The 57671-nt window shown below is 69.7% G+C and carries 21 protein-coding genes (1 of these 21 cut by a window edge); 19 read left to right on the top strand and 2 right to left on the bottom strand.

The annotated features are described in order from the left end of the window. From AC07EQ_RS02215 to AC07EQ_RS02125, 19 genes are all read left to right on the top strand, one after another. A protein-coding gene (locus AC07EQ_RS02215; protein ID WP_478386113.1) for a beta-ketoacyl-[acyl-carrier-protein] synthase family protein crosses the window boundary here: on the top strand, window positions 1–663 show its 3' portion. 480 nt of this gene lie to the left of the window's left edge; the window shows 663 of its 1143 coding nt (coding positions 481–1143); its start codon lies beyond the left edge, outside the window; the stop codon is at window positions 661–663. After that, window positions 663–1607: a beta-ketoacyl synthase N-terminal-like domain-containing protein gene (locus tag AC07EQ_RS02210; protein WP_478386112.1), complete on the top strand. Its 945-nt coding sequence runs from the start codon at window positions 663–665 to the stop codon at window positions 1605–1607. The genes AC07EQ_RS02215 and AC07EQ_RS02210 overlap by 1 nt, the downstream gene beginning before the upstream one ends. A gap of 86 nt (window positions 1608–1693) precedes the next feature. Continuing rightward, window positions 1694–2452 (top strand): alpha/beta fold hydrolase, encoded by a 759-nt coding sequence (locus tag AC07EQ_RS02205; RefSeq protein ID WP_478386111.1) that lies wholly within the window; start codon window positions 1694–1696, stop codon window positions 2450–2452. A 262-nt stretch (window positions 2453–2714) separates the two neighbouring features. Next, window positions 2715–3719, top strand: a complete 1005-nt coding sequence (locus AC07EQ_RS02200) for an acyl-CoA thioesterase family protein (protein ID WP_478386110.1) — start codon at window positions 2715–2717, stop codon at window positions 3717–3719. Between the two features lie 30 nt (window positions 3720–3749). Further along, window positions 3750–4076 carry a hypothetical protein gene (locus AC07EQ_RS02195; protein WP_478386109.1) on the top strand — a complete coding sequence of 109 codons (327 nt, stop codon included), beginning with the start codon at window positions 3750–3752 and terminating at the stop codon, window positions 4074–4076. A 1-nt stretch (window position 4077) separates the two neighbouring features. Further along, window positions 4078–4485 carry a hypothetical protein gene (locus AC07EQ_RS02190; RefSeq protein ID WP_478386108.1) on the top strand — a complete coding sequence of 136 codons (408 nt, stop codon included), beginning with the start codon at window positions 4078–4080 and terminating at the stop codon, window positions 4483–4485. A 2-nt stretch (window positions 4486–4487) separates the two neighbouring features. After that, complete coding sequence (locus AC07EQ_RS02185; protein WP_478386107.1) at window positions 4488–4880, top strand: hypothetical protein; 393 nt, start codon at window positions 4488–4490, stop codon at window positions 4878–4880. 45 nt (window positions 4881–4925) lie between these two features. Beyond that, window positions 4926–6047: a beta-ketoacyl synthase N-terminal-like domain-containing protein gene (locus AC07EQ_RS02180; RefSeq protein ID WP_478386106.1), complete on the top strand. Its 1122-nt coding sequence runs from the start codon at window positions 4926–4928 to the stop codon at window positions 6045–6047. Between the two features lie 139 nt (window positions 6048–6186). Beyond that, the gene (locus AC07EQ_RS02175) at window positions 6187–6447 is read left to right on the top strand and encodes an acyl carrier protein (protein WP_478386105.1); all 261 of its coding nucleotides are present in this window, start codon (window positions 6187–6189) and stop codon (window positions 6445–6447) included. Continuing rightward, entirely contained in the window at window positions 6447–7328 is an 882-nt protein-coding gene (locus AC07EQ_RS02170) for an ApeI family dehydratase (protein ID WP_478386104.1), read from the top strand. Before AC07EQ_RS02175 ends, AC07EQ_RS02170 begins: the two co-directional genes overlap by 1 nt. Next, window positions 7325–8065 (top strand): 3-oxoacyl-[acyl-carrier-protein] reductase, encoded by a 741-nt coding sequence (fabG, locus tag AC07EQ_RS02165; protein ID WP_478386103.1) that lies wholly within the window; start codon window positions 7325–7327, stop codon window positions 8063–8065. Before AC07EQ_RS02170 ends, fabG begins: the two co-directional genes overlap by 4 nt. 121 nt (window positions 8066–8186) lie before the next feature. After that, window positions 8187–8888, top strand: a complete 702-nt coding sequence (locus AC07EQ_RS02160) for a DsbA family protein (RefSeq protein ID WP_478386102.1) — start codon at window positions 8187–8189, stop codon at window positions 8886–8888. 30 nt (window positions 8889–8918) lie between these two features. Then, complete coding sequence (locus AC07EQ_RS02155) at window positions 8919–10478, top strand: acyl-CoA synthetase (RefSeq protein WP_478386101.1); 1560 nt, start codon at window positions 8919–8921, stop codon at window positions 10476–10478. Between the two features lie 27 nt (window positions 10479–10505). Further along, on the top strand, window positions 10506–14015 hold the full coding sequence (locus tag AC07EQ_RS02150) for a MupA/Atu3671 family FMN-dependent luciferase-like monooxygenase (protein ID WP_478386100.1): 3510 nt from the start codon (window positions 10506–10508) through the stop codon (window positions 14013–14015). Next, window positions 14012–15604, top strand: coding sequence for a thioester reductase domain-containing protein (locus tag AC07EQ_RS02145; RefSeq protein WP_478386099.1), 1593 nt, complete (start codon window positions 14012–14014; stop codon window positions 15602–15604). Before AC07EQ_RS02150 ends, AC07EQ_RS02145 begins: the two co-directional genes overlap by 4 nt. 394 nt (window positions 15605–15998) lie before the next feature. Further along, window positions 15999–33911: a non-ribosomal peptide synthetase gene (locus AC07EQ_RS02140; protein ID WP_478386098.1), complete on the top strand. Its 17913-nt coding sequence runs from the start codon at window positions 15999–16001 to the stop codon at window positions 33909–33911. Further along, window positions 33904–34125 carry an MbtH family protein gene (locus AC07EQ_RS02135; RefSeq protein WP_478386097.1) on the top strand — a complete coding sequence of 74 codons (222 nt, stop codon included), beginning with the start codon at window positions 33904–33906 and terminating at the stop codon, window positions 34123–34125. The genes AC07EQ_RS02140 and AC07EQ_RS02135 overlap by 8 nt, the downstream gene beginning before the upstream one ends. Before the next feature lie 108 nt (window positions 34126–34233). Next, window positions 34234–46989: an amino acid adenylation domain-containing protein gene (locus tag AC07EQ_RS02130; protein ID WP_478386096.1), complete on the top strand. Its 12756-nt coding sequence runs from the start codon at window positions 34234–34236 to the stop codon at window positions 46987–46989. Next, window positions 46986–55925: an amino acid adenylation domain-containing protein gene (locus AC07EQ_RS02125; RefSeq protein WP_478386095.1), complete on the top strand. Its 8940-nt coding sequence runs from the start codon at window positions 46986–46988 to the stop codon at window positions 55923–55925. The genes AC07EQ_RS02130 and AC07EQ_RS02125 overlap by 4 nt, the downstream gene beginning before the upstream one ends. 75 nt (window positions 55926–56000) lie before the next feature. Here AC07EQ_RS02125 and AC07EQ_RS02120 read toward each other — a convergent pair whose 3' ends face one another. Both AC07EQ_RS02120 and AC07EQ_RS02115 read right to left on the bottom strand, forming a co-directional pair. Further along, a complete protein-coding gene (locus tag AC07EQ_RS02120) occupies window positions 56001–56894 on the bottom strand; it encodes an ArsR/SmtB family transcription factor (RefSeq protein WP_478386094.1) in 894 nt (297 codons plus the stop codon). A 253-nt stretch (window positions 56895–57147) separates the two neighbouring features. Beyond that, window positions 57148–57507: a hypothetical protein gene (locus AC07EQ_RS02115; protein WP_478386093.1), complete on the bottom strand. Its 360-nt coding sequence runs from the start codon at window positions 57505–57507 to the stop codon at window positions 57148–57150. Between the last annotated feature and the right edge of the window lie 164 nt (window positions 57508–57671).

Raw genomic sequence — 57671 nt, 5'->3', positions numbered from 1 at the left:
ACCGTCGTCGTCGCCGGCGTGGACACCGTCACGGAAAGCATGTTCGGGCTGCTCGACCGGGTCCAGCTCGATCCACCGGACCGAGTGCGGCCGTTCGACCAGGCCCGCAGGGGCACGCTCATGGGCGACGGGGCGGCGGCCGTGGTGCTGCGCCGGGACGACCCCGCGGCACTGGCCGGGGCCAGCGGCCGGCTGCGCGCCGCGAGCATGAACTGCGACGCGGGCCACGCGACCGCACCGGACGCGCACAGCATCGCCGGAGCCATTCGCGCGGCGCACGAGCTGGCCGGCATCAAGGCGCGTGACATCGACCTGATCCTGTTGCACGGCACGGGAACCCCGCTCAACGACGAGGCGGAGGCGACCGCGCTCAGCGAGGTCTTCGGCGTCGACGTCGAGCTGCCGCTGCTGACGGCGCTGAAGTCGATGACCGGCCACACCTCGGGCGGGTCGGGGCTGCTGAGCCTGATCGTCGCCGTGCTGGCGCTGGCATCCGGCCGGATCCCGCCCGCCACCGGCCTGACCGACCCGACGGCCGATGCCGAGCGCTTCCGGTTCGTCCGCGACCGTCGCCGGTACCCGGACCTCAGGCTGGCCCAGGTCAACGCCTTCGGTTTCGGCGGTGTCAACGCGGTCGCCGTCGTGGAAGGGATGGACGGCTGATGCGGATCGTCATGACGGGTGTCGGCCTGGCACTGCCCGGCGCTGAAGACCTCGCGGCGCTGCTGCGCACCGACGGGCAGCGCGGCGAGCCGGTCGACCCCGGGTCCCGGATCGGGCGCCGCGGGCTGCGCTACAAGGATCGCGCCTCGCAGCTCGCCTTGTGCGCGGCGGCGGAGGTGCTGACCGACGCCGGCTTGCGCCCGGCGGACGGCGAGTTGACCGTCGCCGGTGAATCGGTCGCCGTCGTGGCGAGCTCGAACCTGGGCAACCTGGACACCGTCTGCGAGATCGCGTCGGCCATCGCCGAGGAGTCCACTGATCGGATCAGCCCGATGGCCCTGCCCAACGCTTCGAGCAACGTCGTCGCGTCGTCGGTCGCCATGAAGTTCGGCCTGCGCGGCCCGAACCTGATGCTCTGCAACGGTCCGACCGGCGGCCTGGACGCCGTGCACTGGGGTGCGGCGCTGGTCGCCGCCGGCCGGTGCGAGCGTGCTCTCGTCGTCGGGGTGGAGACGCGCAACCACGTGGTCGAGGCCCTCACCGGCGAGGTCGACCTGCTGGACGGCGCGGTCGCGCTGATGGTGGAAAGCAGCGAGGCGGCACGGGCGCGCGGTGCGCGGGCGGTCGCCGAACTCGGGCAGTACAGCCGGGAAGGCAGCGTCATCGCGTGCGTCGACCGGGTGCTCGCCGGCGAAGGCCCGCCCGGCATCTGGTTCACCCCGGACGCCGCCGAACGGCCCGAGGTCACCCCGGGAACACCGCGCCACGACGTCACGGGTGCCTTCGGGCTCGCTTCCGGCGCGCTCGGCGTGCTGCAGTGCGCCGCCGCGATCGGCTGGCTCGGCACCGGTGGCGCCGGTTCCGCGCTGGTCACCGCGGGCGACGACGCGGCCGACGGGGTCGCCGGAATGGTGTTGCGGTCAGCGGGGAAAGGGGAGCGATGAGTGCTGACACGTCGGCTTCGCCGAGCCAGGTAGCCCTTCTCGGCGGCCGAGAACCGGTAGCGGTGCGATGCGCCAGGAAGGCGGAGGTGCCCGACGACCCGATTCGCGTCCTCCTGGTGCACGGGCTGTGCAGCAACGCCGCGATCTGGGACGCGTTCGTCGCGCTGGCCGACCCCAGGTGCGAGCTCTGGGTCGCCGAACTGCCCTGGCGCGGCACGGGAATCGCCGGGTGGACATCGCAGCCGGTCGAGGAGTGGATCGGCCAGGCGGTCGCCCGACTCCCGGGCGGTCCGGACGTGGTCATCGCGCATTCCTTCGGGACCAACGCCGTGCTCAGCTGGCTCGACGGGCAGGACACCGGGCCCAGCGGCCGGATCGCGGTCGGGGGCCGGGAACTGCGCGGCGTCGTCCTCGTCTCGCCGCTCTACCGCGCCGAACCGGAGGACTTCGACTGGGATTCGATCGGCTACTACCTGCACAACTTCGACCAGATCCTGGCCGCGGGCATGCGCGTGCGGCCGGGCAGCAGACGCCTCTCGCCCGAGCAGCGGCTGGCCATCGCGGTGAAGGTGCGCGACCTCATCGGGCCCTACGGCTGGATCCGGTTCCTCGACACCTACCTGCGGATGCCGGAGGTGCGTACCGAACGGCTGCTGATGCCGTTCCTCGTCGTCGGCGGCGAGTCGGATTCCATCGCGTTCCCCGCCGACTCGGAAGCCCTCGGCAAGGCGCTGCCGGACGCTTCGGTGCACATCCTCCCGGGCAGCGAGCACTTCCCGATGGTCGCGTCGGCGGAGTCGTTCGCCGACCTGGCAAACACGTTCCTCCGCACCCTGTCGGCCTGATCGTCTGTCGGCGAATGCCGTCCGCGCTTTTGGAAGCGGCGCAGCCGCTTGCATCCACCCTCGCCAAGACGACCACCGGCGGGTTCTGAGAGGTTTCCTGGCGAGGACGGCCCCTCCGCCGCGTATTGGACATACATAAGGAGGGGCACCCACAGTCCAGGGAAGCTCTCAGGTTCCGCTAAGCGACCACCCACCCCAGACCAGCCACCAACAGGGCTCTGATCACCGCCAGGAGCCCGTCACCCAGCATGGAGCGCAACCGATGACCGCCGACACCGAGCCGGTACTGACGAAGTCCTTGTTCGCCAACACCACCCACGTGGCGCTGCGGCCCCGCTACGAGGGCTCCAACATCTGCACGTGGATCGGCTTCAAGCACGTCAACTACCTCGTCGAGGAGGCCGTGCTGGAGCACTTCCGCAGCGCGGGCCTGGGCGCCCGAGGCCTGTTCGAGGCTTACGGCCTGGGGCTGGACATCGTCGACCTGGACACCCGCATCCTGCACGCGCTGCACCTGGACGACCTCGCCGATGCGGAGGTCGTCTCGGTCACGAAGCCGGGCGATCCGGTGCTGGGCTTCCGCGTCACGCTGAGCCTGGAGCGCGCCGGGCAACCGACCAAGGCGGTGGTCGCCAAGGTCAAGGTTTCGTTGCGCCCCACCGACTACCTGCCCGCCGCAGGCGAACCACCCGCGGAACTGGCCGGTTTCGTCGTGCCCAAGCTCGGCGCGCACCTGCCCGCCGCGCGCCCCACCGCGACCGTCGAGCCCGCCGGCAACACCACGCTCCAGCAGGGGCGCGGGACCACCGGCGGCGACCCGGTGCTGGAGCGGCTCACCGCCGGGGAGAACGCCTTCGGCTGGAAGTGGCGCATCCCCTACCCGTACTGCCACTTCACCGAGCGGCTGCAGATGTCGGGCTACCTGCGGCAGATGGAGGAGGTCGTCGATCTGTTCCTCGCCGACCGCGGCATCTCCATCCGCGAGCTGCTGGCCGACCGGCGGTGGATCCCGGTCGTCCCGCACTCGAACATCCAGATCCTCGACGAGGCCCTGATGGAGGAGGACCTCTACACCATCTACACCGTCGAGGGCATCTTCAAGGACTTCACCTACACCTCGCGGATGGACTGCTACGTCGTCCGCGACGGCCGGCTCGTGCAGACCGCCACCGGGCGGATCACCCACGGCTACGCCCTGATCGAGAGCCGCAGCGACTGGCGGCTGGTCAACTTCGACGAGCGCGTGGTGCGCGCACTGGGCGGTTGACGGGCCCAGGCGGCGCGGGAACGGAGACCCATGCACGAGTACTTGCTGATCGAGAGCGGCGGCCCCCAAGCGGGCGTCGGGTGCGACCGGTTCGTCGGCGACGCGGTCCGGCTGCTCGAAGGCGGCGACGCGGTGTCGCTCCTGCTCATCGAGAACGCCGCGCCGGCCGCGGTGCGGGATGCGTTCCCGGGCATCGACGGATTCCTGCGCAACGGCGGCGAACTCTGGGTGGATTCGTTCTCCCTGCGGCAGCGGGCCGTGCGAGCCGACGATCTGGTCCCCGGCGCCCGGGTCGTGGAGATGGCCGACGTCGCCGGGAAACTGCTGGAGACGGGACTGCGGGCGGTGTGGCACTGAAATGGTGTTCGAGGTTCCTCGCACGGACGTGCTGCTGAAGGTGCTCGGCACGCCGCACCAGACCGAGCTGGTGACCAGCGTGTTCCGGTTGGCGGATGCGCTGCTCGACCGCGGCGCCGCCGTGCAGGTCTGGACGTGCGGCGACGCCACCGGCCTGACCCGGGTCAGCCTCGGCGACAGCAAACCGGTCAACTTCGCCGATCGGCACGCCGACCACCCGTCGACGGCGCGGCTCGTGCGCGAGCTGCTGAGCGCGCACCCGGATCGGCTCGACTGGTACGTCTGCCGCTTCTGCTGCGCGGACCGCGGCGCGGCCGAGCAGATCCCGGAGGTGCGCAAGCGCCCGCCGGCCAGGTTCTGGGAGCACGTGCAGGCGACCGACAAGGTCCTGGCCATGGGGGTGTGCTGAGCGTGGCGGGCAGAAGCACCCTGATGATCATCGAGCGCGCCCACCGGGGATCGGTCGAGACGCAGTTCGCCGACGTCCTCTACTTCGTCCGCGAACTGCACCGCCAGAGCGGCGGTGTCGACATCGTGCTGCGCGGGCCGGCCGCGGGATACGCGGTGGACACCGACTTCGAACCCGCCATCCGCATCGCCGGCCGGGTGCTCGACTCGCTGCCCGACCCCCGCCACTCGCTGCGGCAGCTGCTCGGCGACGGCGTCGGGGTCTGGGTCGAGGAGCCGGACCTGGCGGTCCTCGGTCCCAGCGCGCGGGACCGCCTGGTTCCCGGCGTGCACGTCGTTCCCGCGCACGAGCCGGCTTCGCGCTGGCCCGACTACGAACGGGTCTGGTTCTTCTGAGCCCAACCCGCCCCGATCCGCCCGTCACAGCCGGAGGAAACACGAATGGGCCCCACCACCGCCGTCGGCAACCCGGTCATCTCCGCGTGGTCCACCATTTCCCCCTTCGGGTTGGGCAGCGCCGAGTTCGCCGCGGGGCTGCGCTCGGGACGCAAGCCCACGGGCCGCCTCGACCGCGGCGAGTGGCGAGTGCCGTTCGAGGAGGCGCGCCTGGTGCCCGGCTTCGACATCAGGTCGGTGCTGGGCAGGCGCGGCACCCGCTCGATGGACCGGGCGAGCGGGCTGGCCGTCGCCGCGGTCGGCCGGCTGCTGGACGGCGCCGGCGGCGAGCGGCTGCCGGGCGTTGGCGAGGACACCGGGCTGGCGCTGGGGACCAGCACCGGGAGCGCCCAGAGCATGATGGACTTCACCCGGGACTCGCTGGTCGGCGAGCGGCCCTACCTGGTCGACCCGGCGCGCTTCCCGAACACGGTGATGAACTGCGCCGCCGGTCAGTCCGCCATCTGGCACAAACTCAAAGGCCCCAACACCACCATCGCCGGCGGGCGGGCCACCGGGCTGCTGGCCCTCCAGTACGCGCTGCGGCTGCAGCGAGCCGGCCGGGCGGAGACCTTGCTGTGCGGGGCGGTCGAGGAGTTCTCGACCGCGCGCGCCTGGCTCGAATGGCACGCCACCGATCGCCGGGACAACGTGCTGGGCGAGGGCGCCGCGGTGTGGTTGCTGGAGCGCGCCGGTACGGCCCGGGACAACGGCAGGCCGGGCATCGCCGAAGTCATCGGCCTGGAGTTCGGATTCGCCAAGGACGGGCGGGAGATCCGCCCGGTCCTCGGGGCGGGCCTGCGCCGCCTGCTGGATCGGTCCGGGGTAGCGCCGGAGGAGATCTGGGCGATCGCCGACTCGCAGGCACCCGGCGCCGACGGCGAGGAGGAACGCGCGGCCATCGCGGACGTGCTCGGCACCGCCACGCCCCGGCGCGTGCCGTGCGCGGAGTCCATTGGGGACACGTCCGCGGCGTCCGCGGCGTTCCAGATCGCTGCTGTTCTCGCACTTGCGGAGGACGGCGCGGCAGGTGGTGCCCGGAGGGTCCTGATCACCTCGGCGGAATCGAACGGCGTCGTCGGAGCGGCCCTGCTGGAGCTGGTCGACCCCGCCCGATCCGGGCCGTAGTGGACCTGCGCGAGTCGGGGATCCCGCAGACCGGACGGCGGCTGTAACTCCCGCAGGGGGGCCGCTCCCCGCACCGCTACGCAGGACGAGTTCGGAAGCAGGCTCTGCAGCGCAGTACCGCCACGAAAGGGATGCACAGATGCCCGACACCGACGCGACGCCCATCGACCTGGAGGACCTGCGACGCATCGTCGCAGAGGTGCTCGACGTCGAGGTGTCCGACGTGACCGACGACGCCCAGTTCGTGGAGGACCTCGGCGGCGATTCGCTGCTGGCGTTGGAGGTCATCGTCGTGCTGGAGAAGAAGTACGGGGTGAAGTTCACCGAGTCCGAGGTGCAGGGCCTGACGTCCCTGCCGAAGACCCACGACCTGCTCGCGGCCAAGTTGGGGGCCGCCTGATGGGCGCGGCGTGCAGCCCGATCGCGGGCGCGATCGAGGTCGCGGGCCAGGAGCTCGCGATGGTCATCGAGCCCGGCGAACCCGTTTTCGCCGGCCACTACCCGGGATTCCCGATCTTCCCCGGGGTGAGCATCGTCGAGTTCGTCCACCGCGGCGCGCTGGCCGCCATCCCGGAACCCCAGCAGCGGTGGGAACTCTCGGGCATCGACAAGGTCCGCTTCACCAGCCCCGTCTTCCCGGGCGATTCGCTGACCGCGGACCTCCGGTGGCGGCGGCGCAATGCCGGCTGGACCTGTGCCGCCTCGGTCGCCACCGAGCGCGGGCCCGCCGCGCAGGTCCGGATCAGCTTCGCGGAGGCGGGCGCGGCGTCCGCGGAGGGCGGCGGAATCGCCGGGATCAAGCGGATCCTGCCGCACCGCCACCCGATGCTGCTCGTCGACCGGGTCGTCGACCTCGTCCCCGGCGAGCGGCTTACCGCGCTGAAGGCGGTCACCTGCAACGAGCCGTGGTACCGGGAACTCGCGGACGACGCCGACGACGGGGACTACGACTACCCGGGCGTGCTGCTGCTCGAATCCTGGTGCCAGGCGGCGGGATTGCTCATCGCGGGGGCGAAACCGAACCCCGACGTGCGCACCGGCGCGGTGATGCTCTTCGGCGGGATCGCCGGCGTGCGCCGCACCGGGCGGGTCCGCCCCGGCGACGTCGTGGAGCACCGGGTCCGCTTGGCGCGGACGTTCACCGACACGGCGATCTTCGAAGGGGAGAGCGCGGTCGGCGGCGAGGTCGTGATGGAGATCGACCAGGTGGTGATGGCGCTGCGGCCGGCATCCGAACTGACCGGCGCGGCGGCGGCCGGAGCGGAGGGGACGGGCGGATGACGGAGACGGACAGGCGGGTCGCCCTGGTCACGGGCGGATCGCGGGGGATCGGCAGGGCGACCGTGCTGCGGTTGGCGCGGGACGGGTTCGACGTGGCGTTCTGCTACGCGTCGAACCCCGAAGCGGCTGCGCTGCTGGAGAAGGAAGCGGGCGACCTGGGGGCGCGGGTGGTCGCCAAGCAGGCGGACGTGTCGCGGGCCGAAGCGGTGCGCGCGCTGGTCGCCGATGCCCAGGAAGAACTCGGGCCCATCGACGTCGTGGTGACCTCGGCGGGCATCGTCCGGGACAACCCGCTGCTGCTGATGAAGGACGAGGAGTGGCACCAGGTCCTGGACACCAACCTCGACGGCACCTACCACGTCTGCCGCTCCGTCGTCTTCGAGATGATGAAGCGCAAGCGGGGCTGCATCGTCAACATCTCGTCGGTGGCCGGGGTCCACGGCAACGCCACGCAGACCAACTACTCGGCGTCCAAGGCCGGGATCATCGGCTTCACCAAGGCGCTCGCCAAGGAGGTCGGGAAGTACGGCATCCGCGCGAACGTGGTGGCGCCGGGCTTCATCGAGACCGACATGACAGCCGGGCTGTCCGGGAGCACCCGCGCGGCCGCGGCGGCGAACATCGCGCTGAGGCGGTTCGGCCGACCGGAAGAGGTGGCCGACATGGTCGGCTACCTGGTGTCCGCCGAGTACGTGACCGGCAGCGTGCTGCAGATCGATGGCGGCATCGTCATCTGAGAGCCCGTCACGAGGAGGGGCACCCGCAGTCCAGGGGACCTCTCAGATTCCGCTGAGCGACCACCCACCCAGACCATTCACCAAACAGGCTCTGAGACGGCCGAGGAGCGGAGAACCCGTCATGCCCAGGAAGAACAGCGTCCCCAGGTGCTACTTCTCGTTGCGCAGCCCGTATTCCTGGCTCGCCTACCGGGAGCTGGTGGACCGGTATCCCGAGGTGGCGGCGGCGGTCGAGTGGCGACCGTTCTGGGAACCGGACGTCCGCAGCGAGCGGATGCTGGCCGATGCGGGCGGCAGCTTCCCGTACGTGGCGATGTCCCGCGCCAAGAGCCTCTACATCCTCCAGGACGTGCGCCGGCTCACCCGCGAGCGCGGTCTCGAACCGACCTGGCCGGTCGACCGCGACCCGGTGTGGGAAGTGCCGCACCTGGCGTACTTCGTCGCGCTGGACGAGGGACTGGGGCGGGAGTTCGTCGACCGCGCCTATCGCGCCCGCTGGCAGGAAGGGCGTGACATCTGCGACCGCGCCACCATGGCGGAGCTCGCCGCCGAGCTCGGGCTGCCGCCGGACCGCGTCTCGAACGCGGTAGACGACGAGGAACTGCGTCGACGGGGGACCGCGGCGCTGCTCGACATCGACGAGGACGGCGTGTTCGGGGTCCCGTTCTTCGTGGACCGCTTCAACAAGTTCTGGGGAGTGGACCGGCTGCCGGCCTTCGTCCGGTCGGTGGCCGGCACGGCCGCCGCGCCGGTGCCCGTTGCGGCCGCGGAGCTGGACCCGGGCCTCGGCGGTGACCAGGGGCACGCCGGTGGCTGTGGCTGAACGACGATTCCGCGCGACCTGGAGGGCGAGATGAGGGAAGGCAACATCAGTTCGGCCGCGGCCGTGCACCGGTGGGCTCGGGTCGCCGGCAGCACCACGGCGATCGTCTACGAGGGCACCGAGATCAGCTACGCGCAGCTGTCCGCCCGGGTGCGGCGGTTGGCGGCGGTGCTCGCCGATGGCGGGCTCCGGCGCGGTGATCGGGTCGCCTACCTCGGCCGGAACAGCGCGCTGCTGCTGGAGACCGCGCTTGCCGCGGCGCACCTCGGCGTGATCTTCCTGCCGCTGAGCTTCCGGCTGTCCAGCGACGAAGTGGCTTTCCTGCTCGGCGATTCCGGTGCGCACACGCTCGTCGTCGAGGACGAGCAGCGGGCGTTGGTCGACGGCATCGCCGACTCGGTCCCGGTGCGCCGCTTCCTGCTCGACTCCGCGGCGGAACCCGCTCACCCGCGCTGGGAGAGCTTGCCGGCGGCGGCTTCGCCGGACCGGGACGACGAACCGGTGCACGTCCGGGAGGCGGACGTCGCCCTGCTCATGTACACGTCCGGCACCACCGGGCGACCCAAGGGCGCGCTGCTGACCCACGGGAACCTGTGGTGGAACCAGGTCAACACGGCGACCGCGATCGAAACCCGGTTCCGCGACCCGGCCCTGGTCATCGCGCCCATGTTCCACATCGCCGGGCTCAGCGGCTTCACCATCGGCACCCTCGCGCACGGCGGCACCCTGGTGGTCCGGCGCGCGTTCAACGCCGAGCAGTGCCTGGCAGACCTGGTGGCGCACCGGGTGGCCAACCTGATCGCGGTGCCGACGATGTTCGACGCCATCGCCCGGACCCCCGGCTTCGAGCGGGCCGACCTGTCGGCGTTGCGCGCCGCGATCGTCGGTGGCGCGCCGGTCCCGGACCAGCTCGTCCGCGACTACTCGGCGCGGGGCGTGAAGCTGCAGCAGGCGTGGGGCCTGACCGAGACCGCGCCGCTGGCTACCTACCTGCCGCCGCGGTTGGTGGACGGCCATCCCGGATCGGCGGGTTTCCCCATGCCGCACACCGAGATCAGGCTGATCGACGCGGCGACAGGGGACGCGGTGACCGAACCGGGCGAGGCCGGCGAGATCTGCGTCCGCGGACCGAACGTGATCTCCGGGTACTGGAACGACCCGGACGCGACTCGCAAGGCGGTGGACGACGCCGGCTGGTTCCACTCCGGCGACATCGGACACGTGGACGAGCAGGGCCACCTCTACGTCGTCGACCGGCTCAAGGACGTGATCATCAGCGGTGGGGAGAACATCTATCCCGCCGAGATCGAGCGGCTGATGGCCGAATTCCCGGGCGTCCGCGAGGTGGCCGTGGTGGGCGTGCCGCACCCGAAGTGGGACGAGACTCCCGTCGTGGTCGTGTGCCAGGACGGCGCGGCCACCCTGGAGGAGATCCGCGCGTTCCTCGGGGAGCGGTTGGCGCGGTTCAAGCTCCCCACCGCAGTGCACCACTGCGACGTCCTGCCGCGCAACGGCACCGGGAAGGTCGACAAGGCGGGGTTGCGGGCGCGGCTGGCCGGCGAGCCCGAACTGGTCGCCGCAGACCGATGATGCGAGCCAGGCCGGGAGGGGTGCGACATGGCCGGCGTTCGTGATGGCACCGCGACCGCAGTTTCAATTGAAACCGCGTCCACGATCCACGGCGTCGTCGAGGAACAGGTGCGCCGGAGCCCGGCCGCGGTGGCGATCGCGCACCGCTGGTCCGAGCTGAGCTACGCGGCGCTCGACGCCAGGGCGAACCAGCTCGCGCACCACCTGCGCGCGCTGGGCACGGGGCCGGGTTTCCTGGTCGGCGTGGGCCTGCGCCGCGGGCCGGACCTGGTCGTGGCGCTGTTGGCCGTGCTCAAGGCCGGTGGCTCGTTCGTGGCCCTCGACCCCGCCGAACCGGCGAAGCGGCTGGCGCTCATCGCATCCGACGCCGACCTGCACTGCCTGATCACCAGCGGCGCCGGCCCATCGGGGCTTCCCGCCCGCCACCTCGTGCGCATCGACGCGCACGCCGCGGAGATCGCCCGGCGGCCCACCGCGCCACCGGAGTCCGTTGTGGACGGTGAGTACCCCGCCTACGTCACGTACACATCGGGTCCGCACGGTCGGCCGCTGGGAATCGTGGTCCGGCACCGCGACGCGCTCGGCCGCTTCGCCGGGATGCGCGACCGGATCGGTTGCGCGGAATCGGACGTCGTCCTCGCGTTGACCAGCATCTCCTTCGACGCCGGGGTGCTGGCACTGCTGTGGCCGCTGGCCTGCGGCGCGAAGGTCGTCGTCGCCGGGGACCGGTTGGTCGAGAACCGGGCTCCCGCCGCCGAGCACCCGCTCGGCTTCAGCCTGTTCTTCTTCGCCGCCGCCACGGCCGACGAGCAGCGGCGCGACGGCTACCGCCTGGTGCTGGAGGCCGCGAAGTTCGGCGACGCCCACGGGTTCGAGGCCGTGTGGACTCCCGAACGGCACTTCCACTCCTTCGGCGGCCTGTACCCGAACCCGGCGGTCATGGCCGCGGCGCTGGCGACGGTGACCGAGCGGATCGGACTGCGGTGCGGCAGCGTGGTCGCGCCGCTGCACGACACGGTCCGCATCGCCGAGGAGTGGTCCTTGGTGGACAACCTCTCCGATGGCCGGGTCGGCCTCGCGTTCGCATCCGGCTGGAACACCAACGACTTCGTGTTCTTCCCGGACCACTTCCCGCGCCGCAAGCAGCGGATGGCCGAGCAGCTGGACGAGTTCCGGCGGCTGTGGCGCGGGGAGCCAGTTCGGCGGCGGGGCGGCGACGGCGCGGAGGTCGAGGTGCGGGTCTTCCCGTCGCCGGTGCAGGACGAGCCCCCGATCTGGCTCACCTCGGCGGGTTCGGTGGAGACCTTCGAGCGCGCGGGGGCGGCCGGGGTGAACGTGCTCACCCACCTGCTCGGGCAGGACCTCGACGAGCTGGCGGTGAAGATCGCGGCGTACCGGAACGCCAGGGCCGAGCACGGGTTCGCCGGACCGGGCCGGGTGTCGGTCATGGTGCACACCTTCCTGCTCGACGACGCGGCGCGGGCGAAGGCGCTGGCGAGGGGCCCGTTCCGGGAGTACCTGCGCAGCTCCGCGGAGCTCAGCCGGGTGCTGTTCGGCGCCGGGACCGCCGTCACCGACGAGGACCTCGAATCGGTGCTGGACCTGGCGCTCGACAGGTACCTGCAGCGGTCCGGCCTGTTCGGTTCGCCGGCGGAGGGCGTCGAAGTGGTGCGCAGGCTGGCGGCCGCGGGTGCGGACGAGGTCGCGTGCCTGATCGACTTCGGGGTCGCCGTCGACGACGTGATCGCGGGCCTGCCCACGCTGAACCGGCTGAAAGAACTGCACGAGGAGGAGGTGGCCGACGCCGAGCACTCGTTCGCGCAGCTCAGCCGGCGGCACAACGTCACCTTGCTGCAGTGCACACCGTCCTTCCTGGCCGCACAGCCGGCCGGTTCGGAGGCGTTGAGGGGCGCCCGCGCGGTGCTCGTCGGCGGGGAGGCGATCCCCGCGGATCTGGCGCGACGCCTGTCGGCTGCCTTGCCGGGGGTGCGGTTGTTCGCCGCATATGGCGCACCGGAGACGACTTCCTGGGCCGCGGTCCACGAGATCGGCCCGGACGCGGCGGTGTCCATCGGCCGAGCACTGCCGGGCACCGAGGTGCTGGTGGTGGACGAGGACCTGCGGGAGGTGCCGGTCGGAGCGGTCGGTGAGCTCCTGATCGGCGGGGCCGGGATCGCCGCGGGTTACCTCGCGCAGCCCGGGCTCACCGCGCAGCGGTTCGTCGCGAGCGGATCCGGAACCGCCTACCGGACCGGGGACCGCGTGCGCCGGGAAACGGACGGGACCCTGACGCTCCAGGCGCGTGCGGACCGCCGGGTGACCGTCCTCGGGCACCGGGTCGAACTCGCCGAGGTGGAGAACGTGCTTTCCCGGCACGCCCAGGTCGAATCCGTCGAGGTGACCGCGAGTACCGGTCGGTTTGGTGGCGCGCAGCTGGTCGCGCGGGTCGCCCCGGTGGCCGAGCCGACCGACCACGTCGCCGAAGAGGCCCACGTGCGCCGCTGGTGCCAGGAGTGGGAACGGATCTATGCCGCTGCCGAGCCGGGAATGGGTGCCGCCGAACCGATTCCACCCCAGGACATGCGCGCGCGGCTGGGCCACACCGCGCGCCGCATCGCGGACCTGGCGCCGCAGTCGGTCGTGGACGTCGGTGCCGGCCCCGGACTGCTGCTGCGCGCACTGCTCCCGCACATTGCGGAATACCGCGGGATCGAGCCCTCCTCGTCGGCCGTCGGAGCGGCTCGGCAGGCGCTCGGCCCCGAGCCACCGCACAACGGCGTCATCGACCATGCCGACGCCACCGCGCTCGCCGGCACACCGACCGCAACCGCCGACGTGGTGGTGCTGAACTCCGTCGTCCAGTACTTCCCGAACACCGGATACCTGGAGCGCGTTCTCGCCGAGGCCGCCCGGGTCGGTCGGCGCGCGGTCTTCGTCGGCGACGTGCGGGGCTTGGCGGAGCTGGACGCGCACTACGCGGCAGCGGAGCTCAAGCGCTGCCAACCGTTGACGTCGGCGGCGGAACTCGCGGCGGCGATCCGGCGAAACGTCGCGGGCGAGCCGGAGTTGTGCCTTTCGCCCGAGTACTTCAGGAGGTTCGGCCACGCGCGGATCGAGCTCAAGCGCGGGCACGAGGTCAACGAGCCGACCTGCTTCCGCTACGACGTCACCCTGCTGCTCGACGAGCAACCCGGCGGACCGGTCGCCGCTGCGTTGGCCTGGTCGGAACTCCCGGCCGGACTGGACGGCCTCGCCCAGCGGATCGGCACCGGGCCGCTGACCGTCAACGGCATCCCCAATCGCCGGCTGGTGCGCCCGCGGGCACTGCTCCGACTGCTCGCCGGGAGTGCGGACGACACCACGGCCTGGGAACTGGAGCGGCTGCTGTGGGAGGTCGACGGGGCGTCGGCCGTCGACCCGGAGAGCGTCGTGGAGTTCGGTGAGCGGCACGGCGCGAGAGTCCGGCTGCTGGTCCCGGAACATGGCGGCCTGCACGAGTTCGACGCCGCTTTCGAGCCGGTGGAGCGGCGCCCATGAAAACCGGGGCGACCGATCCGCTGGCCGTGGCGCGGGCGCCCGGGTTCCGCGCGGCACTACGCGCCTACGCCCGGGAGAGCCTTCCCGGAGCCATGGTCCCGGGGCGGATCGAGGTCGGCGGCCCGTTTCTCGACGGGCTGACCGGAACCGCGTACGCCCCGCCGACCGGTCCGGTCGAAGCCCGGTTGGTCGGCATCTGGCAGGACGTGCTCGGCGTGCACCGGGTCGGCGTCGCGGACGACTTCTTCGATCTGGGCGGCACTTCCCTGACCGCCGCGGTCTTGCTGGACCGGGTGCGGGACGAGTGCGGCGTCGAAATCGGGACGCACGAGCTGTACGCGGGGCCCGTCATCGCGGAGCTGGCGCGGTTGGTCGGCGATGAAGCCGTTGCCAGCGACCGATCGCGCGGAATCGACCCCGACGCCCTGGCCGCGGAAGCGCTGCTGCCGGACGACGTCCGGCCAGGTCAGGTCGCCGATCCGGTGGAGCCCTTCCGGAATGTCGTGCTGACCGGCGCGACCGGGTTCGTGGGCGCGTTCCTGCTCCGCGACGTGCTGGACCGCTCCGATGCCGACGTGCATGTCGTCGTGCGGGCCGGCGACCGGGACGGTGCCGTGAACCGGGTCCGGAAGAACCTGGCCGCGTACGGGCTGTGGCGCAGGGCGGATGCACGACGTCTGGTCGGGGTCCCCGCCGACCTCAGCCGCCCCTACCTCGGCCTGGATCGTCCCGCGTACGAGGAACTGGCACGGCGAGCCGATCTGGTGCTGCACAGCGGCGCCGGGACCAGCGCCGTGCTTTCCTACCGGCAGCTCAAGACGACGAATGTGCTGGGAACACTGGAAGTCCTGCGGCTGGCGTGCCGAGGTCGCGTGAAACCGGTGCACTACGTGTCATCGCTCGAGGTGTTCCCCGATGCCCTGGGAGCGCGGCCTTCCGGTGCGGTAGAAACGTCTGATGTGGACGGTGTGATCGGCGGTCGCGCGCAGACCAAGTGGGTGGCGGACCGCCTCGTCGCGCAGGCCGGGCGGCGCGGCCTCCCGGTCGCGATCCACCGCCCCGGGCAGGTCGTCGGGGGTCGAGCGACGGGAGCCTGCCCGCCGGAGCTGTTCTTGTGCGCCTGGCTGAAGGGCTGCATCCAGCTGGGCTCGGCGCCGGACCTGGACCTGTTCGTCGACGCGGTTCCGGTGGACTTCGTGACTTCGTCCATCGCGCGAATCGCGTTGAGCGGAACGGGGTTCGGCCAAGCGCACCACCTACCGGGTGCTCCGCCCGTGCGCTGGGCGGAGCTCGTGGGCCTGCTGAGCGATTCGGGGTATCGGGTGTCGCGCAAGCCGTACGGGGAGTGGCGTAGGGATTTGCGCGTTGCGGTGGAAGCCGGCGCGAAGAATGCGCTGCTCCCGTTCCTGCCGCTGTTGGGCGAGGAAGGACCGGCGCCGGACCTGCCGCTCCGGCATGTCGGTCACCCATTCGACGCGGATCGGGCGGGCGGCTCGGAAACAGCTCCTCCGGTGGGCGTCCCGGAACTGATATCGGGTTGCCTGGACTACCTGGTCGCGATCGGGAACCTGGAGCCGCCGATGAGGTGAATTGGACTTTCCAGCCTCGGTTTCCGCTGTCGCTGAAAGGTGCGCCCCGGGTGATCGAAACTGTTTGTTTTCGGATGTTGTCGTTCTAGCCTTGCATTGAGGCTTTCCAACCTCGTTGTGCGTGGCGGTGCGGGTAGCGGAACCTCAGAGGCTCCCTGGTCTGTGGGTGCCCCTCCTGATGTATGTCCAATACGCGGCGGAGGGGCCGTCCTCGCCGGGGGAACCCCGGAGGGGTGGGCACGGTGAACCCGCGGCGGTGCAAGCTGGGAGGGTGGGCTATGCGCCTGCGGCGCATGCGACATCCCGTCGACGTGCGGCTTTGCGGCCCGCGGCTGCGGGCCGACCAGGATGAAAACCGCTCAATGGAAATCCGGCTGGACTGGTGAGGTTTGCCGTGACGGCTAAGAAATCGGCAGTCGAGGACATTCTCCCGCTGACCCCGCTGCAAGAGGGGTTGCTGTTCCACGCCTGGTACGACGAACAGGGGCCGGACGTCTACATCGTCCAGCTGTGCGTCGAGCTCGAAGGCGATTGCGACGTCCCGAGGTTGCGGGCGGCCGGTCAGGCGTTGGTGGACCGGCACGCGAGCTTGCGCGCGGCGTTCGTGCGCCGCGGTGGCCGGGAGCCGGTGCAGGTGATCGCCCGGCGGGTGCGAGCGCCTTGGCGGGAGATCGACCTGGTGGCGGCGGCCGATCCGGAGGCCGCCTTCGCGGATGTCCTTGCGGCGGACCGGAACGAGCGGTTCGACCTGGGGAGACCGCCGCTGGTGCGCTTCCTGGCGGTGCGGTTCGCCGCTGACCGCGTCCGCCTGGTGATGACGTTCCACCACACCCTGTTCGACGGTTGGTCGCTGCCGATCGTGGTCGATGAGCTGGTCGAGCTGTACTCCCGCGACGGCGACGCCAGCGGGCTCCCGCCGGCTCCGGTGTGGCGGGAGTACTTGGCGTGGTTGTCCGATCAGGACGGTGCGGGGGCTGTTCGGGCGTGGGCCGAGGCGCTTGCGGGGGTGGAACAGCCGACTTTGGTGGCTCCGGGCGCGGGTCGGGGCGGAGTCGTGCCGTGTCGCGCGGTGGCTGATGTCTCGACGGGTTTGCTGGGCGGGCTGCGGTGTCTGGCGGCTGAGCGTGGTGTGACGTTGTCGTCGGTGGTTCAGGGTGCTTGGGGGGTGTTGCTCGGCGGGCTGGTCGGCTGCGAGGACGTGGTTTTCGGCTCTGTGGTGGCGGTTCGGCCCCCGGAAGTCCGGGGTGTCGAGTCGCTGGTGGGGTTGTGCGTCAACACGGTTCCGGCGCGGGTCCGGTGGTCGCCTGGGACGCGTGTTGGCGATGTGCTGGCGGAGGTTCAGTCCGCGCAGATCGGGTTGATGCCGTATCGGCATGTGGGGCTGCCGGAGATCCGGGGTGCGCTGGGTGTTGGTGAGTTGTTCGACTCGGTGGTCATCTTCGAGAACTACCCGACCAAGCCGGGAACGGCTGTCGAAGCGGCAGCGGGGCCTTCGCTGCGCGTCGCGAACGTCGAAGGTCTCGACTCGACGCATTACGGGTTGGCGTTGGTGGTGCTGCCGGGGGCGGAGCTGCTGACGTTGCGCCTGGATTACCGGCCGGATTGCTTCACCGCGGAGGAAGCGGAACTGGTCCTGCGGCGGTTGGTTCGCGTGCTGGAGTCGATGGCGGCCGATCCTGACATGCGGGTGGTGGACATCGACATCCTCACCGACGAAGAGCGGGATCAGTTGCTCGAGGTGTGGAACGGGCGAGGTGTGGTCGCAGCTGAGTCGACTCTGCCGGAGTTGTTCGAGGCTCAGGTTGCGGAGTCGCGGGATGCGACTGCGGTGGTGTGCGGTGATGAGTCGGTGTCGTATGCGGAACTGAATGCTCGGGTGAATCGGCTTGCTCGGTGTCTGATCGGTCGTGGTGCCGGGCCGGGTTGTGTTGTGGGGCTTGCGGTTCCGCGGTCGGTTGAGATGGTCGTGGCGGTGTGGGCGGTGCTCAAGGCGGGTGCCGCGTATTTGCCGGTCGATCCGGGTTTTCCTGCCGAGCGGATCGGGTTCATGTTGGCCGACGCCGACCCGGTGCTGGTGGTGACGACCGTCGAGGCCGAACACGCGATGCCACCGGGCTTTCCGGTTCTCGTGTTGGACGATCCGGGAACCGCGGCCGCAGTGGCCGGCGCTTCGGGTGCGGACATCACTTGCGCGGATCGTGCTGCGCTGCAGCTCGACGACGCGGCGTACGTGTTGTTCACGTCGGGTTCGTCGGGGCGTCCGAAGGGCGTGGTGGTCTCTCACCGGAATGTGTGCGGGTTCGTTGCGGCGATCGATCCGTGGTTGGGGGCCCGCCCCGGGGACAGGTTGCTCGCGGTGACGACGTTGTCGTTCGACATCGCCGTGGTCGAGTTGCTGGCGCCGCTGCTCGCCGGTGCGGCGGTGGTCGTGGCTCGTGGTGGTGAGGTCGGAGATCCGCGGGCGTTGGCGGCGTTGGTGGCGGACCACGCGGTGACGGTCATGCAGGCGACACCGGCTCTGTGGCAGGCACTGGTGTCCGAAGCGCCGGGGATGATTCACGGGCTGCAGGTGTTGACCGGCGGCGAGGCCCTGCCAGCGCAGCTGGCGGCCCGGCTGCGCGGTTCGGCCGGTGAGGTGGTCAACCTCTACGGGCCGACGGAGGCCACGGTGTGGTCGACGGCGGCGGAGATCGATCGCGATGGTCGGGTGCCCATCGGCCGGCCGTTGGGCAACACCCGCGTCTACGTCCTCGGCCCGAACCTGCGGCCGGTGCTTCCCGGAGTGACCGGTGAGCTGTTCATCGCCGGTTCCGGGGTGGCGCGGGGCTATCTCGGGCGTCCCGAGCTGACGGCCCAACGGTTCGTGGCTGATCCGTTCGGTCCCGCGAGTGGGCGGATGTACCGGACCGGGGATGTGGCTCGCTGGAACCGGGACGGCGAGTTGGAGTTCGTCGGCCGGGTGGATGATCAGATCAAGGTTCGTGGTTTCCGGATCGAGCTGGGTGAGGTCGAGGCCGCCCTGGCTGCTCATCCGGCGGTGTCGCAGTGCGCGGTGGCCGCGCGTGAGGACCGGCCGGGCGAAAGGCGCCTGGTCGCCTATGTGGTGGCCGATGCCGGTGACCCGGCCGAATTGCGGGCGTACGCGGCTCGGCGGCTGCCCGACTACATGGTCCCGTCGGCCGTGGTGGTCCTCGACGGTTTCCCGTTGACGGCGAACGGGAAGCTGGACCGGAAGGCGTTGCCCGCTCCTGATTTCGGCTCCGGTGCGGTGAAGGTTTCGCCGCGGACCGAGCGCGAGGCGTTGTTGTGCGGGTTGTTCGCCGAGGTGCTGGGCGTTGCGGAGGTGGGGGTAGAAGACAGCTTCTTCGACCTGGGCGGCCACTCGCTGTTGGCGACTCGACTGGTCGGCCGTGTCCGTGCCGAGTGCGGTGTGGAGTTGTCCGTACGCGCGGTGTTCGAGGCACCGACGGCGGCACAGCTGGCCATCCGGATCGACACCGAGGCGGGGGTGCATCACCCGGTGGCGCTGCGCGCCGAGCAGCGGCCGGAACGGGTTCCGCTGTCCTTCTCCCAACGCCGCTTGTGGTTCGTGGGAGAGCTCGACGCGACCGGCTCGGCGTACCACATCCCGCTGGCGTGGCGGATCCCCGGTGAGGTCGACATCGTCGCCCTGCGAACGGCGGTGCGGGACGTTCTCACGCGCCACGAGGCACTGCGGACGGTATTCCCGTTCGGCGCGGACAGCGTGCCCTGGCAGCAGGTCCTGGACGTCGACACCGCGCTGGAACGAGCCTTCGGCGCTGCCGAAGCGGAGATCGGCTCCGACGACGTTGAGCGGGTGGTCGCCGAGCATTCCGCGCAGGCCTTCGACCTGGGGGTGGAGCCGCCGATCAGGGTGCGATCGTGGGAGATCGCCGGCGGTGGCCGTGTCCTGCTGGTGGTGTTGCACCACATCTCCGGCGACGGTTGGTCGGTGGGGCCGCTGGTGCGGGACTTGGCCGTCGCATACGCGGCACGGTGCACCGGTGAGTCGCCAGGTTGGCGGGAATTGCCGGTTCAGTACGCGGATTTCGCGTTGTGGCAGCGAAAAACCCTGGGCAGCGAGGACGACCCCGGCAGTGCGATTTCGCGCCAGCTGGACTTCTGGAAGCAGGCCCTGCGGGACCTTCCGGAGGAACTGGCGCTTCCGGTGGACAGGTCTCGGCCGGCCGTGGCGTCGTATCGGGGCCGGACTCTTTCGGCCGTCGTCGAGCCGGGTGTGCACCGGCGATTGGTCGAGCTGGCCCGGGAGTGCCGGGCGAGCACCTTCATGGCGCTCCAGGCCGCGCTCGCCGCGTTGCTGGCGCGGTTGGGTGCGGGGACGGACATTCCGATCGGGAGTCCGATCGCCGGACGTGATGATGAGGCGTTGCACGATCTGGTTGGTGCGTTCGTCAACACGCTGGTGTTGCGGACCGATACTTCGGGGGATCCGAGTTTCCGGGAGCTGCTGGCGAGGGTCCGGGAGACGAACCTGGCTGCCTACTCGCATCAGGATCTGCCGTTCGAGCGGCTCGTGGAGGCGTTGAACCCGCAGCGGTCCCTGGCCCGCCACCCGCTGTTCCAGGTGGCTCTCGCGCTCAACAACGGACCCATCGCCGAGCTCGACCTGCCCGGCGGGAACGCCGAGCCGATCGCCGTCCCCATCAGCACCGCCAAGTTCGACCTCGCCTTCACCGCGGTCGAACTCCCGGCCTCGGGAGAGCACCCCGACGGCCTGGAGGTGTCCGTGGAGTACAGCGTGGACCTCTTCGACGCGGACACCGCCGAGCAGCTCCTCCAACGATTGCTGCGGCTGCTCGACCGGGCGTCCGCCGATCCCGATCGGCCACTGCACGAGCTCGACGTCCTCGCAGCAGCCGAGCGCCACCGGCTCCTCCACGAGTGGAACGGCGGTCCGGCGGCACCCGATGCCGTGGTCCCCGATCTCTTCGAAGCGCAGGTCGCACGTACCCCCGACGCGGTCGCGGTGCTGTGCGACGGGACGGCGGTGACGTACGCCGAGCTGAACGCGCGGGCGAACCGGTTGGCGCGATGCCTGGTCGAGAAGGGGGCCGGGCCGGAGACCGCGGTGGGGCTCGCGATTCCCCGGTCCGTCGAGATGGTGGTGGCGCTGCTCGCCGTGCTGAAGGCGGGTGCCGCGTACGTGCCGCTGGATCCGGCATATCCGGCCGACCGGCTCGCGTTCATGGTCGCCGACTCCGCACCGGTGCTCCTGCTCGCCCGCAGCGACGTCGAGCAGCAGTTCGCGGCCGGCCGAATGGTCTTGGACGAACCGGGTGTCGTCGAGGCGCTGGCCCGGTACGCCGGTACCGACCTGACCGACGCCGAGCGGAATGGTCCGCTGGATCCGGCGAACCCGGCCTACGTCATGTACACCTCCGGCTCGACCGGCACCCCCAAGGGGGTCGTCGTCACGCACTCGGGGATGGCGGATTCCGTCGCGTGCGCGCACGCGGTCGTCGGCCCGGAACGACTCGCCCGCGTGCTCGCCTCGACATCGCTGAGCTTCGACACCTCGGTGCTGGAGATCTTCCCGCCGCTGACCTCCGGCGGGGCGATCGAAGTGGTACCCGATCTCCTCACCCTGGCGGACCGCCCGCAGGTGCTGTCGGACGGCGGCCTCGTCAGCGCCGTGCCGTCGGTCCTGGCGAAGGTGATTCGCGGCCAGGAGCGGGCGGAGGGCGTGCACACGGTGATCTTGGGCGGCGAATCCTTCACCGCCCAGCTCGTCCGGGACATCCGCGCGGTCTTCCCGAACTGCCGGATCATGAACTTCTACGGGCCGACCGAGGCCACGGTCTACTCCGCGGTCTGGTACTCCGACGGCGACGAGCCCCCGCAGGTGCCGATCGGGCCGCCGGTGCCGAACACCAGGGCCTACGTGCTGGGCCCCGCTCTGGAGCTGGTGCCCGCCGGGGTGGTGGGCGAGCTGTACATCGCAGGTGCCGGGGTGGCGCGCGGGTACTCGGGGCGTGCCGGGTTGACGGCCGAGCGGTTCGTGGGCGATCCGTTCGGCGCAGCCGGCGGGCGGATGTACCGGACCGGCGACCGGGTGCGCTGGAACCGGAACGGGGAGCTGGAGTTCCTCGGTCGCGCCGACGAGCAGGTCAAGGTCCGTGGTTTCCGCATCGAACTGGGCGAGATCGAGGCGGCGGTCGCTGCGCACCCGCGGGTCGCGCAGTGCGTGGTCGTGGCGAGAGAGGAGCAGGAGGGGGAGAAGCGCCTGATCGCCTATGTCGTCCCCAAAGCCGGCGGGTGCGATCCGGCGGAGGTGCGGGCTCAGGTGGCCCGCAGCCGACCGGATCACATGGTGCCTTCGGCGGTGGTCCTGCTGGAGAGCCTTCCGCTGACCGCCAACGGGAAGCTGGACCGGAAGGCGCTGCCCGCGCCGGAATTCGGCTCCGGGAAGGCGATCACGCCGCCGCGGACGCCGCGCGAGGAACTGCTGTGCGGGTTGTTCGCCGAGGTCCTGGACGTGGACGAGGTGGGGATAGGCGACGGCTTCTTCGATCTGGGTGGTCATTCGTTGCTGGCGACTCGGTTGGTGAGTCGCATCCGCACCGCGTGCGGCGTGGGGTTGTCGGTGCGTGCGGTGTTCGAGGCGCCGACGGTGGCGGAGTTGGCCGCGCGGTTGGATGGCGATGACGAACCGGTGCTCCCGGTGTTGACGGGGATGGTGCGGCCGGAGCGGGTGCCGTTGTCGTTCGCGCAGTACCGGTTGTGGTTCGTGGACAAGCTGGACGCGGTTGGTTCGGCGTATCACATTCCGCTTGCCTGGCGGTTGACCGGCGAGGTCGACGTTCCCGCGTTGCAGGCGGCGGTGTGGGACGTGGTCGATCGTCACGAAGTCCTGCGGACGGCGTTCCCGGACGTGGCGGGGGTGCCGTTCCAGCGGGTGGTCGGCGATGCCCGGGTTGTTCTGGACGTTCCGGTGCTCGCGGTCGCCGCGGATGACGTCGAGGAGGTGTTGGCCGATCAGGTCGAGCGGGGTTTCGACCTGTCCTGCGAGGCACCGGTCCGTGCGCGAATCCTCGTGGTGGACGAGCGCGAGGTCGTGCTGTCGGTGGTGTTGCACCACATCGCCGGCGACGGTTGGTCGGTAGGTCCCTTGCTGCGGGACCTGGCCGCGGCGTATGCCGCGCGGTTCGCTGGTGAAGCGCCGGGTTGGCGGGAATTGCCGGTGCAGTACGCGGATTTCGCGTTGTGGCAGCGGCAAGTCCTGGGCAGCGAAGAAGATCCGGACAGCGTGATCTCCCGCCAGCTGGAGTTCTGGGAAGACACCCTGCGGGATCTTCCGGAAGAAATCGCCCTTCCCACCGACCAGCCGCGTCCGGCAACCGCGTCGTACCAGGGGTGGACCCATTCGGCCGCCGTCGCCTCCGAGGCGCATCGGCGGATGGTCGAACTGGCCCAGGCGTCTCAGGTGAGCACCTTCATGGTGGTGCAGGCTGCGTTGGCGATGTTGTTGACGCGGTTGGGTGCGGGTACGGACATTCCGATCGGAAGTCCGGTCGCTGGTCGTACGGAGCAGGCGACCGAGGATCTGGTGGGGTTCTTCGTCAACACGCTGGTGTTGCGGACCGACACATCGGGTGATCCGAGCTTCCGGGAACTGCTCGCGCGGGTCCGTGAGACGAACCTGGCCGCTTACGCCCACCAGGACTTGCCCTTCGAGCGGCTCGTCGAAGCACTCAACCCGCAGCGATCCCTCGCCCGGCATCCGCTGTTCCAGGTCCTGCTCACGGCCGGCAACGCGCCGGCCGGGACGCTCCGACTGCCCGGCGCCCACGTGGAGCAGGTGACGGCCGCGGCCCGGACCGCCAAGTTCGACCTCGCCTTCACCGCACTCGAGCACGGTGGGACGGACGGCGGGCTCGACCTCTTCCTCGAATGCAGCGCGGACCTGTTCCGGCCGAACACCGCCGAGGCACTGCTCCGGCGGCTGGTTCGGGTGCTGGAAGCAGTCGTGGCCGACCCCGACGTCCGGGTCGGGGACGTCGAGGTCCTGTCCGGGGCGGAGCGGCGCCTGCTGCTCGAAGCGCGGCGGGAAGCCGATGTCCAGGTCGCCACGCTGCCGGAGTTGTTCGAGGCTCGGGTGGCGGAGTCGCCGGACGCCGTGGCGGTGGCGTGCGGCGACGAGTCGGTGACCTACGCGGAGCTGAACTCCCGCGCGAACCGGCTCGCGCGGTGCCTGGCGGGTCGCGGGGTGGGGCCGGAAAGCGTTGTGGGATTGGCGTTTCCGCGAACGCCTGCGATGATCTCGGCGATGCTGGCCGTGCTCAAAGCCGGCGCCGCCTACTTGCCCATCGATCCGGATCAGCCCGCCGATCGGGTCGCGTTCATGCTCGCCGACGCCGAGCCCGTGCTGGTGCTGACGACCACCGAGGTCGAACAGGCCCTGCCACCCGGAACGCCCCGGCTGGTCGTCGATGATCCACGCACGGCCGACGTGCTGGCCGGGATGCCGGATGCGGATCCCTCCGATGCCGATCGCACTGCCCCGCTGCGCGTGGACAACGCGGCGTACCTCCTCTACACCTCGGGTTCGTCGGGGCGGCCGAAGGGCGTGGTGGTCGATCACGCGAACGTCGCGAGGTTGTTGGCGGTCGCCGGCGCCCGAATCGATGCGGGGCCCGGCGATGTGTGGACGTTGTTCCACTCGTACGCGTTCGACTTCTCGGTGTGGGAGATATGGGGCGCGCTGGCCGCCGGCGGGCGGCTCGTGGTCGTGCCGTGGGAGGTGACGCGTTCCCCGGCGGATTTCGCGGAGCTGCTGGTCCGTGAGCAGGTGTCGGTGCTGAACCAGACCCCGTCGGCGTTCTACCAGTTGGTGCGGGCACTGGAGGACGAGCCGTCCCGGCGGGACGGTTGGCGGGTGCGCTGCGTGGTCTTGGGCGGCGAGGCCCTGGATCCGGCTCGCGTCCCGGTCTGGGAAACCGGCATGCCCGCGGTGGTGAACATGTACGGGATCACCGAGACCACCGTGCACGTCACCCACGCGGAGATCGACGCCGAGGATCGCCACGCCCGCAGCGTGATCGGCCGGCCGCTGGCGGACCTGCGGGTGTACGTGCTGGATGCGAACCTGCGACCGGTTGCGCCGGGCGTGGTGGGTGAGCTGTACGTCGCCGGTGCCGGGGTGGCGCGGGGCTATTCGGGGCGCCCCGGCTTGACGGGGCAGCGGTTCGTGGCCGATCCGTTCGGCCCTGCCGGGGGCCGGATGTACCGCAGCGGCGACTTGGCGCGCTGGAGCAGCGACGACGAGCTGGAGTACGCGGGGCGGGCCGATGACCAGGTCAAGGTGCGCGGCTTCCGGATCGAACTCGGCGAGGTCGAAACCGTCCTGACCGGCCACCCCGACGTCGACCAGGTCGCCGCGGTCGCCCGAGAGGACCAGCCCGGCGGGAAACGGCTCGTCGCCTACGTCGTCCCCGGCTCCGGTGGGTGCGATCCTGCCGACGTGCGGGCTCACGCGACCCGTCGCCTGCCGGACTACATGGTGCCCGCGGCGGTCGTGATCCTCGATGCGCTTCCGTTGACCACCAACGGAAAGCTCGACCGCAGGGCGCTGCCCGCGCCGGCGGTCGAAGCCGACCGCGGGCGGCGTCCGGGCAACGAGCGCGAGGAACGCCTGTGCGCGGCGTACGCCGAGGTGCTCGGCGTCGCGGAGGTGGGAGCGGACGACGACTTCTTCCGGCTCGGCGGCGACAGCATCATGACGATCCAGCTGGTGGCGAAGGCCCGTCGCGCGGGGGTGCGGATCAGCCCGAAGCAGGTCTTCGAGCAGAAGACCCCGGCGGCCCTGGCCGTCATCGCCGACGTCCCGGACGAGCCCGGCGCGATGGCCGGCGGTCCGGAGGCCGGACCGGTCGCGTTGACGCCGATCCTGCACTGGCTGCGCGATCGCGGCGGCCCGGTGGACCAGTACCACCAGAGCATGGTGGTGCAGGTGCCCGCGGCGGTCGGCGAAGCCGAATTGGCCAGGGCCCTGCAGGCCGTCATCGACCACCACGATGCGCTTCGGCTGAGCCTCGACGACTGGAACCTGCGGGTGCTCCCGCCCGGGACTGTCCGGGCCTCCTCGCGGCTGCGGCGCGTCGTGCTGGACGGCCCCGACTTCGACGAGGTCGTGGGCGAGCACCTCGACGACGCGGTGCGCCGCCTGAACCCCCGCACCGGCGAGCTGCTTTCCGCGACCTGGCTGGATGCGGGGAACCACCGCCCCGGCCGGCTCCTGCTCGTGGTCCACCACGTGGCCGTCGACGGTGTGTCCTGGCGGATCCTGCTGCCCGACCTGCAGGACGCGTGGTCCCAGGTCGCGGCGGGGGAAGACCAGGTGGTCCTCGAACCCGTGGGCACCTCGTTGCGCGGCTGGGCCGACCACCTGGTCGAGCAGTCCCGCTCGCCGGAGCGGCTCGCCGAGCTGCCCGGCTGGCAGCTGGTGTCCGGTGTCGAGGAGCCCATGCTCGGAAACCGGCCGCTCGATCCGGCCACCGACACCTCGGCGACGCTGCGCGCGATCGAAGTCGTCATCTCCGCCGACGACGTGCTGCCGCTGCTGACGACCGTTCCCGCCGCGTTCCGCGGCAATGTCGACGACATCCTGCTCACCGCATTGGCCTTGGCCGTGCAGCACCGGCGTGGCGGCGGCGCCGTGCTGGTGGACGTGGAGACGCACGGCAGGCAGGAGGCGGCCGGGATCGATCTGTCCCGCACCGTCGGGTGGTTCACCTGCATCGCCCCGGTCGTCCTCGATCCCGGCGAGGTGGACCGGGAGCAGGTGCTCAACGGCGGGCCCGGTGCGGCGCGGGCCGTCAAGCGGATCAAGGAGCAGCTGCGCGCCATGCCAGATCGCGGGCTCGGCTACGGGATGCTGCGGTACCTCAACCCCGATGCCCGGCTCGCCGGCGCGAAGGCGCAGATCGCGTTCAACTACCTCGGCCGCTTCACCGCACCGGCCGAGGCCGCGGATTGGGCGCCGGCGCCAGGGGCGGGCCTGGGTGCCGGGAGCGATCCGGATCTGCCCGCGGCCCACAGCCTCACCATCGACGCCGTGACGGAGGACGCCCCGGGCGGGCCGAGGCTCGTGGCGACCTGGTCGTGGCCGGAAGGCCTGCTCGGAGAGTCGGAAGTGAGGGCCATGGCGGCGGACTGGGTGGAGACGCTCCGGGCGTTCGTCCGCCACCCCGGCGGTGGCGGCAGCCCGTCGGACTTCCCGCTGGTTCCGCTGAGCCAGGACGACGTGGACCGCATCGAGCAGGCCGGCCCGGCGGTCGAGGACGTTCTCCCGCTGACCCCGCTGCAAGAGGGGTTGCTGTTCCACGCCTGGTACGACGAGCTGGGGCCGGACGTGTACCTGGTCCAGCTGTGCGTGGAGCTGGCCGGTTCCTGGGACCTGCGGCGACTGCACAACGCCGCGCAGCGCCTCCTGGATCGGCACGGGAGTCTGCGCGCCGGGTTCGACCGGCGCGGCCGGGAGCCGGTGCAGGTCGTCGGCCGGCAGGTGTCCCTGCCTTGGCGCGAGGTCGATCTGACGGGTGCGGACGATGTTGAGCAGGCGTACCGGGACCTGCTCGACCGCGACCGGCGGGAGCGGTTCGACCTGGGGCGTCCGCCGCTCCTGCGCTGCACCGCCGTGAAGGTCGGGGACGGTCGCCATCGTCTGGTGGTGACGCACCACCACGTGCTGCTGGACGGCTGGTCGCTCCCGATCGTGCTGCGGGAGCTGCTCGCCCTGTACGACTCCGAGGACGAACTTCCGCCGGCTCCGGTGTGGCGGGAGTACTTGGCGTGGTTGTCCGATCAGGACGGTGCGGGGGCTGTTCGGGCGTGGGCCGAGGCGCTTGCGGGGGTGGAACAGCCGACTTTGGTGGCTCCGGGCGCGGCTCGGGGCGGAGTGGTGCCGGGCCGTGTGGTCGCGGGGGTGCCGGGCGAACTACTGGGCGGTCTGCGGGCTCTGGCCGGCGGGCGTGGTGTGACGCTGTCGTCGGTGGTTCAGGCTGGTTGGGGGGTGCTGCTCGGTCGTCTGGTCGGTAGCGGGGATGTCGTTTTCGGCTCTGTGGTGGCGGTCCGCCCCTCGGAGGTCCGGGGTGTCGAGTCGCTGGTGGGCTTGTGCGTGAACACGGTTCCGGTGCGGGTTCGGTGGTCGTCCGGAACGCGTGTTGGCGGTTTGCTGGGGGAAGTTCAGTCCGCGCAGGTCGAGTTGATGCCGTACCGGCATGTGGCGTTGCCGGAGATCCAGGGCACGATCGGTGTTGGTGAGTTGTTCGACTCGGTGGTGATCTACGAGAACTATCCTGCGGGACCGGACCTTCTCGCGGATGGTCCTGACTCGACCGTCGACGACGAGCCGGCAGTGGTGAGCGTCGAAGGCCGCGATGCGACGCATTACGGGCTGGCCTTGGTAGTCGTACCGGGGGCGGAGCAGCTGACGTTGCGCCTGGACTACCGGCCGGATTGCTTCACCGCCGGGGAAGCGGAACTGGTCCTGCGGCGGTTGGTTCGCGTGCTGGAGTCGATGGCGGCCGATCCTGACATGTGCGTGGTGGACATCGACATCCTCACCGACGAAGAGCGGTACCAACTCCTCGAAGGCCGGAACGGACCGAGACCTGACGTTCCGGTGTCGGCTCTGCCGGAGCTGTTCGAGGCTCAGGTAGCGAAGTCGCCGGATGCCACTGCGGTGCTGTGCGGCGAGGAGTCGGCGTCGTACGCCGAGTTGAATGGCCGGGCGAATCGGCTTGCTCGGTTGCTGATCGATCGTGGTGCCGGGCCGGGTTGTGTTGTGGGGGTTGCGGTTCCGCGGTCGATCGAGATGGTCGTGGTGGTGTGGGCGGTGCTCAAGGCGGGTGCCGCGTATCTGCCGGTCGATCCGGGCTTTCCGGCCGAGCGCATCGGGTTCATGCTCGCCGATGCCCGCCCGTTGCTGGTCGTAGCGACTTCCGGGGTCGTGCCCGGATTGCCCGGTGAGATCGATGTTCCCGTTCTGGTGGTGGATGATCCGGTCGTTCGTTCGGAGGTCGCGGGTGCAAGCCCGGACGATGTGGTCGATGTCGATCGCGTGGGCGGTTTGTGCGCGGATCACCCGGCGTACGTGTTGTTCACGTCGGGTTCGTCGGGGCGGCCGAAGGGTGTGGTCGTCACCCATCGGAACGTGTGCGGGTTCGTTTCGGCGATCGATCCGTGGTTGCGGGTCGGGCCGACGGATCGGTTGCTGGCGGTGACGACGTTGTCGTTCGACATCGCCGTGGTGGAACTGCTGGCGCCGCTGCTGAATGGCGCATCGGTGGTCGTGGCTCGGGGCGGCGAGGCCGGGGATCCGCACGAGTTGACGGCGCTGGTGCGTGATCACGCGGTGACGGTCGTGCAGGCCACACCCGCTTTGTGGCAGGCCTTGGTGTCCGAGGTTCCCGAGACGTTGCGCGGGCTGCGGGTGTTGACCGGTGGTGAGGCCTTGCCGGAGCAGCTGGCGACCAGACTGCGGGCCTTGTCCGAGGAGGTCGTCAACCTCTACGGGCCGACGGAGGCCACGGTGTGGTCGACGGCGGCGGAAGTCGGCAGCGATGGCCGGGTGACCATCGGTCGGCCGCTGGGCAATACCAGTGTCTACGTCCTGGATGCGCGTTTGCGGCTCGTCCCGCCTGGTGTCGTGGGTGAGCTTTTCATCGCCGGTGATGGCGTGACGCGGGGTTACCTCGGGCGCGCGGGGTTGACGGCGGGGCGGTTCGTGGCCGATCCGTTCGGTCCGTCTGGTGGGCGGATGTACCGGACCGGGGATGTGGCGCGCTGGAACCGGGATGGGGAGTTGGAGTTCGTCGGCCGGGTTGATGATCAGGTCAAGGTTCGTGGTTTCCGGATCGAGCTGGGTGAGGTCGAGGCGGTGCTGGCTGCTCATCCGGCGGTGTCGCAGTGCGTGGTAGCGGCGCGTGAGGACCGGCCGGGCGACAAGCGCCTGGTCGCCTATGTCGTCCCCGAAACCGGCGGATGCGATCAGGCCGAATTGCGGGCTCACCTCGCCGTCCGCCTGCCGGATCACATGATGCCTTCAGCGGTGGTCCAGCTGGAGAGCCTTCCCTTGACCGCCAACGGGAAGCTGGACCGGAGGGCGTTGCCTGCACCCGATTTCGGTTCCAAGCCGGTGAAAGCGCCGCCGCGGACCGAGCGCGAGGCGCTGTTGTGCGAGTTGTTCGCCGAGGTGCTGGGCGTCGACGGGGTGGGGGTTGGCGACAGCTTCTTCGAACTCGGCGGGCATTCGTTGCTGGCGACCCGGTTGACCGGCCGCATCCGGGCCGCGTGTGGCGTGGAGTTGTCCGTACGCGCGGTTTTCGAGGCGCCAACGGTGGCGCAGCTGGCCGCGCGGGTGGAGCTCGCTGACAAGTCGGCGGGTCCGGGCCCGGTGTTGGCGGGGATGGTGCGGCCGGAGCGGGTGCCGTTGTCGTTCGCGCAGTACCGGTTGTGGTTCGTGGACAAGCTCGATGCCGCGGGTTCGGCGTATCACATCCCGCTGGCCTGGCGGCTGTCCGGTGAGATCGACGTTCCCGCGTTGCAGGCGGCGGTGCGGGACGTGGTGGAACGCCACGAAGTGCTGCGTACGGTTTTTCCCGCTGCGGACGGAAATCCACGGCAGCAGGTGATCCACGACGCCGGTTCGGTGCTGGATGTGCCGGTGGTGCCGGCACCCGAGCTGGACCCCTTGCTGGACGCCGTGGTGGATGAGCGCTTCGACCTCGCCCGAGAGCTGCCGATCCGTGCGCGGATCGCGGTGGTGGACGAGCACGAGGTCGTGCTGTTGGTGGTGTTGCACCACATCGCCGGCGACGGTTGGTCGGTGGGGCCGTTGCTGCGTGACCTGGCTGCCGCGTACGCAGCGCGATGCGCCGGAGCGGCACCGGGCTGGCAGGACTTGCCGGTTCAGTATGCGGATTTCGCGTTGTGGCAGCGGGAAGTCCTGGGGAGCGAGGAAGATCCGGGAAGCGTCATCTCCCACCAGCTGGAGTTCTGGAAGGACACCCTTCGGGATCTTCCGGAAGAACTGGCGCTCCCCACCGACCGGCCTAGACCCGCCGTGGCCTCGTACCAGGGCCGCCGAGTGGATCTGGAGATCCCCCCGGAGCTGCATGCGGGCTTGATCCACCTCGCCGGTGGAAGTCGAGCGACGGTGTTCATGGTCGTGCAGGCCGCGCTCGCCGCGTTGCTGACGCGGTTGGGTGCGGGGACGGACATCCCGATCGGGAGTCCGATCGCCGGCCGCGACGACGAGGCGTTGCACGATCTCGTGGGTGCGTTCGTCAACACGCTGGTGTTGCGGACCGATACTTCGGGGGATCCGAGTTTCCGGGAGCTGCTGGAGAGGGTCCGGGAGACGAACCTGGCCGCATACTCGCATCAGGATCTGCCGTTCGAGCGGCTCGTGGAGGCGTTGAACCCGCAGCGGTCCCTGGCCCGCCACCCGCTGTTCCAAGTGCTGCTGGTCGTCAACAACGGTCCCGCCGCACCCCTCGACCTACCGGACGCGGACGCCGAGCAAATGGCTCCGCCCGCCCGCACGGCGAAGTTCGATCTGACCGTGGAACTGACCGAGCGCAGCGGAACAGCGGGTGAGCCGCAGGGATTCGCCGGGGCGGTGGAGTTCAGCACCGACCTCTTCGACCTCGCCACCGCGCAACGGCTCGTCGCCAGGCTCGCGCGTGTCCTGGAGACCGTCGTCGCCGACCCCGGAATCCGGGTCGGGGACATCGACGTCCTCACCGAACCCGAACGCCACCAGCTGCTCGAAGCGCGGCCCGCGGAGGCCCCCGCGCCGATGGTGCACGAGGCGTTCGAAGCCCAGGCGGTGCGGACCCCGGATGCCACCGCGGTGGTGTGCGGCGGAGATCCGGTGTCCTACGCAGAGCTGAACGCGCGGGCCAACCGGCTGGCCCGATACCTGGTCGCGCAGGGGACGGGGCCGGAATCCGTCGTGGCCTTGGCGGTGCCGCGGTCGGTGGACATGGTCGTGGCGATGCTGGCGGTGCTCAAGTCGGGAGCCGCCTACTCGCCGATCGACCCCGCCTACCCGGCGGAGCGGATCGAGTTCGTGCTGGCCGACACCGAGCCGACGCTGGTGGTGACGACCACCGAGGTCGCGGCCGGCCTGCCGATTTCGGGGATACCCGCAGTCGAGCTGGACGCAGCCCACGTGCTCGGCCTGATCGCCGAAGAATCTCCCAGCGATCTCGCGGACGCGCAGCGCCGGGGACCGTTGCGACCGGACCACGCGTCGTACGTCCTGCACACCTCGGGCTCCACCGGCCGCCCGAAGGGCGTGGTGATCTCCCACCGCAACCTGGCCTCCTTCTCGACGGCGGTTCAGGCCTGGGCGGGATTCGAGCCCGCCGATCGGGTCGCGGCGGTCACCACGCTGTCGTTCGACCTCGCGGCCCTCGAACTGCTGGTGCCGCTGCTGACCGGTGCCGCGGTGGTGGTGTCGACCGGCAACACCCCGGAGGAACTGTCCCGGCTGGTGGCCGAGCACCGGGTCTCGGTCATGCAGGCCACCCCCACGCACTGGCAGCTCCTCGTGTCGGCGGCTCCGGAGATGGTCCGGGGGTTGCGGGTCCTCGCCTGCGGCGAAGCCCTCCCCGACAGGCTCGGGGCCGAGCTCGCCGCCCTGGCCGGCGAGGTCGTCAACGCCTACGGGCCGACCGAGGCCACGGTGTGGTCCACCGCGGCGCGGGTGACCCGGTCGGCACCGGTGACGATCGGCCGAGCGCTGCGCAACACCCGGGCGTACGTGCTGGATCCGGGCTTGCGGTTGGTACCGCCCGGCGTGGCGGGGGAGCTCTACCTCGCCGGCGAGGGCGTGGCCCGCGGGTACTGGGGACGCCCCGGGCTGACGGGCGAGCGGTTCGTGGCGGATCCGTTCTCCACCGGTTCCCGGATGTACCGGACCGGGGACCTGGCCCGCTGGAACCGGCAGGGTGAGCTGGAGTTCGCCGGTCGGGCCGACGATCAGGTCAAGGTCCGCGGCTTCCGCATCGAGCCGGGCGAGGTGGCGGCGGCGCTGGCCGATCACCCGCAGGTGGCCCGAGCCGTGGTGGTGGTCCGCGAGGACCGGCCGGGCGACCGGCGGCTCGTGGGCTACGTCGTGCCCGAAGCTGGGCAACTTTGCGACCCGCTGGAGGTGCGCTCGCACGCGACCCGGACCCTGCCCGACCACATGGTGCCCGCGGCCGTGGTGGTGCTGGACGAATTTCCGCTGACCAGCAACGGAAAGGTGGACCGTCGAGCACTGCCGGCCCCGGACCGGCACTCGGCGAGCGCGGCACCTCGCACGCCGGACGAGGAGTTGTTGTGCGGGCTGTTCGCCGAGGTTCTCGGGATGCCGCGAGTCGGGGTCGACGACAGCTTCTTCGACCTCGGCGGGCATTCCTTGCTGGTGCTGCGCCTGGTCGAGCGGATCCGGGCGGAGCTGGGGGTGGAGATCGGGATCGGCGCGGTGTTCCAGACGCCGAGCGTAGCCGGGCTCGCACCGCACCTGTCCGGCCGAACGCGGCAGGATCCGTTCGAAGTCGTGCTGCCGATCACACCCGACGAGGGCAAGCCGAACCTCTTCTGCGTGCACGCCGCAGGCGGTATCGCCTGGTCGTACCGCGAGCTCGCCCGGACCGCATCCGCCTTCGCCGTCTACGGAATCCAGGCGCGCGGCCTGGATCCGGCGGAGGAACTGCCCACCAGCGTGGCCGAGATCGCCGGGGATTACGCCGCGCAGATACGAACGATCCAGCCGTGCGGCCCCTACCGCCTGCTGGGGTGGTCGTTCGGCGGCGTGATCGCCCACGCCCTCGCCACGCTCCTGCAGGACGAGGGCGAGCAGGTCGAACTGCTCGCGGTGCTGGATGCCTACCCGGTCACGGCCGCCGAATCGGGGAACGCCGAACCGCCCACCGCGGACGAGATCGGGGAACTGCTGCCAGGGATCTTCGGCACCGACGATGAGGACGGCCGCTGGCACCGGGTCGTCGAGGGCGTCCGCCGGGTGTACGGCAACAACACCGCCCTGCTCGCTTCAAGCGAACTAGGCGTCTTCCGCGGCGACGTTCTGCTCTTCACCGCCGCGCGGGAGGCGAACGGAGACGCGGCGGCGCTCGACGTCTGGCGTCCCCACGCGACCGGGGAGATCCGCACCCACCAGATCGACTGCAGGCACGCGGACATGATGCGACCGGAGTCCGCCGATCAGATCGCCCGCATTGTGATGGAGATCCAGGAGGAAAACAATGAGTAGTCCGACCAATCCCTTCGACGACGAGAACGGCAAGTTCCTCGTCCTGGTCAACGACGAGAACCAGCACTCCCTCTGGCCGTCGTTCGTCGACGTCCCGGCCGGATGGCGCGTGGTGCACCCGGAAGACACCCGGCAGGCGTGTCTGGAGTACATCGAGGCGAACTGGACCGACCTGCGGCCCCGGAGCCTGGTCGAGAAGATGGAGCGGGCCTGACCCGAAGCCGAGCCGGTGAGGTCGCCCTGCGCCCGGGCCTACCGCGCCGGGCGGCCTCCCGATGCCGTCTCCGCCTGGTTGATGACGATTTGAAGGAGTCGGGCCTTGGTGGCGTTGAATCCTGTCCGGGGCAACACGGTGCCGGAGCTGTTCGAGGCGCAGGCCGCTCGCGATCCGGAAGCGATCGCGGTGGTGGCCGAGGACGCCACGCTGACCTACGCCGCGCTCAACGCCCGCGCCGACGACCTCGCCGGACTCCTCTTGGAGCGTGGTGCGGGAAGCGAGACCAGGGTGGCCGTGCTGCTGGACCGCTCCGCGGATCTGGTCGTGGCGTTGCTCGCGGTGCTGAAGGCGGGCGCGGCGTACGTTCCGCTGGACCCGCGTCACCCGGCGGACCGCATTCGCTTCATGCTGCGGGACTCCGCAGCGTCGATGCTGCTGACGGACGATGCCGCACCGGAACTCGTCGAGTCGATCGACGTCGTCGTGCTCGACGACGCGGCCGACCGGGCGGCACCGAAACCCGCGGTTCCACCCGACCCTCGGCAGCTCGCGTACGTGATGTACACGTCCGGTTCTTCCGGGCTGCCGAAGGGAGTTGCGACCACCCACGCCGACGTGGTGGCGCTCGCGTCGGACAGCGCATGGGACTCCGGGCAGCACGAGCGCGTCCTGGTGCACTCGCCGTGCGCCTTCGATGCGTCGACGTACGAGTTGTGGGTTCCGCTGCTGCGCGGCGGCCGGGTCGTGGTCGCGCCGCCGGGGGACCTGACCGCTCATGCGCTGGATCGCTTGATCACGGAACACCGCATCACCGGACTGTGGCTCACCGCAGCCCTTTTCAACGTCTTGGCGGACGAACGGCCGGCGGTCTTCGCCGAGGTGGGCGAGGTTTGGACAGGTGGGGAAGCCGCTTCCGCGGCGGCCTTTCGCCGGGTCTTGGACGCTTGCCCGCGGACGACGTTGGTGAACGGGTACGGCCCGACGGAAGTCACGACGTTCGCGACCAGCCAGGTGGTGCGCCCAGGCGCGGAACTGGGGAACGGTGTCCCGATCGGTGGTCCGCTGGACGACACGCGTGCGTACGTGCTGGACGCGGGCCTGCGACCGGTGCCTCCGGGCGCGGTGGGCGAGCTGTACGTCGCAGGTGCCGGGGTGGCGCGCGGGTATTGGGGGCGTGCCGGTTTGACGGCCGAGCGGTTCGTGGCGGACCCGTTCTCCGCCGGTTCCCGGATGTACCGGACCGGGGACCTGGCCCGCTGGAACCCGGAAGGTGCTTTGGAGTTCGCCGGGCGCGCCGATGACCAGGTCAAGATCCGCGGCTTCCGGATCGAGTTGAGCGAGGTCGAGGCCGTCCTGAGCGCCGATCCCCGGGTGACGCGGTGCGTGGTGGTGGCCCGGGAGGACGGGCCGGGAGACAAGCGGCTGGTCGCGTACGTCGTCGCCGGGCCGGACGGGTGCGAGCCGGCCGAGGTGCGGGCGAACGCGGCCCGGCTCCTACCGGATTACATGGTGCCCTCGGCGGTCGTGGTCCTCGAACGCTTTCCGTTGAACACCAATGGGAAGGTCGACCGGGGCGCGTTGCCGGTTCCCGAGGTCGTGACCGGGAAGGGGCGGGGCCCCCGCACGCCCCGCGAAGACCTGCTGTGCGGGTTGTTCGCCGAGGTGTTGGGCGTGGCGGGGGTGGGGGTCGGCGACAGCTTCTTCGAGCTGGGCGGCCATTCGCTGCTGGCGACGCGGTTGGTGAGTCGTGTTCGCGCCGCGTGTGGCGTGGAGTTGTCCGTACGTGCGGTGTTCGAGGCGCCGACGGTGGCGGAGCTCGCTGCGCAGGTCGGCGCTCAGGAGGGTGGGGCGAGTCTGTCGTTGGTGGCCGGGGACCGGCCGGAGCGCATTCCGCTGTCGTTCGCCCAACACCGGCTTCGGTTCGTCGACGAGCTCGAAGCCGCCGGGTCGGCCTACCACATTCCGCTGGCATGGCGGCTGACCGGCGAGGTCGACATTCCGGCCCTTCGCGAGGCGGTCTGGGACGTGGTGGACCGCCACGAAGCACTTCGGACGGTGTTGCCCGAGGTCGATGGCGTGCCGGAGCAGAAGGTGCTCCACAGCGCGCGGAGCGTCCTGGACGTTCCGGTGTTGCGCGCTTCGGCTGGTGAGGTCGATCGGGTCGTGGCCGACCACGCGGAGCAGCGGTTCGACCTGTCCCACGAGGTGCCGGTTCGTGCGCGGATTCTCGTGGTGGACGGGCAAGAGGTCGTGCTGTCGGTGGTGTTGCACCACATCGCCGGTGATGGGTGGTCGGTGGTCCCGCTGGTGCGGGATTTGGGCACGGCGTATGCCGCGCGGTGCGTCGGCGAGGTGCCGGATTGGCGGGATCTGCCGGTGCAGTACGCGGATTTCGCGCTGTGGCAGCGGGAAGTCCTGGGGCGTGAGGATGATCCGGGGAGTGTGATCTCGCGTCAGCTGGAGTTCTGGACGGGCGAACTCCGCGGTCTTCCGGACGAGATCGCGCTCCCGGTGGATCGGTCTCGTCCTGCGGTTGCTTCGCATTCGGGGCGCCGGTTGGGTTTTGAAGTCTCGCCGGAGTTGTACGCGGGTTTGGCGGGTGTGGCCGGTGAGTGCCGGGCGACGGTGTTCATGGTGGTGCAGGCTGCGTTGGCGATGTTGTTGACGCGGTTGGGTGCGGGTACGGACATTCCGATCGGAAGTCCGGTCGCTGGTCGTACGGAGCAGGCGACCGAGGATCTGGTGGGGTTCTTCGTCAACACGCTGGTGTTGCGGACCGACACATCGGGTGATCCGAGCTTCCGGGAACTGCTCGCGCGGGTCCGTGAGACGAACCTCGCCGCTTACGCCCACCAGGACTTGCCCTTCGAGCGGCTCGTCGAGGCGTTGAACCCGCAGCGCTCTCTTGCCCGGCATCCGCTGTTCCAGGTCATGCTGGCGTTCCAGAACGTCGAGCAGGCGAGCCTCAGCCTGCCCGGCGTTGAGGCAGAAGCCTTGTCGGCGGTCGACGGTTCGGCGAAGTTCGATCTGACCTTCGAGCTGACCGAGCGGCGTGGTGAGGGGCTCGCCGGTGAGCTGGAATTCAGCACGGACCTGTTCGATCGTGCCACCGCGGAACAACTCGCCGCCCGGCTGGTGCGCGTGCTGGAAACGGTTGCCGCGGAACCGGATGTCCGGGTCGGCGACATCGACGTCCTGACCGAGGACGAGCGCTACCGGTTCCTCGAACGCCCGGATGAAGCACCGGACGTCCCGGTGTCGACCCTGCCGGCCTTGTTCGAGGCCCAGGCGGCGGATTCGCCCGATGCCGTCGCGGTGGTCTGCGGCGACGAGTCGGTGTCGTACGCCGAGTTGAACGCTTGCGCGAACCGGCTTGCTCGCCACTTGGCCGCCCGCGGCGTCGGCCCGGATTCCGTGGTGGCATTGATGTTCCCGCGGTCGGTGGAGATGGTCGTGGGCATGCTGGCGGTGTTGAAGGCGGGTGCCGCGTACCTGCCGATCGATCCGGACCAGCCGGCCGAGCGCATCGGGTTCATGCTCGCCGACGCCGATCCGGCGCTGATGATGACGGTCCGCTGGGCCGAGGCCGGACTACCTCGCGGACACGGGTTCCCGGTGCTGACGGTGGACGATCCGGCCTCCGCCGAGGTGGTGGCCGGGATGTCGGGTGTCGATCTTTCCGATGCGGATCGTGCACTTCCGCTGGACACCGGTCATGCGGCGTACGTGCTGTTCACATCGGGGTCGTCGGGGCGGCCGAAGGGCGTGGTCGTCACCCATGCCAACGTCGCGCGGCTGCTGGCGGTCGGTCGAGCCCGCTTCGGCTTCGGCCCCGACGACGTGTGGACCTTGTTCCACTCCTACGGGTTCGACTTCTCGGTCTGGGAGTTGTGGGGCGCGTTCTCGTGCGGCGGCCGGCTGGTGGTCGTCCCGTGGGAGGTGTCGCGCTCGCCCGGCGAGTTCGCCGAGCTGCTGGTCCGGGAGCGCGTGACGGTGCTGAACCAGACGCCGTCGGCGTTCTACCAGCTGGTGCGAGAAGCTCAGGATGGCCGGCTTTGGGAGCGGGGCTGCGTCCGGTACGTGGTCCTGGGCGGTGAGGCGCTGGATTGCGGCCGGGTCCCGGATCGGGGTGACGGCCGGGGCCCGGTGGTGGTGAACATGTACGGCATCACCGAGACGACCGTGCACGTCACCCACGCCGAGATCGGGGCCGGTGATGGCGGGCGCGGCAGGATCGGTCGGCCCCTGGCCGATCTGCGGGTGCACGTGCTCGACGCGAACCTGGGACCGGTGCCGGTGGGCGTGGTGGGCGAGATGTACGTCGCCGGCGCTGGCGTGGCACGGGGCTACGCCGGGCGACCCGGGCTGACCGGGCAGCGGTTCGTCGCCGACCCGTTCGGCGAGGCCGGTGGGCGGATGTACCGCAGCGGGGACCTGGCCCGCTGGAACCGGCACGGCGAACTGGAGTACGTCGGCCGGGCAGATGATCAGGTGAAGGTTCGCGGCTTCCGGATCGAATCGGGCGAGGTGGAGGCCGCGCTGGGCGCGCATCCTCGGGTGGCGCGGTGCGTGGTGGTCGCGCGCGAGGACCGGCCCGGCGACAAGCGGCTGGTGGCTTACGTCGTGGCCGATGCGCACGGCTGCGACCCGGGCGAGGTGCGGGCGTTCGCGGCAGGGCGCCTTCCGGACTACATGGTGCCCTCGGCGGTGGTGGTGCTGGATGACTTGCCGCTGACGGCCAACGGGAAGCTCGATCGCCGCGCGCTACCCGCACCGGATCTCGGCCCCGCGGCGGGGAACGTGCCGCCTCGGACGCCGCGCGAGGTGTTGTTGTGCGGGTTGTTCGCCGAGGTGCTGGTCGTGGAGGGGGTGGGGATCGACGACAGCTTCTTCGAGCTGGGCGGGCATTCGTTGCTGGCGACCCGGTTGGTGAGTCGCATCCGTGCCGCGTGCGGTGTGGAGTTGTCGGTGCGTGCGGTGTTCGAGGCGCCAACGGTCGCCGAACTCGCTGCGCGGATGGAGAGCAGCGACGTACTGGCGGGTGCTGCCCGGGGCTTGGTCGCCGATGTGCGGCCGGAGCGGGTGCCGTTGTCGTTCGCGCAGTACCGGTTGTGGTTCGTGGACAAGCTGGACGCGGTTGGTTCGGCGTATCACATTCCGCTGGCGTGGCGGCTGTCCGGCGAGGTCGACATCCGCGCGTTGCGGGAAGCGGCGCGGGACGTCCTGGCGCGGCACGAGGTGTTGCGGACGGTCTTCCCGCAGGACGAGGCCGATGTTCCTCGGCAGCGGATCCTGGACACCGAAACCGCGTGGGAGCTGGCGGCCGGCGGAACCGGAGTACCGGAGATCGCCGCCGGCGAGGTCGCCCGGGCGATGGCCGAGGAAGCCCGGCAGGCTTTCGACTTGGGTGTGGAGCCGCCGATCAGGGTGCGTTTGTGGGACGTCGCCGAAGGCGGCCACGTCTTGCTGGTGGTGTTGCACCACATCGCCGGTGATGGGTGGTCGGTGGTGCCGCTGCTGCGGGATTTGGGCACGGCGTATGCGAAGCGGCGTACCGGTGCGGCACCGGGTTGGCAGGACTTGCCGGTGCAGTACGCGGATTTTGCGTTGTGGCAGCGGGACGTGCTGGGCAGTGAGGAAGATCCGGGCAGTCTGATCTCTCGCCAGTTGGAGTTCTGGAAGGACGAGCTCCGCGGCCTTCCGGAGGAGATCGTCCTTCCGGCGGATCGGTCTCGCCCGGCGGTCGCCTCGCATTCGGGTCAGCGGTTGGGTTTCGACGTATCGCCGGGGCTGTATGCGGGCTTGGCGGATCTGGCCGGTGAGTGCCGGGCGACGGTGTTCATGGTGGTGCAGGCCGGGCTTGCCGCGTTGCTGACGCGGTTGGGCGCGGGTGTGGATATCCCGATCGGGAGTCCGATCGCCGGGCGTACGGAGCAGGCGACCGAGGATCTGGTGGGGTTCTTCGTCAACACGCTGGTGTTGCGGACCGACACATCGGGCGATCCGGGCTTCCGCGAGCTGGTGGCGCGGGTCCGGGAGACGGACCTGGCCGCGTACGCCAATCAGGACCTACCGTTCGAGCGTCTCGTCGAGGCCATCAACCCGCAGCGGTCGCTGGCTCGGCATCCGCTGTTCCAGGTGATGTTGGCGTTCCAGAACGTTGAGCAGACGGATCTGGAGATTGCCGGCGCCAGAGTGGAATCCCTGCCGGTGGACGGTGCGGCGGCGAAGTTCGATCTCACCGTTGAGCTGACCGAACGGCGTGGTGACGCGGGCGAGCCGTGGCTCGCCGGCGAGCTGGAGGTCAGCACGGACTTGTTCGATCGGGCGACCGCGGAACAACTCGCTGCCCGACTGGTGCGCGTGCTGGAAGCCGTTGTCGAGGATCCGGACGTTCGGCTAGGAGCGATCGACGTTCTCACCGGCACCGAACGGGATCAGTTGCTCGAGGTGTGGAACGGGCGAGGTGTGGTCGTCGCCGAGTCGACTCTGCCGGAGTTGTTCGAGGCTCAGGTTGCGCAGTCGCCGGATGCCACTGCGGTGGTGTGCGGTGATGAGTCGGTGTCGTATGCGCAACTCAACGCGAGGGCGAATCGGCTGGCTCGGTGTCTGCTAGATCGCGGTGTTGGGCCGGGTTGTGTGGTGGGGATAGCTGTTCCGCGCTCGGTTGAGATGGTCGTGGCGGTGTGGGCGGTGCTCAAAGCGGGTGCTGCGTACCTGCCCATCGATCCGGGTTTTCCGGTTGAGCGCGTCAGGTTGATGCTCGCCGACGCCGGTCCGGTTCTGGTGGTGACGACCGTCGAAGCCGGACGAGCGCTGCCGCAGGGTTTTCCGGTTCTCGTGGTAGATGACCCGGGCATTGCGCCTGTGTTGGCCGGGTTCTCGGATGCGGAGCTCACTGGCGGGGATCGGGCTGGTGCGGGTCTCGACGATGCGGCGTACGTGTTGTTCACGTCGGGTTCGTCGGGGCGTCCGAAGGGTGTGGTGGTCACTCACCGGAATGTGTGCGGGTTCGTTTCGGCGATAGATCCGTGGTTGGCGGTCGAGCCGGGGGATCGGTTGCTGGCGGTGACGACGTTGTCGTTCGACATCGCCGTGGTGGAGCTGCTGGCGCCGCTGCTCGCCGGCGCCTCGGTCATGGTCGCGACCAAGGTGGAGCTGGCGGATCCGCCCGCGCTCGCCGGGTTGGTGGCCGAGTGGGGTGTGACGGTCATGCAGGCCACGCCTGCCCTGTGGCAGGTCGTGGCGGCCGAGACTCCGGCGATGTTGCGTGGGCTGCGGGTGTTGACCGGCGGCGAGGCCCTGCCGGAGCACCTGGCGGTCCGGCTGGGGATGTTGGCCGGTGAGGTGGTCAACCTCTACGGGCCGACGGAGGCCACGGTGTGGTCGACGGCGGCGGAAATCGACCGAACGGGTTCGGTGTCCATCGGCCGACCGCTGGACAACACCCGCGTCTACGTCCTGGATGCGGGCCTGCGGCCGGTACCGCCCGGTGTGATCGGTGAGCTGTTCATCGCCGGTGATGGTGTGGCGCGGGGGTATCTCGGGCGTCCTGGGTTGACGGCCGGTCGTTTCGTGGCTGATCCGTTGGGTTCTGCGGGTGGGCGAATGTACCGGACCGGGGATCTGGCGCGCTGGAACCGCGATGGCGAGTTGGAGTTCGTCGGTCGGGTCGATGATCAGGTCAAGGTTCGTGGTTTCCGGATCGAGCTGGGTGAGGTCGAGGCGGTGCTGGCTGCTCATCCGGCGGTGTCGCAGTGCGTGGCAACGGCCCGTGAGGACCGGCCGGGCGAAAGCCGTTTGATCGCCTATGTCGTCGCTCGCAGGGGCGAACTAGACCCTGCGGACTTGCGGGATCACGTGTCCCGCAGCCTGCCGGATTACATGGTCCCTTCGGCAGTGCTGCCCCTGGAGCATCTTCCGCTCACCGCGAACGGGAAGCTGGACCGAAAGGCGCTGCCCGCTCCGGACTTCAGTTCCGGACCGGCGAAAGCGTCACCTCGGACACCGCGCGAGGAACTGCTCTGCGAGTTGTTCGCCGAGATCCGAGGCTTGCCGGAGGTGGGCGTCGAGGACAACTTCTTCGATCTCGGTGGGGACAGCATCGGGTCCATGCAGCTGGTGAGCCGCGCCCGAAGCGCCGGACTGGTGATCACCCCTCGCCATGTGTTCGAGCACAAGACGCCGGCGGCATTGGCGGCCGTCGCGGGGGTGCTCGAGGGCTCGTCGGACAGCTCGGACGAAGCCGGCGAATCCGATTCGGTGCTGGTCGTGCTCGATGCGGCTGAGGCGCGGTTGGTGGAGGAGGTGGTCGGCGGGGCGGTGGATGTCCTTCCGCTGTCGCCGCTGCAGGAAGGGTTGCTGTTCCACGCGGTCTTCGATGACGGATCGAATGATGTCTATTCGGTGCAGCTGGTTTTCGAGCTGTTGGGGGAGGTGGATGGGGAGAGGTTGAGGCGCGCAGGGGACGCCCTGCTGGCGCGGTATCCGAACTTGCGGGCGTGCTTCGTTCATGAGGGGCTGGGTCGTCCGGTTCAGGTCGTGCCGGGGGAGTCGGATATCGGCTGGACAGAGGTGGACCTGTCGACCTGTGCGGAGACCGAGCACGAGGCGGCTCGGCTGTTGGAGGCGGATCGGGCCGATCGGTTCGATGTGCAGCGGGGGCCGCTGCTGCGGATGATGTTGGTTCGCCTGGGGGACGGGCGGTCCCGGCTTGTGGTGACCACACACCACCTCGTGCTGGACGGCTGGTCACTTCCGTTGCTGGTGCGAGAACTGTTCGCCCTGTACGAACGACGCGGCGATGACGGCGACTTGCCGGTTCCGGGGAGGTACCGGGACTTCCTGGCGTGGCTGAGCAATCGTGACCGGGACGCGGCATTGGGAGCGTGGCGTGAGGCGTTGGAAGGTGTTGAGCCGTTGCTGCTCGGCTCTGGGGATCGGGTGCCGGTCGTACCGCAGCGGTTTTCGCTGGACTTGCCGGAGGAGCTGACCGCAGGGCTGGTGGAATGGGCCCGGGCTCGTGGGCTGACGCTGAACACGGTGGTGCAGGGCGTATGGGCACTGCTGCTGAGTCGGTGGACCGGCCGCGGGGATGTGGTGTTCGGGTCCACCGTGTCAGGTCGTCCTCCGGAGCTCCCGGGCGTGGAGTCCATGTTGGGCCTGTTCATCAACACGATCCCGGTCCTGGTCCGGCTGGATCCCGTGGAGTCGATCGCGGAGATGCTGGTCCGGTTGCAGGCGGAGCAGGCGCGACTGCTGGACCACCAGTACTTGGGTTTGGCGGACATCCAGCGTCAGGTGGGGACCGGTGAGCTGTTCGACACCGCCATCTTCTACGAGAACCATCCGATCGACCTCGATGAACTGTCGAATCCGATGCGCGAGTTGCGGATGACGTCGGCGGAGAGCCTCGACGCCACCCACTACACCCTCAACCTCGCGGTGATGCCCGGCGAGCGGCTGCAACTGCGCTTCGGCTATCGCCCCGACGTCTTCGACCAGGCCACCGTCGAGACGCTCGCCGGCCGCCTCCAACGCATCCTCGAAACAGTTGTCGAAGATCCGCACCAGCGGGTGGGGCGCATCGATGTCCTCACCGAGACGGAGCGCCGTCGGCTCCTCGCGGATTGGAACGCGGCCGAGGTCGAGGTTCCGGCGGTCACGCTGCCGGAGTTGTTCGAGGCTCAGGTCGTGCGGTCGCCGGAGGCCACGGCGGTGGTGTGTGGTGGTGCGTCGGTGACGTACGCGGAGCTCAATGTGAGGGCGAATCGGCTCGCGCGTTGTTTGGTCGGGTGGGGTGCTGGTCCGGAGCGTGTTGTCGCGTTGGCGCTTCCGAGGTCGATCGACATGGTCGTCGCTGTGCTGGCCGTTCTCAAGGCCGGGGCCGCGTATCTGCCCGTTGACTTGGGTCATCCCGCCGAGCGAATCCAGTTCATGCTCGACGATGTCAAGCCGGTGTTGGTGGTGACGGCCGGTGATGTGGGGGATGTCGTTCCTCCTGGGGTGCCTCGTCTGGTGGTGGATGATCCGGTGGTGGCCGGGTTGTCGGGTGCGGATCTGGCTGACGGGGATCGGAGTGGTCCGCTAGCTGCGGGGAATGCGGCGTACGTGTTGTTCACGTCGGGTTCGACGGGGCGACCGAAAGGCGTCGTCGTTGGGCATGCGGGTGTCGTGGGTTTGGCGGTGTGGGCCGCGGAGGCGTTCGGCGATCGGTTGCGGTGCGTGTTGGCGTCGACGTCGTTGAGTTTCGATGTTTCGGTTTTCGAGATCTTGGTGCCGTTGACGGTGGACGGCCGGGTCGTGTTGGTGGACGATCTGCTTTCCCTGGTGGATTCGCCGGAGTTGCTGTCCGAGGTTTCTCTCGTCAGCGGTGTTCCGTCGGCAGTCGCGGGCTTGCTGGGGGCGTGCGACATGCCGGAGAAGCGGAGCGTCGAGACGCTGGTGCTGGCAGGTGAGGGGTTGCCGGCGTCGTTGTTGTCGCGGGTGAGATCGGTGTTCCCGGATTGCTTGGTGGCCAACATTTACGGGCCGACCGAGGCGACCGTGTATGCGACGGCGTGGTTCTGGCGCGATGACCGGCCGGTGGAGGTGCCGCCGATCGGCCGGCCGATCGCCAATACCCGGGTTTGTGTGCTGGATGCCGAATTGCGGATGGTACCGCCCGGTGTGGTGGGAGAGCTCTACCTCGCGGGAAGTGGGCTGGCCCGCGGCTACTCGGGGCGTTCCGGCCTGACCGCGGATCGTTTCGTCGCCGACCCGTTCGGCTCTGCGGGCGGGCGGCTGTACCGGACCGGTGACCTGGTGCGCTGGAACCGGGATGGCGAACTGGAGTTCGTCGGGCGGGTCGATGACCAGGTGAAGGTGCGCGGCTTCCGGATCGAGCTCGGCGAGATCGAGGCAGTGCTGACCTCCCACCCGCGAGTGGCTCACGCCGTCGTCGTCGCAAGGCAGGATCGGCCGGGGGAGAAGCGGTTGGTGGCCTACGTGGTGCCGACCGGCGACGGCTGTGAGCCGGACGGGCTGCGGGATCACGTCGCCAGGGCCCTGCCCGACTACATGGTGCCCACCGCGGTCGTGTTGCTGGACGGATTGCCGTTGAACTCCAACGGGAAACTCGATCAGGAGGCGCTCCCCGCGCCCGAGGTGAAGGCAGGGGGAGGACGAGGTCCACGTTCCGAGCGGGAGGGGCTGTTGTGCGAGGCGTTCGCCGAGGTGCTCGAGATCGCCGACGTCGGCCCGGAGGACAGCTTCTTCCAGCTGGGCGGGGACAGCATCTTGTCGATCCAACTGGTCGCCAGAGTGCGCAGGGCCGGTTTGGTGTTGAGTCCGCGTCAGGTGTTCGAGCACCGGACTCCGGCAGGACTGGCGGTGGTGGCGGACTCGGGTTCGGCGTCGGCCTCGGTGGTTTCCGGGGTCGGGGGCGTGGCGTTGACGCCGGTGATGCATTGGCTGGGCGAACGGGGTGATCTGGGGGCGGCCTACTTCCAGTCGGTGGTGCTGGAGGTTCCGGCCGGATTGTCGTTGGGGGCCTTGGTAGCGGCTCTCGGGGCTGTGGTGGATCGGCATGATCTGTTGCGGGCTCGGTTGGGCGAGCAGGGTTTGGTGGTGCCGTCGGTGGGGTCGGTCGATGCCGCCGATCTGGTGGAGCGGGCCGACGTTCCTGAGGCTGATCCGGACTGGCGGGTCGTGCTGGCGGGGGCGGAGGCAGCCGCGGCGGCTGGTCTGGATCCCGCACGAGGGGTGATGCTCCGGGCGGTCTGGCTGGACGCGGGCGGTTCACGATCAGGACGACTTCTGCTGGTCGCCCATCATCTGGTGGTCGATGGGGTGTCGTGGCGCGTTCTGGTGTCGGATCTGCGGGAAGCGCACCAAGGGTTGGCCGCAGGGCGGCCCGCGGAGTTGCAGCCGGTCGGCACATCGTTTCGCCAGTGGGCCGGTCTGCTGGGCGAACTCGCGGAATCGCGGGCGCCGGAGCTGCCGATCTGGAAAGAGGTCTTGGCCCATCCCGGCGTGCGTGTGACCGATCGCGACGTTGCGGGTGGGGACACGGTGGCCGGAGTGCGGTCGTTGAACGTCTCACTGCCTGCGGAGCAGACGGCGGCGTTGCTGACGCGCGTCCCTGCGGCGTACTTCGCCGGCGTCGACGACGTGTTGCTGACGGCGCTGGCGTTGGCTGTGCGGCACCACACCGGCTCAGCGGGTGGCGTGCTGGTCGATGTGGAAGGGCACGGCAGGCACGAGGAGGTCGTCCAGGGGGTCGATCTGACCCGAACGGTGGGTTGGTTCACCACGTTGCACCCGGTGCTGCTGAACCCCAGCGAACTCGACTGGGCCGAGATCACCACCGGAGGCCCCGCGCTGGGAACAGCGTTGAAGCAGGTCAAGGAGCAGCTTCGGGCGATCCCCGACCACGGTTTGGGCTACGGGCTCCTGCGGTACCTCAATCCGGACACCGCGCCAGAGCTCGCGAGGCCGGCAAGCCCGCAGATCGCGTTCAACTACCTGGGGCGATTCGGCGCAGCTGCCGGCGGTGAGTGGGCCTGGGCGCCGGAGGCCGATGCCCTCGGCGGTGGTGCGGACCCGAGGCTGGGCGTGGGGCATGGCATCGAGATCAACGCGGTCGCGGAAGACCGTGCCGACGGGGCGCGGTTGACAGCGACGTGGTCCTGGCACACCGATGTCACCAGCCGCGAAGCCGTGCACGACCTCGCGCAGGACTGGTTGGCCGTCCTGAACGGACTCCTCGCCCACGCCGATCGGCCCGGAACAGGTGGACGTACTCCGTCGGACCTGCCCCTGCTCCAACTCGACCAGCACGACATCGAGCGACTTGAATCTTGGTGGAAGGACTCCCAATGACCAGCCCGGATTTCGAAGACGTTCTGCCGCTGTCGCCGTTGCAGGAAGGGTTGCTGTTCCACGCCGTTTACGACGGGGGAGGCAGCGATGTGTACGTGATGCAGTTGGTGTTCGACTTCGCGGGTGAGGTGAACGGGGAGGCGTTGCGGCGCGCCGGGGACGTGTTGTTGCGGCGGTATCCGAATTTGCGGGCATGCTTCGTTCATGAGGGGTTGAGCCGTCCGGTTCAGGTCGTGCCGCGGGATTCGGGTATCGGCTGGTCGGAGGTGGACCTTTCGGATCGCGAAGAAGCCGGGCACGAGTTGACGCGGCTGCTGGAGCGGGATCGGGCTGCGGGGTTCGATGTGCAGCGGGGCCCGCTGCTGCGGCTGATGCTGGTTCGCCTGGGGGAGGGGCGGTCCCGGTTGGTGGTGACCAACCACCACCTCGTGCTGGACGGCTGGTCGCTCCCGCTGCTGGTTCGCGAGCTGTTCGCCCTGTACGAGCGGCGCGGCGACGACGGCGATCTACCGGTTCCGGGAAGATATCGGGACTTCCTCGTGTGGCTGAGCAGCCGCGAACGAGAAGCTGCACTGGGAGCATGGGCCGAAGCGTTGGAGGACGCCCAGCCGTTGTTGGTGGGTTCGGGGGATCGGACTCCCGTGCTGCCGGACGGATACTCGCTGGAATTGCTCGAGCCCTTGACGACGGCCCTGGCCCGATGGGCCCGGGAGCGTGGGTTGACGCTGAACACGGTGGTGCAGGGTGCGTGGGGGTTGTTGCTGAGTCGGTGGACCGGTCGTGGGGATGTGGTGTTCGGGTCTACTGTGTCGGGTCGTCCTCCGGAGCTTCCGGGGGTGGAGTCGGTGCTGGGGCTGTTCATCAACACGATCCCGGTGCGGGTCCGTCTGGATCCGTCGGAGTCCCTTGTGGACATGCTGGTCCGGTTCCAGGCGGAGCAGGTCAGGTTGTTGGACCACCAACATCTCGGTTTGGCGGACATCCAGCGGCAGGTCGGCGCCGGGGAACTGTTCGACACCGCCATCGCATTCGAGAACTACCCGCTCGACCCCGACGAGGTGCTCAACCCGTCCTCCGCGATCACCGTTACGTCGGTGTCGAGCTGGGATGCCACCCACTACGCGCTCCACCTCGTGGTGATGCCCGGCGAGCGGCTCCGCCTGCGGTTCGGCTACCGGCCCGATGTCTTCGACCGCTCCACGGTGGAAGGATTCGCCGGACGTCTCGTCGAGATCTTGCGAAGCATCGTCGAAGATCCGGACCAGCGGGTGGGGCGCATCGACATCCTCACCGACGCCGAACACCACCGGCTTCTCGAAGAATCGAGCGGGAGCCGGACCAGCGTTCCGGCGGTCACGTTGCCGGAGTTGTTCGAGGCTCAGGTTGTGCGGTCGCCGGAGGCCACGGCTGTGGTGTGTGGTGGTGTGTCGGTGACGTATGCGGAGCTCAATGCGAGAGCGAACCGGCTGGCTCGTTGTTTGGTCGCACGTGGTGCTGGGCCGGAGTCCGTTGTCGCGTTGGCGCTTCCGAGGTCGGTCGACATGGTCGTCGCCGTGCTGGCCGTTCTCAAGGCCGGAGCCGCGTATCTGCCCATTGACCTCGACCATCCCGCCGAGCGAATTGAGCTCATGCTCGACGACGCCAAGCCGGTGTTGCTGTTGACGGCTTCTGCGGTCGAGGTCGGCATTTCCGACGAGGCCCTGCCCGTTGTGGTCGTTGACGACCCGGCGGTGGCCGGGTTGTCGGGTGCGGATCTGGTGGATGGGGATCGGTTTGGTCCGCTGTCTGCGGGGAATGCGGCGTATGTGTTGTTCACGTCGGGTTCGACGGGGCGTCCGAAGGGGGTCGCGGTCGCGCATTCGAGTGTCGCGGGTCTTTCCGCGTGGGCCGCGGAGGCCTTCGGCGATCGGTTGCGGTGCGTGTTGGCGTCGACGTCGTTGAGTTTCGATGTTTCGGTTTTCGAGATCTTGGTGCCGTTGACGGTGGGCGGCCGGGTCGTGTTGGTGGACGATCTGCTTTCCCTGGTGGATTCGCCGGGGTTGCTGTCCGAGGTTTCTCTCGTCAGCGGTGTTCCGTCGGCAGTCGCGGGCTTGCTGGGGGCGTGGGGCGAGTTGGAGGCACCGGGCCTGGAGACCTTGGTGCTGGCGGGCGAGGGGTTGCCGGCGTCGTTGTTGTCGCGGGTGAGGTCGGTGTTCCCGGACTGCTTGGTGGCCAACATTTACGGGCCGACCGAGGCGACCGTCTATGCGACGGCGTGGTTCTGCAACGACGACCGGCCGGTCGCAGTGCCGCCGATCGGCCGGCCGATCTCGAACGCCCGGGTCTATGTGCTGGATGCCGAAATGCGGTTGGTCCCACCGGGCGCGGTGGGAGAGCTCCACCTGGCCGGTTCCGGACTGGCGCGGGGCTACCTCGGTCGAGCCGGGTTGACCGGTCAGCGGTTCGTCGCGGATCCGTTCGCTGCTGGGGAGCGGATGTACCGGACCGGTGACCTGGTGCGCTGGAACCGGGATGGCGAGCTGGAGTTCGTCGGGCGGGTCGATGACCAGGTGAAGGTGCGCGGCTTCCGGATCGAGCTCGGCGAGGTCGAGACCGCCCTGACCTCCCACCCGCAGATCGCGCAGGCCGCGGCAGTCGTCCGCGAAGACCAACTCGGCGACAAGCGGCTCATCGCCTACGTCGTCCCCGACGCCGGCCGGCGGGAGCCTGGCGAGGCGGACCACCGAAAGGTCGGCGAATGGCAAGGGGTCTACGACGAGCTGTACCGGGAAGGCCCCGCCGCCGAGTTCGGTGCCGACTTCACGGGCTGGAACAGCAGCTACGACGGCCTCCCCATCCCGCTGCACGAGATGCGGGAATGGCGCGACGCGACGGTGGAGAGGGTGGCATCGCTCGCCCCGGAGCGGATCCTGGAGATCGGCGTCGGCACCGGCCTGCTGTTGTCGCAGCTGGCACCGAGGTGCGAATCCTACTGGGCGACCGACTTCTCGCCCGTGGTGGTCGAGGCGCTGCGGGACCGGCTCGACGGAGATACCGGCTACGCGAACGTGGAGTTGTTGTGCCGGCCCGCGCACGTGCTCGACGACCTTCCCGCCGACTTCTTCGACACCATCGTCATCAACTCCGTGGTCCAGTACTTCCCCAGCGTCGACTACCTGGTCGAAGTGCTGACCGCTGCCGTGCGGCTCCTCCGCCCGGGCGGTGCCGTCTTCGTCGGGGACGTGCGCAACCTCCGGCTGCTCAGGTGCTTCGCCACCGCCGTCGAGCTCGGCCGGGCGGACGACTCGACGCCGCCGTCGGTCCTGCGCAGGTCGGTCGAGCAGAACATCTTGCAGGAAAGGGAGCTGCTGGTCTCGCCCGACTTCTTCGCGCGGTTCCGCGACGTCGTCGAGGACGTGGGCGAGATCGATGTGCGGATCAAGCGCGGTGCGGGCCACAACGAGCTCACCCGCTACCGCTACGACGCGGTCCTGCGCAAGACGACCGATGTCGCCGGCCCGACCGGTGATGTCGCGGAACCGCTCGAACTGAGGTGGGGGCGCGATGTCCGGGACTTCGCCGGTCTGCGCGAGGTGCTTTCCAGCACCCGGCCCGAGCGGCTGAGCGTCTCCGGGATTCCCAACGCCCGCTTGACGACGGACCTGGCGGCCGTGCGGGCGGTCGAGCACGGCGCGGACGTCGAATCCGCGCGAGCCGAGCTGGTGCGGGATGTGGCCGGTGCCGAGCCGGACCCCGAGGAATTCAACGAGTTGGCGGCGGAGATCGGCTACCGCGCGGCGCTCACATGGTCGAGTGCAGCGGAAGAGCTCGATGCCGTGCTGGTTCGCAGCGACATCCTGGGCGGCGTCCGACCGCACCCATCCACCGGAGGCGCCGGGCGTCCCTGGTCGGCGTACGCCAACGACCCAGCGTCGTCGAGCGAGGTGGGGGCGGTCATCACGGCGTTGCAGCCCTACGTCGAGGAGCGGCTGCCCGCGCACATGGTCCCGGCGGCGATCGTCGCCGTGGACCGGCTTCCCCTGAACTCCAACGGGAAGTTGGACCGGCGGCGGCTACCGGCGCCGGACTTCGGCGGCACCACGTCGGGCCGCGAACCCCGGACGCCGGGGGAAGATCTGCTGTGCGAGCTGTTCGCGGCGGTGCTCGGCGTGCCGCGGGTGGGCGCCGACGACAGCTTCTTCAAGCTGGGCGGGGACAGCATCATGTCGATCCAGCTGTCCAGCCGCGCCCGCCGGGACGGGGTGGTCATCAGTCCGCGGCAGATCTTCGAGCACAAGACGCCCGCGGCGCTCGCGGCTTTGGTCGCCGAGGAGCAGAACGGCACGCACGAGCAGACAGCAGATTCGGCTTCGGTCGTGCTCGACGGGGCGGAGACCGCCCTGGTGGAGGAGGTGGTCGGCGAGGTGGCCGACGTCCTTCCGCTCTCGCCGTTGCAGGAAGGACTGCTGTTCCACGCCGTCTATGACGATGGCCTGGGGGATGTGTATGTCGTGCAGTTGGCGTTCGAGCTGCTGGGGGAGGTGGATGGGGCCGGGTTGAGGCGTGCCGGGGACGTGCTGTTGGAGCGGTATCCGAACTTGCGGGCGTGCTTCGTCCACGAGGGGTTGAGTCGCCCGGTTCAGGTGGTGCCCCGGGAGTCGGCTGTCGCCTGGTCCGAGGCGGATCTGTCGGCTTGCGACGAGGCCGAGCGCGAGGCGGAGCTGGATCGGCTGCTGGCAGCGGACCGGACGGCCGGCTTCGACGTGCAGCGGGGGCCATTGCTGCGAATGATTTTGGTGCGGCTGGGAGAAGGGCGTTCTCGGCTCGTCGTGACCAACCACCACCTCGTGCTGGACGGCTGGTCGATGCCGCTTCTGGTGCGCGAGCTGTTCGCCCTGTACCGGGCGCGGGGAGATGGGTCCGGGATTCCGGCTCCGGGGGCGTACCGGGACTTCCTCGCGTGGCTGGCGAATCGTGATCGTGACGCGGCGCTGGGCGCGTGGGCTGAGGCGCTGGACGGCGTTCAGCCGTTGCTGCTCGGCCCCGGGGACCGAGTTTCGGTTGTTCCACAACGGTTCGTGCTGGATGTTCCGGAAGGGCTGACGGCCGACCTGGTGGCGTGGGCCCGGGAGCGTGGGTTGACGCTGAACACGGTGGTGCAGGGTGCGTGGGGGTTGTTGCTGAGTCGGTGGACCGGTCGTGGGGATGTGGTGTTCGGGTCTACTGTGTCGGGTCGTCCTCCGGAGCTTCCGGGGGTGGAGTCGGTGCTGGGGCTGTTCATCAACACGATCCCGGTGCGGGTCCGGCTGGATCCATCAGAGTCCCTTGTGGACATGCTGGTCCGGTTCCAGGAGGAGCAGGTCAGGTTGTTGGACCACCAACATCTCGGTTTGGCGGACATCCAGCGGCAGGTCGGTACCGGGGAACTGTTCGACACCGCCACCGTCTACGAGAACTACCCGCTGGACCCCGACGAGGCGATCGACCCGGAATCCGAGCTCCAGGTGGGGTCGGTGTCCGGTTGGGACGCCACCCACTACGCGCTGAACCTGGTGGCGATCCCCGGCGAGCGGCTCCGGCTGCGGTTCGGCTACCGGCCCGATGTCTTCGACCACGCCACGGTCGAGGCGCAGTCCGCCCGGCTCCAACGCGTCCTGGAAGCGATCATCGCAGATCCCGACCGGCCGGTGGGCCGGCTCGACCTCCTCTCCAGCGCAGAACGCCGCCAACTGCTCGACGAGTGGAACGGGCGCCGGACCGGCACCCGGGAGACCACGCTGCCGGAGCTGTTCCGGACCCAGGTCGAGCGGACCCCCGATGCGGTGGCGGTCGTCTGCGGCGGCGAATCGGTGACGTACGCGGAGCTCGACGACCGGGCGAACCGGCTCGCCGGCCTGCTCGTGGGCCTCGGGGTCGGGCCGGAATCCGTGGTCGCGCTGGCGCTCCCGAGGTCGATCGACATGGTCGTGTCGATGTTGGCGGTGCTCGAATCCGGAGGCGCTTATCTGCCGATCGATCTGGACCACCCCGCTGAGCGGATCGACTTCGTGCTCGCAGACGCCAAGCCGGCGCTGCTGATCACCAACGGCTCCGGCGGGATGCGTGCCGACGTGACGACCGTGCTGCTCGACGATCCAGCCACCCTTGCGGGCCGCGCCGGGGCAGCCGCGCCGCGCCGATCGACGCCGCATCCGGAGAACATCGCCTACGTGATGTACACCTCGGGCTCCACCGGGCAGCCCAAGGCCGTCATGGTCGCGCACGCCAACGTCGTCGACCTGGTCGCGTGCGTGCGGGAAACGATCGGCGTGGACAGCCTGGGCCGGGTGCTGGCGGCGACTTCGCTCGGCTTCGACTTCTCCGTGTTCGAGATCCTCGTGCCGCTGATGGTCGGTGGCTCGGTCGAGGTGGTCCCCAACCTCTTGGCCCTGGCGGACGGCCCACCGCGTGGCGGGCTGGTCAGCGGCGTGCCGTCGGTGTTCGCCAGGGTCATCCAGGAGCAGGAGCGGCGTCCGGGAGTGGACACGGTCGTGCTCGGCGGTGAGCCGGTTCCACCCGAGTTGTACGACGGCATCCGCGCGGTCTTCCCCGGCTGCCGGGTGGCCAACATCTATGGTCCTACCGAGACGGTGGTGTACTCGACGATCTGGTCCTCCGACGGCGACCTGGACGGCGCCCCGCCGATCGGCAGGCCGGTGCCCAACACGCGGGTGCACGTGCTGGATCCCGAGCTGCGGCTGGTCGCCCCTGGCGTGGTGGGGGAGCTGTACATCGCGGGCAGCGGGTTGGCGCGGGGCTACTGGAAGCGGGCCGGGTTGACCGGTCAGCGGTTCGTCGCGGATCCGTACGGCCCTGCGGGCGGCCGGATGTACCGGACCGGTGATCTGGTGCGCTGGAACCGGGATGGCGAGCTGGAGTTCGTCGGCCGGGTCGACGATCAGGTGAAGGTCCGCGGTATCCGGATCGAGCCGGGCGAGATCGAGGCAGCGCTGACCTCCCACCCGCACGTGGCTCGCAGTGCGGTGGTGGTCCGGGAGGACCGGCCGGGGGAGAAGCGGTTGGTGGCCTACGTGGTGCCGACCGGCGACGGCTGTGAGCCGGACGGGCTGCGGGATCACGTCGCCAGGGCCCTGCCCGACTACATGGTGCCGTCCGCAGTGGTGGTGCTGGAGAGCTTCCCGCTGAACTCCAACGGGAAGCTCGATCGGCAAGCCTTGCCCACGCCGGCGGTGACCACCGGGCCCAGCCGCGGTCCTCGCACCGATCGGGAGCGGCTGTTGTGCGAGGCGTTCGCCGAGGTGTTGGGGGTCGCTGAGGTCGGCGCGGAGGACGGCTTCTTCCAGTTGGGCGGGGACAGCATCGCCTCGATGCAGCTGGTCGCCAGATTGCGCAGGGTTGGCCTGGTTCTGAGTCCTCGTCAGGTGTTCGAGTGCAGGACGCCTGCGGGACTGGCGGTTGTGGCGTCGTCGGGTTCGGTGCCGGCCTCGGTGACTTCCGGGGTCGGGGATGTGACGTTGACGCCGGTGATGCGCTGGCTGGACGACCGGGGTGGGCTGGGGTCGGTCTTCTACCAGTCGGTGGTGCTGGAGGTTCCGGCGAGCTTGTCGCTGGACGTGTTGATGGGTGCCGTCGCGGCGGTGGTGGATCGGCATGACCTGTTGCGGGCTCGGTTGGGCGAGCAGGGCCTGGTCGTGCCGTCGGCGGGGTCGGTGGATGTCGCTGATCTGGTGGAGCGGGTAGCGGTGCCCGAAGCCGTGGATTGGGCTTCGGTGCTCGCCGGGCGGGGCGAGGCCGCCGCGGCTGGTTTGGATCCCGCGCTAGGTGTGATGCTCCGGGCGGTCTGGTTGGACGGCGGTGGTTCGCGGTCCGGCCGGTTGTTGGTGGTGGCTCATCATGCGGTGGTCGATGGGGTGTCGTGGCGGGTGCTGGTGTCGGATCTGGGGGAGGCGTGTCATGCGCTGCTCGCGGGGCGGTCAGTCGAGTTGCAGCCGGTGGGTACGTCGTTTCGCCAGTGGGCCGGTCTGTTGCGGGAGCTGGCGGAATCGCGGGTGCCGGAGCTGTCGGTGTGGAAAGAGGTGCTGGCTCATCCCGGCGTGCGTGTGACCGATCGCGATGTTGCGGACGGGGACGCGGTCGCCGGGACGCAGTCGTTGACGGTGTCGTTGTCGGTGGAGCGGACGGCGGCGTTGCTGGCGAGGGTTCCTGGGGCGTTCTTCGCTGGTGTCGATGATGTGTTGCTGACGGCGTTGGTGTTGGCCGTGCGGCATTGCGCGGGTATGCCGGGTGGTGTGCTGGTCGATGTGGAGGGGCACGGCCGGTACGAGGAGGTCGTCCCGGGGGTTGACTTGACGCGGACGGTGGGTTGGTTCACCACCTTGCACCCGGTGTTGCTGGATCCCGTCGCCCTGGATTGGCGGGAGGTCACCTCCGGAGGCCCGGGTTTGGGGACGGTGTTGAAGCAGGTCAAGGAGCAGCTTCGGGCGATTCCTGATCACGGCCTGGGTTTTGGGCTGCTGCGGTATCTCAATCCGGATACCGCGCCGGAGCTCGCGAGGTTCGCGCGTCCGCAGATCGCGTTCAACTACCTGGGGCGTTTCGGCGCGTCTGCCGGTGGTGAGTGGGGCTGGGCCCCGGAGGTCGACGCGCTCGGTGGTGGTGCCGATCCGGCGTTGGGCGTGGGGCATGGCATCGAGATCAACGCGATTGCGGAGGACGGTGCCGATGGTCCGCGGTTGAGCGCGACGTGGTCCTGGCACACCGCCGTTACCAGCCGTGAAGCGGTGCACGACCTGGCGCAGGACTGGTTGGCGGTCCTGAATGGACTCATCGCCCACGTCGATCGGCCCGGCACGGGCGGACGCACTCCGTCGGACCTGCCCCTGCTGCGGCTCGACCAGCACGACATCGAGGAGCTGGAAGCGGATCTGGAGCTGGAGTGGGAAGACCTCGACCGCTGATCGCGGCGGCCGGCCGTTTCGGCGGGCGCCACCACTCGGGGCGCTCGTCGAGAGGACCCGTGCCTGCCGTCCGCCTTACCCGGCCGAGTCGGCGAGGTGCGGCAACCGGCTGAGCCCCGGATGGCCGACTCCCCGGTGATCACCCGGCGCGACCGCGCCGGGCTGGTCGTTGGTGCCGACGAGTTCCCGCCCGAGCGGGGTGAGGCTGTGCAGGACCGCCTTGCCCAGCCGGGTCGAAGTGATCAGGCCGGCCTCGCGCAGGATGGTGGTGTGCTGGCTGGCGGAAGCCAGCGACGCGTCGATCTGCCGGGCGAGACCGGAGGTCGAACTGGGCGTCTGCAACGCCAGCAGGACCTGCGCGCGCGTGTGCCCGAGCAGGGCGGCCAGCCGCTTCGACGCGTTCTCCCCGCCACCGCCGGGGCGCACGCCGTTCGCCGCCTTGTGAGCGGGGTAGACGAGCACGGGCGGGAGCCCCGGGTCGATGAAGGTGATCGGGTTGCCGAAGCAGAAGTACGACGGGATCAGCGTCAGGCCGCGGCCGTCGAGGTGCAGCGTCCGGTTCTCCGGGTAGTTCGTCTCCAGGACCGGCCAGCGCCATTTGATGGGGGCGGGGAGTGAGTTGAACAGCTTCTCGGCGCCCCCGGTCGTGAGGTGACGTGTCCGCAGCACGTGGTCTTCGGTGACCTGGTGGTGGACCTTCGGCCAGTGCGGGCGGATGGCGGTGTTGAAATAGTCCCGGAGGATGTTGCAGAGCTTGTTGAGCGCGGCCCGGTCGCCGTCGGACAGCTTGCGGACCCAGGGCGGCGCGCTCTGCTGCGCGAAAGCCGCGGAAAGGTCGTTGCTGAGTCGGGTCTGCCCGGCGGACAGGATGCTTCCGAGGCCGGCCTCGAAGTCCGGCCCGGCGGTGACCGGGGTGAGGAAATCTGGGAAGTTCCCCTTGACGGGAACCAGCGAGGACACAAGATGCATTCGGGTGGATAAGCCCGTGTCGCGTAACCTGTGTCGCGCCCAGCCCCGCCACGCGAGTTGCGTCGGCCAGGTGACGTGTCCGCGGAGGACGTGCAAGCTGAGCGCGAGTTCCCACATCGGATCGGGCTGTTCCGCAATGCGGATGCGGAGAACATCTTTGGGTGTGAAATAGATCCTAAGCATAACGATACTCCAACACGGTGATCAACTATCAAGGTAGATCCATTCGTAGTAATGCGATTCCTTTCGTTGATCAAGTTGCGGGAGTCCATTCGGCACAGTTCGCGGTTTTGTTGACTCCTGTAGGAGTTTCGCGGTTTCGGACGGGCGTGGAACGGCCGCCGGATTGTTGGGTCGTCTGGCGATGGGAATAAATGTGAATGAAATTGGGAAGCGTTGTCGATGTTTCTGTGATAAGATGTGTCCCGCGGTGATTCAGAATGCGGAAAGAAGCAGGGCAATTGTTTTGAAAACGGAAATACCTGATCACCCTGCTGGCGGTTGAATTCAGGCGGTGATTCCGCGCGGCGTCGGCGAGCCGCTCGCCGACCGGGAAGACCCGCACCAAGATCGCCGGGGTGACGGGCATGACGGTGAGCACCGTGTTGTCCACGAGGGTGTGACGCTCGCAGCGCACAGCGCCGCGAGGATCGCTCATCGCCGCGGATGTCCCGCCGCCGAGGGTGCGGCCGGGCCGTTGTCACCCGCTTCCAAAGTGGATGGCACGTCGGCGACCCTGGTCGCTCCGGCTGACCATCGATGCCGAATCCCGTTGTG

The sequence above is a fragment of the Saccharopolyspora sp. NPDC045839 genome (assembly GCF_056431645.1).
This window is presented reverse-complemented; position numbering and strand designations above follow the sequence as displayed.

Coding starts and splice junctions, on each gene's coding strand:
- AC07EQ_RS02150 (WP_478386100.1), top strand. CDS start 10,506: ATGGCCGGCGTTCGTGATGGCACCGCGACCGCAGTTTCAATTGAAACC.
- AC07EQ_RS02120 (WP_478386094.1), bottom strand. CDS start 56,894: ATGCATCTTGTGTCCTCGCTGGTTCCCGTCAAGGGGAACTTCCCAGAT.
- AC07EQ_RS02160 (WP_478386102.1), top strand. CDS start 8,187: ATGCCCAGGAAGAACAGCGTCCCCAGGTGCTACTTCTCGTTGCGCAGC.
- AC07EQ_RS02190 (WP_478386108.1), top strand. CDS start 4,078: ATGGTGTTCGAGGTTCCTCGCACGGACGTGCTGCTGAAGGTGCTCGGC.
- AC07EQ_RS02135 (WP_478386097.1), top strand. CDS start 33,904: ATGAGTAGTCCGACCAATCCCTTCGACGACGAGAACGGCAAGTTCCTC.
- AC07EQ_RS02170 (WP_478386104.1), top strand. CDS start 6,447: ATGGGCGCGGCGTGCAGCCCGATCGCGGGCGCGATCGAGGTCGCGGGC.
- AC07EQ_RS02195 (WP_478386109.1), top strand. CDS start 3,750: ATGCACGAGTACTTGCTGATCGAGAGCGGCGGCCCCCAAGCGGGCGTC.
- AC07EQ_RS02175 (WP_478386105.1), top strand. CDS start 6,187: ATGCCCGACACCGACGCGACGCCCATCGACCTGGAGGACCTGCGACGC.
- AC07EQ_RS02210 (WP_478386112.1), top strand. CDS start 663: ATGCGGATCGTCATGACGGGTGTCGGCCTGGCACTGCCCGGCGCTGAA.
- AC07EQ_RS02145 (WP_478386099.1), top strand. CDS start 14,012: ATGAAAACCGGGGCGACCGATCCGCTGGCCGTGGCGCGGGCGCCCGGG.
- AC07EQ_RS02125 (WP_478386095.1), top strand. CDS start 46,986: ATGACCAGCCCGGATTTCGAAGACGTTCTGCCGCTGTCGCCGTTGCAG.
- AC07EQ_RS02180 (WP_478386106.1), top strand. CDS start 4,926: ATGGGCCCCACCACCGCCGTCGGCAACCCGGTCATCTCCGCGTGGTCC.
- AC07EQ_RS02155 (WP_478386101.1), top strand. CDS start 8,919: ATGAGGGAAGGCAACATCAGTTCGGCCGCGGCCGTGCACCGGTGGGCT.
- AC07EQ_RS02200 (WP_478386110.1), top strand. CDS start 2,715: ATGACCGCCGACACCGAGCCGGTACTGACGAAGTCCTTGTTCGCCAAC.
- fabG (WP_478386103.1), top strand. CDS start 7,325: ATGACGGAGACGGACAGGCGGGTCGCCCTGGTCACGGGCGGATCGCGG.